This is a genomic window from Bacteroidales bacterium (assembly GCA_013314715.1).
Classification (GTDB): Bacteria; Bacteroidota; Bacteroidia; order Bacteroidales; family GWA2-32-17; genus Ch61.
In genome coordinates this window covers 1-57,671 of sequence record JABUFC010000015.1, presented here as the reverse complement: position 1 = coordinate 57,671, position 57,671 = coordinate 1, and the positions used below count along the sequence as shown (strand labels likewise).

Genomic DNA, 57,671 nt, shown 5'->3' with positions numbered 1-57,671 from the left:
TTTAGATATTCCAATGTTCCGTACATTTGTTGATTTTCTTGTAATTCCCAAAGAAATAGAAAAGAATGATTTTGATGCCCAAATTATTAAAAAAATAGATGATCTAAATATTAGAAATCTATTAAAGTCTTCTTACTTACTAGACAAACAAAATAATAAGTATTACTATAAAATAGAGAATGGCAAAGGCAAAAGTAATTTAAAGAGAATAATTGAGGCAATTAATTTTGTTGGTTTTACTAAAACTGACAATTTTTCAATTGATACAAGACAAATATTACATAATCTTTATGATATTGGAAATTTATATGTTCATTCAAAAAAAAGTAAAAACACTCCCCAAAAAGATTCTTATGAATGTCTTAATATGTTAGCTCATATTTTATCAGATATTTATGGACTTAAATCAGGTATTACTGAATTAACTGGAAAAAACATTAAATCAGGTTATACTGATTTCCCTGATATTTGTCAAGGAATGAACTTTGCTTTTGAAGTAGCAATAAATCCAGAAGATGCTTACAGAATTTATTGTAATATACCTAATAGAATATATTTTGACAAACTGTTTAAATCTGTTGGTACTTGGATTGGAGAATGGGAAAACGAGAGAAAAGAAATTACAAAGGGTATTTTAACTTTTTCATTAAGAACTCCGGAACACTTAGTTGCAAATATTAAATATGAAAGAGATAAAATGGAAATTATTGAAGAATTGGAAATAAAATTATTTGACAACTATATTCATCTAATTGGGTTTGATGAAAAAGATATGAAGCATAGGAAAGGTAAGCATATTTATTTTGAATTACATTTCTTTAAAGAAAATCTTTTATTAGGAGAAAACATTGAATTCAGTGGAAAGGTTATTTTTGAACGTAAAAGTTAACAACGAACCGCTAACAAAGTGTATATGCCATAAGGGTTTTAGTGGGTATTCAAGCATTGTAGCCCGCTTCAACTTTTGTGTAACTTGATAGGAAATCGCCCGCAATCGGCAACTTTTCATAGCGTCGGCCGTTAGCGGGCATTGTAAAACGACTCTTCAATATTGACGAAATAAAAAATGGCAGATTTAACCTACATAGAACGAGCAACTATTGAAAGGTTTTTAGGGATGAAAAGTGGTTATGTAATGGACTTTTCTGACCGGACTTTTAAAGAATTTGTTGGCGAAGTGGTCGGACTTGACATTGATGATGAAAAATATCATTACGCATCAAACTCAAAAGCTAACCGCTTAAGACAGTTTATTAAAGTTGAATCAAACTATACAGTTGGAAAGTTACTCTCTGCGTTTTGTGACTATTGGCTTTCAAAAGTTCATACAGGAGAGCTTGACCCAAGAGACGAAGAAAACCTATACAAAGAATGCGTTAAAATTGCCGAAAGACTTAAACAAGAAAGCATTGTTGAACATATTGACGCAATTCAACCAAATGTTGACGACAGAGACTTTAAATTGCTTGCAAAATCAATAAGAGAAAGCATTGAGAAAAACGAACCCGAAGCAGCTTTAGACAGGCTTCATACTTTTACTTTTCGGTATCTGCGGGAACTTTGCGATAAACACAAAATCTCTTATGAAAAAACCGACTCATTAAATGCAGTTTTCGGAAAGTATATCAAATTTTTAACTGATAACAAGCAAATTGAATCTGCAATGGCAGAGAAAATTCTTAAATATTCAATCAATGTTATTGAAGCATTTAACGACATCAGAAACAATAAAAGTTTTGCTCACGATAATCCTGTATTGAATTATCACGAGAGTATTTTGATATTTAATAATGTTTCAAATACAATCAAATTCATTGAAACTATAGAAAAAAGTATAAAGAAAACAGTAGAACCAGAACAGGCAAACTGGAATGATTTGCCATTTTAATAACCTTAAAACTAAAACAAAATGAGAGTTTTTATCAAAAGACTGTTTGACCAAAACGGGACAGAAACAGGAGCAATTCTAAGTGTTGTATTTGGAGCACCCACCACAATTCAACAAAAGAACATTATTGAAAGCCGACTTATTCAATATGCTTTCGACAAACTTTATCCTGAAGAAGGATTAAATATTTATCGTGATATGTATATTGACACGCCATCAATTACAGTAATAAAAAACATTAACGACCTTTCTGAACAAAACATAAATATTTGACAGATAGTAAAATAACGACCCGCTAACAGCGTGTATGTGCCAATAGCGGGTGCAGTGGTATATCGAATATCTGTGTTTCTAAGAAACTTTGTGCTAAGCGGACAGGAAAGTGCATCTAATCCGCTACTGCACATACACGCCAACCGATAGAGAGCAATACGCTTCGCTTTACGGTTTTTCGATTTAAAATTTCTGTGATATGGAGAAGTTTTAAAGCGGGTTGAAGGTTCTAACCTTTTTGAGCATGGGCAAGAGATTGGTGAGAAATTTCTAAATTCTCAAAACCTATTGCTCTCTCCCGAATACTCGGGACGGCTTCGGAAATAATCGAGCTCTGGATAACGTTCTTTGTTCGATGCCTATTCCCGCATGAAGCGTACAGCTTCTATCACGAGAATTGGTGTAACAGAGCCCGATTAGGATGCAGCTTCGCCCTTTACTGTTTTGCAAGCAAAACATCGGACTCTGCTGCACCAACTAAGCGTAGCGTTCTCACCGAAGGTAATTCCGAAGCCGTTATCCAGAAAATAATGATAGTTGTGGGTCGTAATTTTTTTAGTTTTAACAAATGACTGATTTAACCATTGCCATAAATCAATTTTTACAATAAATTTTTCGAAAGAGCTTTAATGTTTGAGAAAATATATTTACCTTTACCATAGAAGTTGGGTTTTTAATTGACAACATAAAATTACTTCATTTTTGAAGTGTTACCAACTCCTACTTTTTTAATTTTTAAAAATTATTTTTATACGGACGTGAACTTTACTAAAAAATTTAGTATGAGAAAATGGTTTACCTTTATAGTTGTTTTTTCATCAATATATTCATTTTCACAAACATTGCCACTACCGGCTAGAAATCCTCAAGCGCTGAATGGATCGCAAATAGTGGCAAAGCTTACACCACTATCTTTAACCGCTCGAGAAGACACTATTTTTAACGAAATAAAAAATGGAAATATTCCTGATTTTTTGCGAACATTAGTACCAGTTTACGATACCGTAATGGTTTCGGGCACAACTTATTATGTAACATATTTTGTTACTCCCGATTATATGGCATTGGGCTGCGATAGCGACTATTTTCTTTGTCCTATGACACCACTGCTGGCTCAAAAAATCGCCGATTATATGGGTTTTAGCTTACCCACACGCAAAATGTCAGACATAATCTGGAAGAATGCAACCGTAAAAATGTCTCCTCAAACCATACCCCCAAGTTCACAAATGACAACTGTTCCGGTCTTTGCAAAACACGATTCTATGGTATGGGCACAGCGACAAACTTTTTTTCCGCAACATCCTTTGGGCGAACTGGTAGCAGGCGATAAAAAAGATGTTATCATCTCCAATCATATATATGGTAATCCTGCACCGGGTAGGGTTGTTATTTATGGCTGGCATTATCAGAACGGAACACCCATTCAGCCTTTATATTATGGACACGAAGAAACCTATGCCGACTATAGTCATGGTATTCGACTTATTCAGAATGAATTGCTTGTAAACGGATGCATGAAAACTGTACAAGAAATATTAACTTCCTCTACCTTGAACAGCCTTTTAAGCGATGAAGGAAGCATTGCAACGCCTCGTTACCCCGTTACACCTCCTAATATTGCAACTCCAACAGCATGGGGTGTTTTTAGTAATGGAATTAATCAAATTGTGCTTAAGGTTAAATACGATAGTACGGTTTGGGGCTATAATGTTGCATTAAGCAATGATGGTAAATGTTTCTCAATACCGCAACATCGTCAAGGTAACAATATCCTTTTTTCAGTACCAACATCTGATAGCTTATATTACTTTAAAATAGCTGCTATTAGTAACAATGGTGGAGTATCACCTTATTCAGAAGTTTTATCTGCTAATATCGGGAATTCTTCGCCTGAATACATTATTGTAAATGGATTTGACAGAAATACAGGTGCCAATACATATGATTATGTTATTCAACATGGAACAGCATTACATCGTATAGGACGTACGTTTCATTCAATAACAAATGAAGCTTGGCAAATGCAATTAGTCAATATCAACGATTATGATGCAGTAGATTTTATTCTGGGCGAAGAAAGCAGCGTAAACGAAACTTTTTCAAACACTGAACAACAGTTATTTGCCCAAATCCAAGTTCCTTATTTTGTTAGTGGTTCTGAAATTGGCTGGGATCTGGATCATCTAGGTTCAAGTTCCGACAAGGATTTTTATTACCAATATTTATTTGCCAATTATGTTGAAGATGCCCCCAATAATCAAGCTTCGACATATTACAATGGCATAGTATCCATACCATCGCTCGTGAATATGCCTTTTACTTTCGATAATGGTACACATGGCACTTACAATGTTCGTTATCCTGATGTCGTATCGGCAATAAGTCCTGCATATAATTGGGGCTACTATTCGGCATTTCCCAATAAATCGCTTGGAACTTACATCATGCACAAAATGGTCTATATGGCTGTGCCCTTTGAGTGTATTTATCCTGCATCTACCCGCGATAGTCTTATGTTTTGGATTGATTATATTTTATTGGGCAATACTTCTAATAGTTATCAGTATATGGAACATAATACAATACTCTTCCCTATCCCAGCCTATGATAATATCATAATTAAAAATAATTTTTTTGAAATTATGCATATTGAAATATTTAATTTACTTGGAGAAAAAGTGTATAGCTATATGCCCTTTAATAATTTTAATGGTGAAGTTCTGTTAAATGTTTCTAATTTACCATCTGGTATATATTTAATGAAAATAAGCAACAAAGATATATCTATTGTAAAACGCTTTAGTATTAGTAAATAAATAGTTACATTTATTGATCATTCCACATTTACTTTAAAAAAGTTTGAAACCAAACTCCTTCTTTAATGGCATAAGCAGAATGAAATACATACTGGCATTTAAAAAACTCAAGTACAATGCGAATAAACAAAGCTGCAATAGGAATCATCTCAAGACGGCTCATGTCCATACCTTGAATGTCCTTACGTTGTTCAGATGACGATATAATTAACAAATCGAGCAAACGTCCAAATTGCATAATGTTTAAAGCATTCCAGGTCTGCGATAAATCTAAAGGTTTTCCTACTTGCTTAAAATGTAATATATTGCTGATAGTATCAAACGAGCCCGATGATCCAACTAAAGTGTTGGTGGGATAACTTTCTAATGCTGTTTTTAAAGTGGCTAATTCGTTTCGAATAAACAATGCAATTTGTTCAATTTCTTGAGGCGTCATTGGGTCATTAGGATGAAAATGTTCAATTAATCGTGAAATTCCTAATTTATAACTTTCTTTCCAAAATATTTTTTCTTTATTAGCAATAATCAATTCGTTACTTCCACCTCCAATATCTAACATTAAGACTTTTTTATCGGTTAATGGAACCGCTTCACGAATACCATAATAGATATATTCTGCTTCTTTATTTCCATCAATAATTTCAACAGTAGAATGAATAATGTTCTCTATTTCGGAAGCTAATTGCGGTCCGTTTTCAGTTGTTCTAAATGCTGATGTGGCTATTATTTTAGTGCGGTGTACATGGTATTGTTGAATCAAATTAGCATATTCTTTAATTGCTTCAATGGCTCTTTTGTATGCATCTGATGCAATAATATTATTGTTTAACCCTCCCTTGCCTATTTTTACTGTTCGTTTTTCGCGAATTATTTCATTCATTCTTCCATTGACCGCATTCGCAATAAGTAAATTAAAAGTATTCGTACCTAAATCAATAACCGCGCAATTCATATCTTTATTTTATTCAAATTCTTAATTATTCATTTTAATCCATTTATATAAATCTTTATAAGTAACTTTTTTACCATAAAGTAGAATACCGGTTTTATATATTTTTCCAGCCAACCATGTAGTAAAAATAAATGTTACAATCAATAAAGTTCCTGATAAAATAGCTTCTGACCATGGTACACCAAAAGGAATTCGCATCATCATAACCACGGGACTTGTAAGAGGTATAATTGAAAACCAAAATGCAATAGGTCCTTCGAGATTAGTTGTTATATTTGACATCATGACTATAGAAAGTATAAGCGGAATAGTTATAGGTAACATAAATTGTTGGGTGTCTGCCTCATTATCTACAGCTCCTCCAATAGCCGCAAATAAAGCCGAATACATTAAATAACCGAAAATAAAAAAGAATAAAAATGAACCTATCATTACTCCAAAATCGATCTGATTTAATGATTTGAAAATAGCCGAAACCTCATCTTCTGAAAAGTCTGCATGAATATTCGAGTTGTTGTTATTGGCTTTATTCATAATGCTAACGCTTTGTACTTGTTGTTTGAATATATCTTTATCTTTTACTATTAACGAAGAAGCTATACTTATTAAGGTAAATGTAAGTATCCCCCAAATAATAAATTGCGTTAGCCCTACCATTGCAATTCCAATAATTTTACCCATCATAAGTTGAAATGGCTTAACCGATGATATAATAACTTCGACTATTCTATTTGTTTTTTCTTCAATAACTCCACGCATAACTTGAGCACCATACATAAAAATAAACATATATATAAGTAAACCACCAATAAAACCAAGTATCATTTGCATATCAGACGATTTTTCTTCACGTGTACCATCGTCATTCAGTTTTACTACTCCTACTTTTACATCGGTTTTCACTGACTGAATAACCTCAGGGTCAATATTTTTTTTAATCAGTTTAAAACTTTCTATTTGGCTTTTTAATGACGATATAATGTGCATTCTTAATGATAAACTAGGTTGCTTGGGTGACGAAAGTGTAACAATAGGACTCGATAATATACTAGATGGAATATATAAAACAGCATAGTAATGATTTTTGGTCATCTCTTTTTCAGCTTTTTCGAGACTATAATTTTCTAAATAAAGAAAATGAATTTTTTCAGTTTCGGGTAAAAGTTGACGAAATAAATGCGAACTATCAACAACAGCGATAAGCTTATCTTCTTCATCTTCTAACGATGTTACCCACACCGGTACTACAAACAATGCAGCCATTAATATCGGTCCGAGTAAACTCATTACTATAAACGATTTTTTTCTGATACGAGTTATATACTCGCGATATATAATTAATTTAATTTTCTTCATATTTAACTGAATCTTTAGTTTGATTTACAACTTTAATAAATATTTCGTCCATGGTAGGTAAAAGTTCTTTAAATGAAACCATGGTTCCAACGTCGAGTAAAGCCTTAATAAGTGTATTAGTATGAACTTCTTTGTCGAGCAAACGTAGTACAATTTTATGAACTTGGTTGGTTTCTATATGGCTTATTATTTCGTATTGATAGCGATGAGCCATTTCAATAATATTGACAAAACCATTAAATTCTACTTCGTATAGGTGCTCTTTATAGAGTTGCTTTATTTCACTTACTTTACCATTTAATACATTTTTTGAAGAATTAATGAGCACAATTTCGTCGCATAATTCTTCAACCGAAGCCATATTGTGGGTAGATAACAAAATGGTTACACCTTCATTTTTCATATGAAGTAGTTCTTGCTTAATAAGATTGGTATTTATAGGGTCAAAACCTGAAAATGGCTCATCAAAAATTAAAACCGATGGCTTATGCAACACAGAAATAATAAATTGTACTTTTTGCTGCATTCCTTTCGATAATTCTTCAACTTTTTTATCCCACCAAGCAGCTATATCAAATTTATCGAACCATTTTTTTAATTCTTTTAATGCATCTTTGCGAGGCATACCTTTTAATTGAGCAAGATATAAAGCCTGTTCTCCTACTTTCATTTTTTTGTATAAACCACGTTCTTCTGGCAAATAACCAAATTGTATAATATCTCTACTCTGTATTAAATGATCTTTTAAATAAACGTGTCCTTCATCGGGAATTGTAATTTGGTTTATAATACGTATTAACGTAGTTTTTCCTGCACCATTTGGACCCAGCAATCCAAAAATGCTACCTTCTTCTACATTAAATGAAACATTCGATAAAGCTACTTTATTCGTATATGCTTTCGATATAGAATCAATTTTTAATAAACTTGACATGTTTTATTATTTGCTGCAAATGTACATAAGATTTTTAAATTCATTAAAAAAGCATGAAGCTAAAAATACCTAGTTTTGGGTATAGTTTAAAGTAAAAGAATGCCATATTTTTGCATAAATCTACTGTTTGATGCTACTATCGGAATTAAAACCTGGCGAAAAGGCGATTATTATTAGAGTTAAAGGACGTGGTAGTTTTCGTAAACGTATTCTCGAAATGGGGTTCGTTAAGGGTAAAATTGTAGAATATTTACAACAAGCTCCGCTCAACGATCCTATTGCTTTTAAAGTAATGGATTCAGAAGTAACATTACGAAAAAGCGAAGCATCATTAATTGAAGTAGAATACTTTAATCAAGAACTAAATATTAGAAACCCCAATGCTACTACTTTTGAACAAATATTAGAAGAAATACCAACATTGCGAGAAAAATCGCACACCATTCATGTTGCATTGGTAGGCAATCCAAATTCTGGCAAAACAACTTTATTTAACTATTGTACTGGACTAAGAGAACATGTAGGCAATTATAGTGGCGTTACAGTTGATTTAAAAAAAGGAACCTATCGATATAAAAATTATATTTTTGAAATTACTGATTTACCTGGCACATATTCACTTGCTGCTTATACGCCTGAGGAATTATATGTACGCAATCATTTAATGAACGAATTACCCGACGTTATAATTAACGTAATCGATAGTTCAAATTTAGAACGTAATTTATTCCTCACCACACAACTTATTGATATGGATATGCGCGTTGTGGTCGCTTTAAATATGTTTGACGAACTTGAAAAAAAAGGCGACCATTTTAATTATAGCAAGCTAGGGGCAATGCTAGGTATTCCAATGGTACCAACAGTTAGCTCAAAAGGACGAGGCATATTTGCACTTTTTGATCAAGTAATTGAAATATACGAAGATAAAAACTCATTATACCGGCATATCCATATTTATTATGGCGAAAACATAGAAAATGCAATAGAACTCATACAAAACGAACTTAAAAAAAATCGTAGTTTTCTTGATCGTTATTCTTCGCGTTATGTTGCATTAAAATTACTCGAAAAAGATAAAGACATAGAAAATATTATAAACAAATGCCCTAATTACAAAGAGATAAAACAAATTGTCGAACGTCAAATAAAACATTTAGAAAAAGATTTCGGAGAATCAGTAGAGACTATTATTACCGATGCAAAATATGGGTTTATTGAAGGTGCACTTAAAGAAACCTACAAAAAAAATAAGCAACCGCTAAAACAAATTTCAAAAAAAATAGATAAAGTACTCATTAACCGCTATTTGGGACTTCCTATATTTTTCTCTTTATTATGGCTAACTTTTGAAGGAACCTTTTTTATTGGGCAATATCCAGTGATGTGGATTGAAAAAGCAGTCGAACTTTTAAGTACACTTGCAAACAATAACTTACCAGATAGTATTTTTAAAGATTTACTTATTGATGGAATTTTTAATGGTGTTGGGGGAGTTCTTGTATTTTTACCTAATATCCTACTTCTTTTCTTTTTTATTGCCATAATGGAAGATACAGGCTATATGGCTCGTGCAGCTTTTATTATGGACAAAGTAATGCACATCATTGGTTTACATGGCAAATCGTTTATCCCATTATTTATGGGATTTGGCTGCAATGTGCCCGCTATAATGGCTACCCGAACAATCGAAAGCAGAAATGATAGAATCGTTACAATGCTTATCAACCCCTTTATGTCATGTAGTGCACGTTTGCCTATTTATATTTTAATTACTAGCACATTTTTTAATCATCATGCAGGAACGGTTATCTTTCTCATTTATATTGTTGGAATATTATTGGCTGGTATTATTTCATTATTGTTTAAAAAAACTTTTTTTAAGAAAAATGAAGTCCCATTTGTGATGGAATTGCCACCCTATCGTATTCCTACTTCCCGCAATTTATTACGTCATATGTGGCAAAAAGCCAAACAATACTTAAAAAAAATGTCGGGCATTATTTTAGTTGCTTCTATAATTATATGGACGTTAAGTTATTATCCTTTTAGTCCCAAAAATAAGCCACAAATTCATAAAATTGAGCAACAAATTCACAATAAAATTCTTTCATCTGAACAAAAACAAGATTTAAATAAGTTATATATTGCCTATAAACAATATAATATTCAATACTCATATTTAGGTCAAATTGGTAAAACAATTGAACCCATAATGGCACCTCTCGGGTTCGATTGGCGTATTACTGTTAGCTTACTCACCGGAATTTCAGGTAAAGAAGTGGTTGTTAGCACCATGGCTGTTTTGTTTAATGAAAATGATTTAAGTAACAATCAAACATCACTTAACCAAGCTATTTTAAAAGCTAAAGACAGCGACGGCAATATTTTATTTTCAATTCCAACAATATTCGCCTTTTTAATGTTTGTCTTAATTTACTTTCCTTGTGTAGCAGTTATTGCTGCCATAAAAAAAGAATCTGACAATTGGAAATGGGCTATATTTGAAATTATATTTACAACTTCGTTAGCTTGGTTTATAGCTTTTTTAACTAAAAATATTTTAACATGGCTACTATAATTTTCGATTTTATTGGTATTTTTATTATTATCGTTTCGTATATGTACGCAATAAAAAAAACATGGCAATTTTTTCATTCTAAGAAAAATTCAACATGTAACAGTTGCCAAAATAGATGTACAATAAAATAAACAAAACTAAGTTAAAAAATATTCGTATATACCTATTGAAATTTATTTTTTTAAGTATTAAATTTGTTCAGAAAATAATTGAGTTTTATATATGAAAATTTTTTTATTTATATTTCTTAGCCTGTTAGTGTCGTATATAGCTAAAAATCAAACGGTTATAGAAATGACACATCCAGGTGATGCCAATTTGGTATTGCTGGTTGTAGATAAACCCGAAGATGCCGATATTGTTGTATATAAAACCGATAAAAAAGAAGAATACGAAGAGTGGAATTGTAAATGGAAATTTAAAAAGTGGGGATTCTCTAACTTCTCTGTTTATTTAACTAAAAGCACAGAAGACAGTCTTTTACATGATGATGATATGGGTATTCAATACAATATACAAGGACGTGTTTTCTTTACCGATAAAAAAGAAGAAGCCGGATATAAAACACCAGGGTTCCAACTCGAAGGTGTTTTACGAAGAGTAAGTACAAATGATTCGCCAGAAAGTAAACAAAGTAAAGCAAAAGCCGCTGAAAACGACGAAAAGCAAGGAGAAAAAGATGAAGAATAAAATTATCATCTTTAGCATTTTTATAGTTCTTTTTATATTATTTAATTTTTGTAGAACGACTCCTCCTTCTAAAGTTAAAATTATTGAAGAACGTGATCCTGTTGTTAAAAATTTAGAAGAAAAAGACTCAATGCGTATTATCTCACCAGACACACTTCATAAAAATAAATAATATTGATATACAGAATATTAATAAATATTATTTTATTATTTACTTTAACTAATCTTTTTTTTAAATGCTACGCACAAAATTCTAAAGTTATTATTAATCATGAATATATAAAAAAAAATCAAATTAAAAATATTAGATTTTTTGTACCTATTAACATTGAATGGATTAAATTACACCCAGCTTTTAGTCCTCAAATAAACATAAAAGAGTATATTGCCGATTACGATAATGATGGTTATTGTTATAAACTTATGTGGCGTTTATGCAGCTGGGATAGCACACTTCAAAATATTGATACTACTTTAAGCTCGTTGGAACATTATTTATATTTTAAATATCAAAACCATAAATTACAACGTTTAGATGCTATAACTTTTTCTAAAATTAATTATGTAGATTTTAATTATTTCGAAAATAAAGTCATAAGACACATTGCATATACAGAAAACAACCAAGTTAAAACCCAAATTGATACTATATTAGATACAATAATTCAACAAAATATTTTAAATCCATACGAATGGTCAATTTATCCATATTATCAAATGTTAATAATTAATGACGAATGGGGACCTTATTTTTATTTAAACAATATTCCTTTACCTTATTTTGATAATGAGCTTAATGCTAATGATATAATTATTGAAATTTACCCTGGACTTTTGGTGCGAACGCAATAGTTTACAAAGTTAAAACAAGTCCGTCGTATGCCATTCTAATATGTTTAGGTAGTTCAGCATTAATTTTGTGATGAAATCCCATTAAATGACTAATATGAGTTAAATATGTTTGCTCAGCACCAACTTTATTAGCTATTTCTATTGCTTGCTGCAAATTAAAGTGTGAAATATGTTCTTTTTTACGTAACGCATTAATTACAAAGCATTTTACTCCCCTAACCTTTTGTAATTCTTTTTCTTCTATAAAATTTGCATCGGTAATGTAGGCAAAATTATGAATGCGAAAACCTAAAACAGGCAATTTATAGTGTAATGCTCGTATAGGAATAATATTTATATGGTCAATAAAGAATGGATTTTCGTTAATTTCGTGTAAGGTCATCTGAGGGATACCAGGATATTTGTCTTCAGCAAAAACGTATGAGTATTCAATTTGCAAAGCATGGAGCACTCTCTTTTCGGCATAAATATCCATTGGTTTTTTATAAAGCCAATTAAACGAACGAATATCGTCTAAACCGGCAATATGATCTTTGTGTTCGTGTGTAAATAATATCGCATCTAATTTCTTAACATTTTCGCGCAACATTTGTTGTCGAAAATCGGGTCCTGTATCAATAACAATAACTTTACCAGCAACTTCTATCATTACGGACGAGCGTAAGCGTTTATCGTGCAAATCATTTGATTTACAAACATCACAATCGCACGCAATAACAGGTACCCCCTGAGATGTACCAGTACCAAGAAAAGTTATTTTCAAATTGACTTATTTTAAAGTTCTTTTAACGAACAAATTTATAGTAAAAAAATAATTAAAAATAAGATATATCTCATTAAAATAGTTGAAACAAAAATTTAATATTATCTTAAAATGTCAATAAATCGGTGTATAAATTGTTGATTTTTTAAATCTTTTCCAGCTTTAAAAAACATTATCTTTGTGAAAATTATTTGGCAGATGGTCGAAAACTACTCAGAAGATTCAATCAAAACGCTCGATTGGCGTGAACACATACGCAAACGTCCGGGAATGTATATCGGTAAACTTGGCGACGGCAGCTTTAGAGACGATGGTATATATGTGCTTATTAAAGAAGTAGTCGATAACTCAATCGATGAATTTGCAATGGGATATGGCAAAATGATTGAACTCGAATGCAATAACCAACAAATTCACGTTAGAGATTATGGACGAGGTATTCCCCTCGGAAAACTACTCGATGTAGCATCTAAAATGAATACCGGTGCTAAATACGATTCAAAAGTTTTTAAAAAATCAGTTGGTTTAAATGGTGTGGGTATAAAAGCGGTGAATGCTCTATCTCAATCGTTCATCATTCGTTCATACCGCGATAAACAAATGCGTGAACTGGTATTTTCACGTGGCGAACTTATTAGCGATCATCAATCGAATAGCAATAAACCCAATGGTACCGAAGTTATTTTTGTGCCCGACTCAGAACTCTTTGGCGATTTTCATTTCAATCTCGATTACATTGAAACCATGGTAAAAAACTATGTTTTTCTAAATCGAGGCTTAAAAATTCAATTCAATCAACAAGATTATATATCGGTCAATGGTTTAGCCGATTTACTAAACGAAAATCTTAATACCGAAGCACTATACCCCATCATTCATCTTATTGGCGAAGACATCGAAATAGCATTTACACATGGCGATAGTTATATCGACGAATATTTTACTTTTGTCAATGGACAACATACAACACAAGGAGGAACTCACTTATTAGCATTTAAAGAAGCTTTTGCTAAAACCATTCGTGAATTTTATAAAAAAGATTTTGATGTTGCCGACATAAAAACTTCGCTTATTGCAGCTTTGAGCATTCGAATCGAAGAACCCGTTTTTGAATCGCAAACAAAAACCAAACTTGGCTCAAAAGATGTAGGACCCAATGGTCCCAGTATTCGAAATTTTATTGGCGATTTTATCAAAGAACAACTCGATAATTATTTACACAAAAATCCACAAACCGCAGAAATTTTACTTCAAAAAATATTAGAATCTGAAAAAGAACGAAAAGCCATTTCGGTTGTACAAAAAAAAGCACGCGAAACGGCTAAAAAAGCAAGCTTACACAATAAAAAATTACGCGATTGTAGAGTACATTTTAATTCAAACCACGAACTTAAACTCAATTCAACGCTTTTTATTACCGAGGGCGACTCTGCCAGCGGCTCTATTACTAAAGTACGCGATGCAAATGTACAAGCTGTTTTTAGTCTTAGAGGAAAGCCCGAAAATATTTTTGGTAAACCCAAACGCATTATATACGAAAACGAAGAGCTTAACCTCTTAATAGCTGCGCTTAATATTGAAGAAGGCATTGACAACTTGCGATACAACCAGGTTATTATTGCTTCTGATGCCGATGCCGACGGTTTACACATTCGTTTATTACTTATCACTTTCTTTTTACAATATTATCCCGATTTAATTAAAAACGGACACTTATACATTTTACAAACTCCCTTATTTAGAGTTCGCAACAAACAAAAAACTATTTATTGCTATAATGAAGTAGAAAAAGAAAAAGCCATTAAAGAACTGGGACGAAACGTAGAAATAACTCGATTCAAAGGTTTGGGCGAAATATCACCCGACGAATTCAAAAAATTTATAGGCAAAGACATGCGTCTAGAACCCGTTAAATTAAGTAAAAACGATACCATAAATCAATTACTCACCTTTTATATGGGCAACAATACACCCGAACGCCAAGACTTTATTATCAACAACTTGCAACTGGTAGAAGACTAAAATTATGACAGACGAAACATTATATAATAACGAATTAAACGATAACTTTGACACGGCTGAAAATAAACCGATAGAAAAAGAAAGCCAGCACGCACAAATTGCCGAAACCAAACTTTCGGGATTATATAAAGACTGGTGGATCAATTATGCTTCGTATGTAATTTTAGAACGAGCGGTTCCTCACCTCGACGATGGTCTCAAACCAGTACAGCGTCGCATACTACATGCTATGAAGCGAATGGACGATGGTCGTTACAACAAAGTAGCCAATATTATTGGCTATACCATGCAATATCATCCTCATGGCGATGCAAGTATTGGAGAAGCACTGGTTCAACTCGGTCAAAAAGATTTACTCATCGATACGCAAGGTAACTGGGGAAATATTTTAACAGGCGATAGCGCAGCTGCACCTCGATATATCGAAGCTCGTTTATCGAAATTTGCCAATACCATTTTATTTAATCACAAATTAACAGAATGGAAATCATCATACGACGGACGTAACCAAGAACCTGTTACCTTACCTGTTAAATTCCCATTACTTTTAGCTCAAGGTGTTGAAGGAATTGCAGTAGGTTTAGCATCTAAAATATTACCACATAATTTCAACGAACTCATCGATGCTTCTATTGCTTACCTTAAAGGCGAAGATTTTGAGTTGTATCCCGACTTCCCTACGGGAGGATATGCCGATGTGTCTAGATATAACGATGGTTTACGAGGTGGCATTATAAAAGTACGAGCAAAAATCAAAAAATTAGATAGCAAAACTCTTGTTATTAACGATTTACCCTATGGCATTACAACCGATAAATTGATAGAATCAATAATAAAAGCAAACGATAAAGGCAAAATAAAAATTAAGAAAATAGATGATAATACTTCCGACAACGTAGAAATTATTTTGCAACTCGCCCCCGGTGTTTCGCCCGATGTTACTATCGATGCCCTCTATGCTTTTACAGCGTGCGAAATATCTATTTCGCCCAATGCCTGTGTTATTAGCAATGGTAAACCTTTATTTTTAGGTGTTAAAGACATTTTAAAAGCAAGCACCGACCGCACGCTTCAACTTTTGAAAAAAGAATTACAAATACAATTAAGCGAACTACAAGACGAATGGCATTTCTCTTCACTCGAAAAAATCTTTATTGAAAATAAAATATATAGGCTTATCGAAGAGTGTGAAACGTGGGATAGTGTTGTCGAAACTGTTTATAAAGCTTTATTACCTTATGAAAACAAACTTTTAAAACCTATAACAAATGACGACGTACTCAAACTTTTAGAATTGCATATTAAACGAATTTCTAAGTATAATACTTTTGAAGCAGATAAACATATAAAAGATATCGAAACCAATATTGATGAAGTTAATAATCATTTATCTAATATAGTAGCTTATACCATTCAATATTTTAGAAACATAAAAAAAGCTTTTGGCAAAGGCAAAGAACGTAAAACAGAACTCCGTAGTTTTGAAAATATTGAAGTTACAAGAGTTGCTATTGCTAATGCAAAACTCTATGTAAATAGAGAAGAAGGTTTTATCGGAATAGGTTTAAAGAAAGATGAATTTGTATGTGAATGTTCCGATATTGACGATATCATAGCGTTTACTGCAGATGGAAATTATATTATTACCAAAGTTAGTGATAAGGCTTTTATTGGTAAAAACATAATTTATGTCAATGTGTTTCAGAAAAATGACAAACAAACTACATATCATATTCTGTATCGTGATGGTAAATTCGGGCCTGTATATTTAAAGCGTTTTCAAATAACAGGAATAACTCGCGACAAAGTATATAATGCAACACAAGGAACAGAAGGAAGTAAAATTCTTTGGTTTTCGGCAAATAAAAGCAACGAAACCGAAATTATCAGAATTATTCTTAAACCCAAGCCTAAACTTAAAAAATTAGTTTTCGATGTGAATTTTGCTGATTATGCGATTAAAGGTCGAAATGCACAAGGAAATATTATAACTCGTCATGAAATTCATAAAATTCAACTAAAAGATAAACAAATTTCTCAAAATACAGGCATTCATTTATACTTCGATGAACAGGTAAAACGACTTAATACTAATGAAATAGGAATAGATTTGGGAATATTTAACACCAACGACCGAATTTTAATTTTAACACAATCTGGACATTATCGAACTTATATTCCCGATATCAATGTTCACTTCGAAGACGATATGGTGTTTATAGAAAAATATAACCCAACTCGTATTTTTACCATTATTTATTACGATGGCGAAAGTGGTTTTCATTATATTAAACGTTTTAAACCCGAAATTACCGATAAGCTTATTTGTATAATAAGTAACCATCCAAAATCTAAAATGGTTCAATTTAATACCGACTATTATCCCCGCTTAAACCTTACCTACGGCGGTAAACATAAAAATCGTCCTGATGAAATCATTGATGTTGAATCGTTTATTGGAGTTAAAAACGACAAAGCTATAGGAAAACGGCTTACACCTTACGAAATATCAAAACTCACCTGGTTAGAACCCATAAAAAAATTTGAGCCAACACCTATCGTTCAGGATATAAAGCAAGAAGAATTATTCGAATTACCTGGCATATCTGCACCCACAGATATTATAGATGAAGATCAAATAGAACAAATGAAACTCGATTTATAAGATGCGGTATTTTTTAATTGGTTTTATGGGAAGTGGTAAGTCAACTTTTGGAAAGCACTTAGCCAATTATCTTAAAACCGATTTTTTTGATTTAGACCATTATATAGAACAAAATACTCAAAAAACAATAGAACATATTTTTAAAGAAGAAGGCGAACAAGCTTTTAGAACATACGAAACTCAATATCTTCATGAAATTGTTCAGATTACAGAGCATGCCGTTATTTCCACTGGAGGGGGAACTCCTTGCTTTAATAATAATATTGATTTTATGCTCGAAAAAGGAATTGTTATTTATTTAAAACACAATGCTCAAACATTAGCACAACGTATTCTTCAATCAAAAACTGTTCGTCCGCTTATTCAACATTTCGACAAAAACGAATTAACCCTCTGGATAGAAGAAAAAATAACGCAACGAGAGGTATATTATAACAAAGCCAATATTATTATAAATGCTAATAACATTTACCCTAGTTTGCTTGTTCAATACTTAAAACAATTAGGTTTTAGTTGATTATTGCAGAATATAGGCTTATTTTCTCAATGTAGCTACAATTCGTTTAGGTTTTAAACAAAGTGCTATGGCATCGTGAATGGTAGGGCAAATAATTTTTGCAGCTTGTAATGCTTCTTGTGAAGCACCTTCGCTTTGAATGACAGCAATGCTTATGGGAGCTTTAGCTAACATCATCGCATCGTTAGAGCCGTTGCCTATGGCAATGCATTTATCTCTACCTAGATTTTCGAGATAAAATAATTTTTGTTGCTTTTCTTGTCCTGTCTTTAAAATACTTAATTTAACAGGAACTTTAGCTAATTGTTCGGCTGCCATTTTGAACGTATCGGCAGTAATAACATGTAAGCTTACTTGCTGCGATAAACTTTTTAATAATTCTTCTACACCCGGAATAAGTTCGCCATCGATAGCTAAAGTACCATTAAAATCGAACAAAACATGTTCAATATGATATTGCTCTAAAGGATTAAAAATAATGTCAATCGCCATATTTTATATTTTTTTATGAATACCTATAATACGCAAAAAAGTGAAGCCAATAATTTTCATATCAAAAACAAACGATTTTTTTTGAATGTATTGTAACGATAATGAAAGCTTATGTGGCATTATATGATGTATATAATATTCTTCGGGGTTTGAACTTTGCGCTAACTGCCGATTTTCATCAAAATAAACAAGCGAAGCGTAATCGGTTATGCCTGGCTTTACACTTAAAACTTTTTTTTGTTCGTCATTGTATAATTGCACATATTGGGGCACCTCTGGACGAGGACCTACAATACTCATATCGCCAAGTAAAACATTTATAAACTGAGGCAACTCATCTAGTTTATATTTACGCAATACTTGCCCCACACTTGTTATTCGATGGTCTTTACCCACCGTTAACAACCCTTGTCGATCGGCGTTTTTATACATCGTTCTAAATTTTAGCAATTTAAATTCTTTACCATTTTTTCCTACTCTAATTTGTTTATATAGTATCCCACCTCGAGAGGTTATTAATACCAATAAAGCTATTAAAAGCAATAAAGGCATAAAAATTAGCAATACCAATAATGAAAATAAAATATCGAATAATCGTATCATAAATTCAATACTTCTTCAACCGATTTTTTTACAGCATCAATAACGGTTGCGAGCATTTCGTCTGTTAAATCATAAAATACTGGCAACGATATTTCGCGTTGATAATTATCCCAGGCAACGGGAAAATCGGCTATTCTATATCCCCTTTTTTTATATGCGGTAAGTAATGGTAAAGGCTGAAAATGTACATTTACAGATACATCTTTATCGAAAATATGTTGAATAATCGCATCACGTTGCATTTCGTTTATCCCTTTTATGCGTAAAAGATACACATGATAAGACGAAATTCTGTCTTTATCTTCGTATATGGGCAAATCTGCCCAACTACAATTTGAAAATGCGTTTTGATAAATATCGAAAATATGTTTACGTTTTACAAGTGTATCGGTATCGTAGCGTTGCAATTCTACCAATCCTATTGATGCTAAAATATCGGTCATATTGGCTTTGTAACCAGCATCAATAATATCATAACGCCAAGATCCTTTTTGCATTTTAGCTAAAGCATCTTTGGTTTGTCCATGCAACATATAAGTGCAAAAATAACGGTACAATTCTTCGTGATTAAAAGTTTCAGGTAAGTTCATTACAATAGCGCCTCCCTCAGCCGTAGTAAGATTTTTAACAGCATGAAACGAAAACACGCTTATATCGGTTAATATTCCTGTTCTGCGTTGTTTATACCACGCTCCAATAGAATGAGCAGCATCCGAAAGTACTAAAATTCTTCCTAAACGTTCTTGTTCTGGGCTTTGTGGTGTAAATTTAGCTTTAATAGTAGGGTCCATAACCAATTGATTGATAGCATCATAATCGCATGGCAAACCAGCAATATCAACCGGAATAATAACTTTAGTACGTTCGGTTACAGCTTGCTTTATATTTTCAATAGAAATACAGAAATCATTAGCATTTATATCAACCATTACGGGCCTAGCACCACAATGTATAACAACATTAGCAGTAGCACAATAGGTATATGCAGGGACAATAACTTCGTCGCCTTCTTTAACTCCAAACCACCGCAGAACAAGCTCAAGTCCTGCAGTAGCTGAATTTACAGCTACAGTTGATTTTGCACCACAATATTCGTTTAAGCGTTTTTCAAACAATTTTGTTTTAGGACCAGTAGTTATCCATCCAGATTTAAGTGTATCTATAACTTCTGCAATTATTTTATCATCTATTCTTGGTGGCGAAAAGGGTATCATATCTGATTTAATTTAGATTCAAAAGCAAAAAAAGCATAAAAGTATGAAAAGAAAAATACTCCACCTTGGGTATTTAACATCGACTCGAAAAGGAAATTAAATGCAGTTAAAACTATAAACATTAACCAAGGTAAATTATACGTTTTCAAAGCTCTATAAAAAGGCATCAAAAACACAAGCAATAACATTAAAAGCCCAACAATGCCCTGCCCTACCAATGTTTCTAAAAACTGATTATGTGCATTTAATTTCTTTTCAACAGCTCCTGTCATGCCACGTTGATCATATTCGTTGATTAAGCTTTCTTTAATATCGCCTGTGCCAACTCCCAATAGCCAATTTTCTTGTGCAATCTTTAGCCCAGCTTGCCATACTAACCATCGAGCTGCATTACTTTCGGTTGTTGTAACATTGATTTCGGTTGTTTGAATAGTGTTTTCTAAGGCTTTAAATCTAAAATTACCAAAAACACCTACATAAGCAAATAAAATAGCAATAAATAATATTATTAAAGGTATCAAAATAATTCGTTTTCGAACGATATAATGTAAGGACATTAATAATAAAACTATAATGGCACTTAAAATACCAGCCTTTGACGAAAGTAGATAAATAAAAACGAGCTGTAATAGTATCCAAATAAATAAAACCAATTTGATAAAACGATGATTTAAAGTTATTAAAAAATCATATAAAAAGACTATCGCCATTACAACATACATTGCTAAATAGGTAGGATGATAGGGCGTTGAAAGTTCATTATAATACCAAAGACCTATATTATTTGTTTTTTGAAATGCAATGGCCGTTTTTACGATTAGAAATACCGTTATTCCTAAAATTGAAAAGGTATAGAACCATTTAAAAAATCGAGTATTTTGACGATTAAGTTGTTTGTGCTGAAAATAAAAAATAAATGGCAATATAACTAATGATAACTTAACTTCTAAGTCGAACCAACCACTTTTCAAATTATGAGTATATAGCATTGCAAACAAATGCACCAAATAAAATAATGGTAATGCCATCCATAATGGGCTAAAAATATTATAACTTAAAGCTTTATGAGTAAACATAAAGCAAAGTGCTATAAAAAACCAAATTGCTATATAAATGGACCCAATACCATAAATAAAGATAAAAATAGCACTCCACAAACCCAAAATGGCAAACAAAAAATTTATAAGTTTCTTTAAAGCCATAAACCATATTTGCGACAAATGTACAAGAAAATTTTATTTATACCTAAAAACATCTTTAAGTCTAGAAACGAAAAATACAGAATTAGTCTATTGTATAAAAAATATCAACAAATTATTAACAATGCTAAAACGTTTTAGCAAATTTTAATATCTTTGTAAAAAATTCAATAAAATGAAACCATATAAAAAAATATCATTAAACGATATTGCCGAAAAACTTGGTGTATCAAAGACCCTTGTCTCAATGGTTCTTAATGGTAAAGGCGATGAAAATGGCATAAGCAAATCGACCCAAGAAAGAGTTATACAATTGGCACAAGAATTAAATTACAAACCGAATCAGTTTGCACGTGGGTTACGATTAGGTAAATCTAATACTATAGGCCTTATTGTCTCCGATATTTCAAATTCATTTTATGCACGTATTGCCCGTTACGTAGAAGATTATTGCAGTCAAAACGAATATAATCTTATTATCTGTAACAGTGATGAAAACCCTGAAAAAGAAAAAAAAATTATTAAAACTTTGCTTGAAAAACAAGTAGATGGACTTATTATTTCATCTACAATTGAAGATACCGAACATTTAAGCATGCTAAATAATGAAGAAATTCCATTTATATTGATAGATCGCATATACAGCTCATTTCCTAGTAATTATGTAATAGTAAATAACTTTTTAGGTGCCAAAGAAGCCACTCAACATATAATAGAAAATGGGCACAAAAAAATTGCTTGTTATACCATATCACCAGCACATATTAGCACTCAGGTTGAACGCTTTTTAGGTTTCAAGGCAGCACTCGACGAAAGTTTTATTACTTTCAACGAATTTTATTATAAAGTTATTCCACGCGAAAACATTTATCAAAGTATTTATACCACTATTAAAGAATGGCATTACAACCATATTATGCCTACAGCTATATTCTTAGCCAATAATCAGCTTACGTTAGCTTTAATTGAAATTTGTAGAGAATTTAGAATTAACGTCCCCAAAGACCTTTCTATTGTTAGTTTTGATGACATTGAAGTTTTTAGATTCAATAATCCGCCCATCACCGGTGTTGTACAACCCATCGAAAGCATTGCTCATTCGGCTGTTAACGAATTAGTCAAAATAATTAGACAATCTAAAAATGAAAAAACTATCCATCTAGCACAAATAAAATTAGAAACAAATTTGGTTATACGTTCATCGGTTGCAAAATATTTATAATAATCAAGCTTAATGAAGTATTTTTTAGTTTTAATGAGTGTTGCATTATTTTTAATATCGTGCAACAAGAAAACAGAATTTAAATATATATGTTATGTAAATCCTTTTATAGGCACTGACGGCCACGGTCATACATTTCCTGGAGCCACTTACCCATTTGGAATGGTTCAATTAAGCCCAGATACTCGACTCGAAGGATGGGATGGATGTAGTGGCTACCATTACAGCGATAGCATTATTTATGGGTTTAGCCATACACATTTAAGCGGTACAGGAGTTTCTGACTATGGCGATGTATTAATTATGCCTACAACGGGTAAAGTACAAGTATTACCAGGCACTATCGAAGACGGTTTCGATGGTTATGCTAGTCCGTTTTCACACCAACAAGAGCAAGCATCACCCGGCTATTATAAGGTACTATTACAAAAATACCAAATAACCGCTGAACTTACCTGTACGCAGCGAGTAGGTATTCACCAGTATCACTTTCCACCTAACCAAAATCAAAACGTTATTATTGATTTAAACCATCGCGATGAAGTTATTGAATCATATATACGTTTTATTGGTGATGATGAAATTGAAGGCTATCGTTTTAGTAGCGCATGGGCAACCAATCAAAAGGTATATTTTATCATAAAATTTTCTAAACCCTTCATCAACAAAGGAATTATTATTAATGACCATCAATTTATTCAACAATCAGAAATAAAAGGCAAAAATATTAGAGCATTTGTTAATTTTTCAAATCGAGATACCAACTTAACTTGTAAAGTAGCCATATCGTTTGTCGATATGGAAGGAGCTCGCAAAAATTTAGATCAAGAAGCTTCTTGCTGGAATTTCGAAAAATATAAACAAAAAGCTCAAATAGCATGGGAAAATGTATTAGGTAAAATTGAGATTGATGCCGATAGCATTACAAAAAATATATTCTATACTGCCATTTATCATTGTTATACACAACCCAACATTTTTAATGATGTAGATAAACGATATCGCGGAAGAGACCAAAAAATTCACACTTTAGCTAAAGGTAATTATTACACCGTTTTTTCACTATGGGACACTTATCGTGCATGGCACCCGTTAATGACTATTTTAGAACCTCAAACCACAAACGATTTCATTCAAACTTTTTTATTGCAATACGAACAATCAAAATTATTACCTATATGGGAACTCGCAGCAAATGAGACTAATTGTATGATAGGATATCATGCCGTATCGGTAATTTATGATGCTTGGCAAAAAGGTATTCGAAATTTTAATGCCTACCAAGCCATTGATGCAATGAAAACTATGGCAAACAGAGATATCCCTTCACTCAAACAATATGAAAATAATGGATGTGTTTTAGTTTCTGATGATGGTGAAAGTGTTTCTAAAACGCTTGAATACGCATACGATGATTGGTGTATTGCTCAAATGGCCAAAAGCATACATAATACGAATATTTACAATCATTATCTTCAGCGTTCACAATACTATAAAAATCTTTTTGACCCCGTAACAAAGTTTTTTAGAGCAAGGCTAAATGGTAGTTTTATAAAACCATTTTCGCCATACGATGTTACTTTTCATTATACCGAAGCCAATGCCTGGCAATATGCTTGTTATGTTCCACACGACATATCGGGTTTAATCGAATTATTAGGTGGAAACGATTCGCTCGAGGCTCGACTCGACTCGCTTTTTAATACCCACTCTCAAATTAGCGGACGTAATCAACCCGATATTACAGGTATGATTGGCCAATATGCACATGGTAACGAACCTAGTCATCATTTAGCATATTTATATAATTACATAGGTAAACCTTTCAAAAGCCAACAAGTTCTCAGCAAAATATATTCTTTTTATACTGCACAACCCGATGGGCTTATTGGCAACGAAGATTGTGGACAAATGTCTGCATGGTATGTTTTTTCAGCATTAGGCTTTTATCCTGTTTGCCCAGGTGATAGTATATATGTGATTGGAACTCCAATAATAAACAAAGCCTTAATAAATTTAGCTAAACCCTTTAGCATTGAAACACATAGAACAAACAAAAACGATATATATATTCAAGAAGTAAAATTAAACGGAAAACCTTATCACAAAAGCTACATAAGCCATCAAACTATATTAAAAGGCGGAAAATTAGATTTTTATATGGGAAGTAAACCTTCGAAATGGGCAACTACTTCTGAACATTGTCCAAAATCCGTTGTAGATAAAAACAATTTTGTTCCTATGCCCTATTACACAGAAGGCGTTCGTGCATTTAAAAATAAAACAACTGTTACACTTTCGAGTATTGATAGTAGCCAATATCGCATTTATTATACCTGCGATGGAAGTAATCCTACCGAACATTCGAATCTATACATAAAACCTTTAATTCTCGACTCCACTTGTAACATAAAAGCTATTTGTGTTGATAAATTTCATCATTATAGTCATGTTTGTAATTTTAAAGTTCATAAATTAGATCCTCTAAAAACTATAAAAATACTATCAGCATATAGTAGCGAATATACTGGTGGAGGCGACATTGCATTGATTGATGGTATTACTGGATCGACCGATTTTAGAACCGGAGAATGGCAAGGATATCAGGATACCGATTTGGTCGCAATAATCGACCTAGGCAAGGTTCAAACAATTCAATATCTTGCAGCACACTTTTTACAAGATGTAAGTCCATGGATTTTATACCCACCTTATGTTGAATTTTCAATTTCAATGAATGGTAAACAATTTAAGCAAGTTGCTATTATTAATAATACACATCCTCGTAAAGATTGGAAAGCTCAAAGTACTTGGTTTGAAACAACCATAAAGGCTACCCAAGCCCGATACATTAAAGTTTTTGTTAAACGATCGGGAAACTTACCCGAATGGCATCCTGGTAAAGGTTTTCCAGCATTCTTTTTTATTGACGAAATTAGCATTAAGTAATGAAAGCTACATATTCTGTTTGGCATACAGGCTTAATATTATTAGCCGCTATGATTTGGGGCTTTGCCTTTGTAGCTCAAAAAGAAGGAATGCTTTATATAGGACCTTTTTTATTTAATACACTACGTTTCTTTATGGGTAGCATATTGCTATTAGTTGTCTTTTTTAAAACATTTAAAAATATTCAATTCAATGTTTTAAGAGCTGGAATTGTATTAGGCTTTTTGTTATTTGCAGGGGCAACTTTTCAGCAAGTAGGCATTATTTATACACAAGCCGGCAATGCGGGGTTCATAACTTCGCTTTATATTGTGTTTATTCCCATTGTAGGAATTTTTCTTAATCGTTCTACAAAAGCATATATTTGGTTTGCTATAATCATAGCTATTATTGGTTTTTTGTTTATGAGTCTTGATTTTAATACTTTTAAATTATCAATAGGCGATTTACTAGTGTTTATATGTAGCATTTTTTGGGCTTTGCATGTAAGTTTAGTAGAAAGCTATGCAAAATTAAACAAAAGCATTGCACTAGCTTGTATTCAATTCTTAACAGCCGGTTTTTTAAGCCTAATATTTTCAATCTTTACAGAAGATATCTCAATAAAAGCTATAGAAAATGCTTGGTTACCTATTGCCTATGCCGGCATTTTTTCTGTTGGAGTAGCTTTTACCCTACAAATATACGCTCAACGTTTTGTACCTGCTAATGTTGCTGGTATTTTATTCTCATCCGAAGCTTTATTTGCTATGCTTGGCGGAATATTTATACTAAACGAAAGTATGTCTTTTCGTCAAATGCTAGGAGCTACACTCATATTTTTTGCAATTTTATTTGTTCAATTATATCCCAATTTAAATACTAAAAAAACATTATTATGAACCTTTTAGATTGGATAGTCGTTATTTCGTTTTTTATACTATACATATTAATAAGCTTTTATTTTCATAAAAAAGCGTCAAGTACTAAGAACTTTTTTTTAAGCGGGCAAAATTTACCTTGGTATATAGCGGGTACCAGTATGGTAGCAACTACTTTCGCTGCCGATACTCCTTTAGCCGTAACAGAACTAGTAGCTCAAAATGGTATTGCAGGCAACTGGCTTTGGTGGAATATGGTTTTTGGAGGTATGCTCACAGTTTTTTTCTTCGCTCGTTTATGGCGACGTGCTGGCATAATGACCGATTGCGAATTTATTACCATACGATATTCTGGAAAAATAGCCCATTTTTTAAGAGGATTTAGAGCTATTTATATTGGAATTTTTATGAATACTATTGTGATTGCTTGGGTAAATTTAGCCATGGTCAAAATATTAAAAGTTTTATTTCCCGACTTATTATTTATGGGATTCAATGAAATTAATTTTTTAGGATTTACATTTTCATCGCATCTGATGTGGGTTGGGGTTGCGATGTTATTTATTGCCCTATACTCTACTCTATCTGGCTTAATGGGGACCTCTATAACCGATTCTATTCAGTTTATAGTAGCAATGGTAGGTTGTATTATTTTAGCTATTATTGCAGTACAGCATCCTTCCATTGGTGGCATCGAAGGTTTAAAAGCTAAGCTTCCATCTTGGATATTTAGTTTTTTTCCCGAAATAAGCAATAACTCAGCCCCGAGTATAACGGGTGTACTTCGATTAAGTTTAGTTGCTTTTATTACTTACCTTGGTGTTCAGTGGTGGGCGAGCTGGTATCCCGGAGCTGAGCCAGGTGGAGGTGGTTATATTGCACAACGTATTATGTCGGCAAAAAATGAAAAACACAGCATATTGGCTACAATGTGGTTTCAAATCGCTCATTTTACAATACGTCCTTGGCCATGGATATTGGTAGCTTTAGTTTCAATAATATTGTACCCTTCGTTACCTGCTGATCAAAAGGGCGATGGCTTTGTATATGTTATCCGCGATTTGCTTCCATCGGGAGCACTTGGGCTGTTAGTAGCTGCTTTTTTTGCAGCTTATATGTCAACTATTGCAAGTCAATCATTATGGGGAACATCCTATATTATTAACGACTTATTTAAACCATATATAAAACCTAATAAAGATGAACACTATTATGTTAAAATATCACGCTACAGTCTGTTTTTACTTGTAATTTTTAGTTTATTCTTAACATCTAAATTAAATCGTATTAGCGATGCTTGGAAATTCATACTTGAATGTAGTGCTGGCATTGGTCCTGTTTTATTATTGCGATGGTATTGGTGGCGAATCAATGCATGGTCTGAAATTGCTGCTTTATTTGCTCCTTTTATTATTTATCCATTTATTGTTTACAATAAAATAACTTTTCCTAACTCGTTACTTATTATTCTTTTCTGGTCGAGTATTGTTTGGATTATTGTTACATTATTAACTAAACCTACATCTGATGAAAAATTACAATCCTTCTATAATAAAGTTAAACCCATAGGACCAGGATGGAAAAAATTTAATAATAATGTAGCCGAATCATCTCCTCTAAAATATTTGCTTTTGTGTTGGTTATTAGGTTCATTAACCGTTATTATGTTTTTATTTTCTATTGGCGAAATTATTTTTCATCGCTATATTAGTGGTTTTAGCTTTTTAATGCTTGCCATAATGAGTGGTGTTCTTGTGTTTTACTTTTTATCGAAATCAAAATGGGAAAAAGAGATATAAATCAATCGAGCTATACATTAGCCGTGCTTATTATTTTGTTTTTTATATGGGGTTTTTTAACCAGTATGAACGATGTTTTAATACCCTTTCTAAAAGGCGTATTTCAGTTAAGTCATGCTCAAGCAATGATTATCCAATTTTCGTTTTTTGGAGCTTATTTTATTGGTTCTCTTATCTATTTTACTATTAGCGCTATATGGACAGACCCTATCAATAAAATAGGTTATAAAAATGGAATTGTTTTGGGTTTATTTTTAGCTGCTTGCGGAACAGGTCTTTTTTATCCAGCTGCTCAAATGGTTTCATATGGAATGTTTTTAAGTGGATTATTTTTATTAGGAATTGGATTTACACTTTTACAAATATCTGCCAATCCTTACGTTGCTATCATTGGTAAGCCCGAAACAGCTCCTTCGCGTTTAAATTTAGCACAAGGTTTTAATAGTCTGGGAACTACCATTGCACCACTTATAGGTGGTTACCTAGTATTTAAATTATTTACGGGTGATGCATATCGAAATGCCGATGCGTTAATTATTCCATATTTATCTTTTTGTTTTATTTTTATTCTTTTAGGTCTATTCTTTTTAATTATTAAGTTACCTGATTATAAAGAGAATGTATCGCGCGAAAAATGGAACATTTCTCATTACCCTCAACTTATATGGGGAATTATTGCAATATTTATGTATGTTGGTTCTGAAGTAAGCGTTGGTAGTATGCTTATAAGTTTTTTAAAACAACCTCATATTGGAAATATGAACGAATTTGATGCCAGCAAATATGTATCTCTTTATTGGACCGGTTTAATGTTTGGCCGTTTTTTAGGTTCATTTTTACTGAATGAACAAAGAAATAAAAATACTTTTACAGGAGTTTTTATAACTATTTTTTTAGGATGGATTTTATTATGGTACATACATAATATTGAATTGGCTAGCCTCTATATTATTTTTGTATTTATTTGTGCTTTTATATTATGGAAAGCTCAAAATGCTCATCATTCGTTGGCTTATTTTTCGATCATTAATGTTTTACTTTTATTATTGGTTATTCAAACATCAAGTATAATTGCTATTTGGTCGGTAGTATTAGTTGGTTTATTCAATTCTATTATGTGGTCTAATATTTTTACTTTGGCTATTGACGGATTAGGCATACATACATCGAGAGCATCATCGTTGCTAGTTATGGCAATTGTAGGAGGAGCATTGCTTCCTTTGCTCATGGGCGTGATTGCCGATGTTTCTAATGTTCAATATTCATTTATTGTACCATTAGTTGGTTTTATATATCTTGCTTTTTATGGCTTTATAGGATATAAAAAGAAAAAAATATTAAGAGAAATTTAAATTTTAAAATTATGAATTATTACATTGGAATTGATATTGGAGGAACAAATACAGTTTATGGTATTGTTAACGAATTAGGCGAAATTGTTTTTGAAGGATCTTATCAAACAACCTTGTATAACAATATTGAAAGTTTAGCAAAAGACATTTTTTTATCGTACCAAGATTTTAAATTAAAAAATAATATTCAAGTTAAAGGGATTGGCATTGGCGCACCTAACGGAAATTATTACAATGGTTGTATTGAATATGCACCTAATTTAAATTGGGGCGAAATGGTTCCCGTTACTTCAATTTTTGAAGAATTGTTTCAATTACCAACTAAGCTAACCAACGATGCCAATGCGGCAGCAATAGGCGAAAAAATTTTTGGTGGTGCTCAAAACATGAACGATTTCGTTGTTCTAACCCTCGGCACTGGTTTAGGAAGTGGAATTTATGTGAATGGTAATATTGTTCATGGTAAACATGGATTTGCTGGTGAATATGGTCATACCAAATGTAGTGAATCTAAACGACTCTGCACATGTGGTAAAAAGGGCTGTCTCGAAACCTTTATTTCTTCAAGAGGTATAATACAAACCTATAACGAATTAGTATTTTCAAATAAAGGAAGATTACCTATCGAAAAAATAAGTATTAAAGAATTATACCAACAGGCATTAAATGGCGACAAAATAGCAATAGAAACTTTTAATAAAACTTCTGAAATACTCGGTAAATCACTTTCGAGCCTAATCTTAATATTAAACCCTGAAGCTATTTTCTTATTTGGTGGCATAGCCAATGCACATTCTTTAATGATTCCAGTTATTAAAACTTATGTAGATGAATCCGTTTTACCCATAATAAAAGGGAAGACACAAATTCTTCCCTCTCAATTATTAAATAAGAATGCAGCAGTTCTGGGTAGTGCTGCTATGTTTTTTTAATTTATTTTAATTTAAAGGTAACACCAATTGTAACGTAGCTTATATCATAACCAAATTCTAGGTATGCAGCTGTTTTATCGTTGAAAAAGTAGTTTGCTCCTAAATAAAAATTAAATAGAAAGTCTGCTCCTGAATAATCGTAGCTTGAATAACCATCGTAAGGACCGTCGTATGTGTCTTTAAAACTCAAATATAATAGTCCCATTCCTAAACCACCATAGGCATTCATATCAGGAATACCCACTTCAGAAAGATTATAATAATATCCTCCTCTAACCACAGCGCTGATATAATTATAGCTCCATTTGTAATTATGGATATTGCCATTATGGTCCCAATAATAACTTTTATAATACTTATTAAAGAAACCTAAGGCTCCTCCAATCGAAAAGGTTCCAGGTCCAATTTCCTTTAATCCATGATCGAAAGCAATTCTGAATGCTGGTGTGCCACCACTATAAGTTCCCCAATATCCGGCCGAAGGACCAATACCAATACTTAATAAATTATTTCCAGGTTTCATTTCTTGTGCCTGAATTAATTTAACAGCAAACAAAATAAGTGTCAATAAAAATAGTTTTTTCATAGTAATAAAATATTAAAATTAGTTTTGACAAAATTACACATTGTTTTCAATAAAAACAATTATTTACTTTTTCCATCAAAAACGAGTCTATGAATAATAGAACGAGCTAATGTTATCTCGTCGGTGTATTCAAGTTCATTACCAATAGCTATACCTTTAGCTATAGTAGAAAATAATATAGGATAATGTTGAAATTTTTTAAAAATAAAAAATGCAGTTGTATCGCCTTCGACTGTTGCCGATAAGGCAAAAATAATTTCTTTAATCGGTTCGTTTTCTAATCTAGCTTGCAATGCATCAATGTTTAATTGCGAAGGTGTAATTCCATCCATAGGAGAAATTAATCCGCCTAAAACATGATACAGACCATTGAATTGGTGTGTTTTTTCTATTGCCATTAAATCGTTTACGTCTTCTACTACACATAATAAAGATGAATCGCGTTGCATATTAGCACATATATCGCAAATATCATTATCAGAAATAGAAAAACAACGCTTACAATACTTAACATTTTGTGCCAAATTGCTTAATGAATCGGCCAAGTTTAGCAATGGTTCCTTACCCTTTCGTAACATGTGCATAACAAGCCGAAAGGCCGTTTTTTGTCCTATTCCTGGTAATTTAGATAATTCTAAGACAGCTTTTTCGAGTAATGTTGAAGGGTATTGTTTGTTTTCCACTTGAATTGTTTAAATCTATTCGTTTTTAGCAGTTGTTGTTTTCTTTTTGGTAGTTTTTTTAACAGATTTTTTTTCTTCAGTTTTTGTTTCGATTGCTAAATCAGCATTATCTGTTTTTTCTTCTTTTACATCTTCTTTGAGTTCTTCTTCAAATGGTAATAAATTATTCTTTATTAGTATATTATACCACGTCATTATTTTTTTAATATCAGAAGTATAAACCCTATTTTTATCATATTCTGGTATAGCTTTCTCGAAAAGGGCAATCATTTCTTTTGTTTGCTTTTTAAAATTTAGCTCTACTTCTTTATGATCGAATGCTTCATACATTCTGTGAAAAACATCTTTTAATGGTAATTCTTCGCCTGTTGTAAATAAAGCAATATCGCTCAATGAATTCAGTCTATCGGTAGAAAAAGCCGGCATACGTTTACCATCTACTAAAGATTCAACAATGATATTGTTTTTACCTTGAGCAATTAATTTAAAAAGCCCTGAATGGCCAGAAATAGTTAAAATTTCATTCAACTTCATACATTCAAATTTAGTGTTGCAAACCTAATATATTTTTTAATTTTATGCAATATGCTATTACTTAAAGCCTCGATGCTTTTTAATCATTTCATAAGCTTCATTTATTTTCTTAAATTTTTCTTGTGCTTTCTTTTGTATTTCTTCTCCTAAATACGATACTTTGTCGGGGTGATGTATTAAAGCTAACTTACGATATGTCTTTTTTATTTCTTCGTCGCTAGCATCGGGCGATACTTCGAGAATTTTATAAGCATCTTCTATAGAGCTGCCACTGCAAATTAACGATTCAAAGCTAGAAGCAGGAATATTTAATAAATTAGCAATTTTCTTTATTACAAGTATTTCGCTATTAACTAATTCATTGTCGGCATGAGCAATTCCAATAAGTAGATGAATAAGTTGTAATTTCGATTCATATTCAAGATGAGTATTTATTTGATAACAAATATTTTCAAGAGCAATATCTTTTTTAAGTATATCACGAAGTGTAAGTAAAGCCTCTTGAGCTTCTTCATTACCCAATAAGTCTTTTAAAATTTTTTTTACAAAATCAAGTTCTGAACGCTTTACAGTTCCATCGGCTTTCATTACGGCAGCAACTAATACCAAAAAACTTGCAATAAAATCGCCTCTTGTAGTAACTTTCTTTCCTGTATTTATGTTTTCGTCAGCATCGATAATAGCTCCAGCGGCAAATCCAAATATAGCACCAATGGGTCCAAACAAGGTCCAACCAAGACCACCTCCTATCCACTTTCCCCATTTCATTTTATAAGTAATTTATGGATGTTTAACACTTGTTCAATTAAGCTATGTTGTTCGTCGTTGATAACTATAAAATCCGATAATGATTTTTTATATTCGTCGGTAGTTTGAGCTTTTATACGTTGTTCAATATCTATTAATTCCATACCTCTTTCTTTTAAGCGATTTAATCTTAAAGATAGGGGCGAAATTACTGAAATTATTTTATCGTAATGGCTTTCTAATTTCGATTCAAAAATTAAAGCAGCTTCGTGAATAACATAAGGAGCATTTTTATGCTGCCATTTCCATTCATTATAGTCGTTCATCACTGCTTGATGTACTATGGCTTCTAATTTTTGTTTTACATTTTCGTTATTAAAAATAATAGAAGCGACGTACTTTTTATTTAAAGTTCCTTTGGTGTATGAATCACTTCCTAAAATATCAATTAAAAAATTTTTAATAGTTTCGTTATTTTGCATTATCCATTTTGCACGTTCATCAGCAAAGTAAACAGGAATATTCCAGTTATTAATAAATATTTTTGATATTGTGGTTTTTCCACTTCCGATACCACCTGTCAAACCGATAGATATCATATTATTTTTTTAATACAGTAAAATACGATGGAGTAACCTGTAAATTTATAACTTTTTTAGGATAGTTGAGTATTTTTATTAAATAAACTTCGCTATTTGAGTTGGAAACAGGTACTTTTTCAAATCGGAATGAAAATTGAGATGCATCAATTTCATTGTAATAATGAATGCCTACCGAGAATTTTAACACAATATGACTGGGTAAAAATATTATATTCTTTTGTTTATTTGAGAAAATACTATTAATAGGTATTGCGATTGTTTTTTCTGTTTTCTTTTGTAACTTAATATGCACATTAACATTATCGGTGCTCATTTCGCAAAATTGAATAGGTTTTAATGAGACTTTTAAGCGAATATCTTTATCGATGCTATTTATTTTTTGTGTTAAAGTGTAAATTGTATCTATAGTATCAATTAAAAACATCGGTCCTGTAAGTAAAACTACACTGGGTTTAACTTGAACACTATCTACTAAAAAATCTTTATCAACGCTATACGTTATATTGGGAATTACAAAAACTTTTTTACTCATTTTTTTTGAAAAAATAAGTTTTATATTTTTAGGTTCAACAGATAATATTTTCATTTCGTCGGAGAGTTCTTTATCGAGCGAAGGAATAATTGTTTCTGTATTAAAATAAATCAGATCTCTATCGGTGTTAGATTTTAAATTTATCTTAGCTAAAACATCGATGTATATTGGCTTATACGACAATAGTTTATATCGCAATAAAGTAAAACCTCTACCAAATACATTTACATTAAGTTGTTTTGGTAATGGATTAACTAACACTTTATCGTCGGGAAAATGGTAAAACCTAATAGGTATTGAAATGGTAGTGTAATAATCTTTTTCAAGCTTATTGAAAAACCAAATAATGCTTGACAATAAAACAAAAAATAAAAATATTAAAACACGTCGATTGCGTTTAACCTTTTTAGGATTAAATAAATTACGAACTTGTTTTAATAATTCCGATTTCAAATGTTATTTCTTTTGTTCGAGATCTGATGGGTCGCCAAATACTGAATTTATATCAACACGCAAACGCATTTTATCTTCAACTTCAATAATTACGATATTATCGCGAATGTCGTTAATTTTTCCATAAATTCCCCCCGAGGTAATAATTTTATCGCCTACTTTTAAATTTTGTCTAAAGTTTCTCAGTTCTTTTTGTTTTTTCATTTGAGGGCGAATCATAAAGAAATAAAAAACAACAATAATAAGAATTAAAGGCAACAAAGACATTATTGGATTTTGACCACTTTTAGGGTCAGCCATTAACATTAAAGGTTCAAAAACATTCATCATAAAAATATAAATTTAAGTTAATAATTAGCGATTTTCAGGAACTACAACTTCAGCTGTAAAATGTAATTCAACGGCACTTGGCTGCGTGTTTGCTAGTACAGTTACTGTTTTGTTTTGCATGCCGCTACGACCAGAACTATCGAAAACAACTTCGATTTTGCCTTCTTTTCCTGGTGCTATTGGAGCTGAATCGTACTTAGGTACCGTACATCCACAGCTAGCATGTACAGAAGATATTATGAGATTTGATTTTCCAACATTTTTAAAAGTAAAAGTATATGAAACACGCTCACCTTGAACAATCACTCCAAAATCGTGTACCATTTCTTTCCATTGAAATTTTGGAAGCGTAGTAGTATCGATATCCCCTTCGGCTGTTAAAGGATTTTGAATCAAATCTGTATCAACTTGTGTTTTATCACTTGATTGACAAGCACCTAAAAATAATAGAATGGTAAATGCTAAAACACCTATCTGTTTCATATTTTTTTTTGCGAAGTTAATAATAAATTCTCTTTAAAAAACTTTTATTATTTTAAACAATGTTAATTATGGCATTTGTTCTCCTATTAAACCTTTACCTTTTTTTACAATGGTTCCGTCAGATTTGCCTTCGTGAACAATTTTATCGAGCACTCCATTTATAAAAGTGCTGCTTTTTTCGGTACTATAATATTTTGACAATTCTATGTATTCATTTAAAGTAACTTTTATAGGTACTTCTTCCATATGATAAAGCTCTGTAATAGCCATTTCTAGCAATATAATATCGAGTTGAGCAACACGTTCTAATTCCCAATTTTTTAGAAAGCGTTGAATAATTTCAGCGTGTTCGTTGTGCTTTAAAATGGTTTTACGAAATAAATTTTTGGCAAATTCAATATCATCGTTATTTTTATACATTTTCAGAAGTGAATTTTGAGAACCTTTTGCTTCTGTGAATTTATCGATGGTAGCTATTACATTCGAAACTACAAATTCTAAATCGTCGTTCCAATATAAGCTAATTTCTTCTAATAGTTGATTAAAATCAACAGAATTTATTACTATATTGGCAAGGAAATATTGAACAATTTCTTTATCATCATTAAAACTAGGATTTTGCAATAATTGATATTGAACAAATTCAGGTCTTTTTTCTAAATCATCGTATAAAGATGATAAAACATTAGTATAATTTTGCCAATTAAATTTATTGTTGTTTAAAAACGTCGTTAATAAATAATTTTGCTCTATTAACTTAATTAGTTTATTGTTTACAAGGTTTTCGCTTATTTCTTCGGGTTTATTCGATTTTAAAAACTTGTTTTTTCTAATTTCGATTTTTTTTTCAGCAAAAAATTTTAAATCTATTAGTAGTAAAAAAATATAATGATAAAGTTCATAAGTTTTATGGATGCTTTCAAATAATTCTTTTTCGGTTTGGTTTATGTCGCCTGCCATTCGTTGAAAATAGGCATATATCATTTGCATAATCTTTAACCGTAATAATCGACGACTTATCATATTTTTAGAACTGTGTTTTTTTTTTTGGCTGGCAAAGATACGAATATTTTTTTAGTAAAAATTCATTGAATTGGGAGATATACTTATTAAAAAAATATATTTATAAACCTATAGAAAAACTATTTTTTTTAAATAAGCCTTGCCGGCAAGTGAATTTAGTTGATCGAGCAAATCGTCGTGAGCAATGCTAAGCTCATGTTTTAATACTGAAGAAGAAATACTTACAAAAAGCACATGATCATTTATATATATTTTTTGAGTATTTTTTGAAATATACATGCCAGCTACCTCTGACCATGCATTTATAATTTTGGTTTCCAATAGTTTATCGTTTAGGTGATATGCATCTATTAACTCGCGAATTGCGTCGCCTATCGTGCGCATATTATCCCTTCGGTGTTTTGAGTTCATTTACTTTCCCATTTGTTACTTCAAAAATACAAAAATCGCTCGACTTTTCCAATTTTTCGAATTGATTTAAATTTGTATGTGTAATAAAAACCTGAATATTTTCATTAATCACAGTCTTAATTAAATGGTTTACTCGTTTTTCATCCAGTTTATCAAAAATATCGTCTAATAAAAGAATTGGAATTTCGTTATGCTGCTTAAAATACTTTAAAATTGCTAATTTAATTGCAGTTAAATAAGTTTTTTGTTGCCCCTGAGAAGCATAATAACGAATCGTCTTATTATTTAAATAAAATATAATATCATCTTTATGAATTCCTATGGTAGTTGTTTCTGCTTGAATATCCTTTAATCGATTTTGTTTTAATAATTCAAATAACGAATTATCGAACAATGAACTTTTATATTCTAACGAAACAACTTCATCTTGTTTTTGAGACAAGTTCATATAAGTATTTAAAAATATGGGTAATATAGTTGATATAAATTTTTTTCGAATATTAAAAACATAAGAAGCAGGCTTTTCTAACTGTGAATCGATAATATCGAGCATTTCGTTTTTTACATGTATTAACTGTTCTGATTTTAAAAGTGCATTTCGTTGTTTAATCAATCGGTTATATTCTATTAAATATGATAAATAAAATTTATCGTATTGCGAGATAGTTGCATCCAAAAGTTTTCTACGGAACTCACTACCTTCAGAAATAATAAAATGATCTAATGGAGAAATAACCACTAATGGCAATTTACCAATATGATCGGCAAGTCGATTATAATCTTTTGAAAAATATTTAAATTGTTTTCGGCCTTCACTTTTAAATATACAACTATACTCCTCAAAAGAATTATGAACATTATATACACCCGTAATTCGAAAAAAGTTGCTACCTGATTTAATATTTTCGTTATCGTTGGCATTTAAAAAACTCTTTGTAATAGATAAATAATGAATGGCATCGAGAATAGTTGTTTTGCCGGCTCCATTTTCACCATAAATAAAATTCAAATTAGGTGAAAACTCTATATGAGCCTCACTAATATTTTTAAACTGCTGAATAGTAAGTTCACTTAAAAACATATACAAAGGTAGTTGTTTAAGTTGAAAAAAACATCGAACTTAAATCAAAAATCCTCAATATTATAGAATACATAGCATTTTGCCAAAAAGATTTTATAAGTACGTTATACATAAAAAACTAATCTATCTCAACTTTTTTATTTGGCTAAATCATAGACTAAAAGTAATTTTGAGGAAAACTTAAGTCTAACTTTGCAAAAGAAAAATTAATTATGAAACACACAGTAAAAACATCTTGGTTAGGTAAAATGGCTTTTGAAGCAAAAGTAAACGATTTACCTGTAACAATGGACTCCGCTCCCGATTTTGGTGGCGAAAATAAAGGTCCACGTCCTAAAGAATTATTATTAGCCTCGGTTTCGGGTTGTACTGGCATGGATGTCGTAGCTATCCTTAAAAAGATGCAAGTAGAGCTCGAATCATTTAATATGGAAGTTGAAGCCGATATGACCGAAGAACATCCTAAACATTATACCAAAATGCACCTTATTTATGAATTTAAAGGTAAAAACCTCGACCGCTCTAAGCTCGAAAAAGCAGTAACACTCTCACAAGACAAGTATTGCGGCGTTTCGTATATGTTTAAAAAATTTCTTGAATTTACTTATGAAATAAGAATTATTGAATCATAAACCAAAAAAAATAAATGTTATGTTGTACACCAATTTAAAACACATCGAAACAGCCGATGATTTAAAGAAAATCATCAATGAAAACGAAAACGTAATGGTATGTTGCGGACGTATGGGTCCCATGTGCGTACCTGTTTATGCAGCTATGGAAGAACTTGAGCCAGAGTATCCACATGTTAAATTCTACGATATGGAATTTGACAATCCCGAATCGCACATTATTCGAAATGCACCCGAATGCAGAGGATTCATGGGATTACCTTTTACCATGTATTACAAAAATGGCAAAGTAGTAAAGGCCACTTCAAGCATTCAATCTAAAGAGCAAATAAAAGCAATACTCGATAAAGAATTTTCTAAGTAAATTATGAATCAGTACGATACAATAGTTATTGGTGCAGGACCGGCAGGCTTAACTGCCGGTATTTACCTTGCCCGCTCAAAGGTAAAAACCCTTATTTTGAGCGATGGCATGGCAGGTGGGCAAATGAATTTAACTCACGAAATAGCCAACTATCCTGGTGTTGAAAATATTAGCGGATACCAACTCGCTTCTATAATGAAAAAACAAGCTTTGAGCTTTGGTTGCGAAATCAAAACAAATGTAAAAATAAAAGACCTTAGCCTAAACAACGACATAAAAACTATAACTTTAAGCGATAATACACAATTTACCGCTAAATCGGTTATTTTAACACCGGGCGGTCGCCCTCGAAATCTGCAAATTCCTGGCGAAGAAGAATTTAAAGGCAGAGGAGTATCGTATTGTGCCACCTGCGATGGCGACTTCTTTACAAATAAAGAAATAGTAGTCGTTGGTGGCGGTAACTCTGCCATTGAAGAATCTATTTCACTTACCAAATATGCCAGTAAAGTTACAATAGTACATCAGTTCGATTATTTTCAAGCTTTTCCACATATTGTCGAAGAAGCTAAAAAAAATCCTAAAATCCATTTTATTCTACAATCGACTCTTGCCGAAATTTATGGAAATGAGCAGTTAGAAGGTGTTAAAATTCAAAACTTACAAAATCAAACAATTACCGATTTTAAAACCGATGGAGTCTTTATTTTTATTGGCTACTTACCCAATACTGAATTTCTTAAAAACCATGTAAAACTCAACGAACGTAATGAAATAATAGTAGATAAAAACATGCAAACCAATATAAAAGGTGTATATGCAGCTGGCGACTGCATCGAAAAACGATATCGTCAAATAACAACTGCTGTTGGCGAAGCTACTGTTGCCGCTATGGCTGTTTCAGAGTTTATTCATCAAACAAATTAAAAGATATGACCACTGTACTGATTATCATACTTGTTATTGTAATATTATTTGTAGGACTTAATGTTTACAATTATATACGCTTAAAAAAAGCTCCGGCAGTTGCCGAAAATCCAAAAATTCAACATCTTACTGCCACTACATTCAATCAACATACTAAATCGGGTATTGCCGTTGTTGACTTTTGGGCTGAATGGTGTATGCCATGTAAAATGATGATGCCTATTTTAAACGACTTAGCCTCTGACGAAACCCTACCCATCAAAGTTTTTAAAGTAAACGTTGACCAACAACGCCCACTTGCAGCCAAATTTAATATTAAAGGTATTCCAACCCTTATTATTTTCAAAAATGGCAAAGAGGTGAAACGCTTAGTAGGTGCTAAAACCAAGGATATGATTGTAAAAGAGATTAAAAAACTTTAGCCTATGAAAAATATACCATCGTTACAATCACTCAAAGAGGAATTAAAAGGCAAAGACAAAGCCTATTTGCTTCTATACAAAGAAGGAAGCGAACAAAGTATGTGTGCCTTGAGTAATCTACAAAAAACAGCTACCAACGAACATTTACATGTTTACATTGCCGATGTAACTAAAGTACGCGACATTCATCCGGAGTATGGAATAACCTCAGTCCCTACCCTCTTAATTTTTGAAAATGGTGAAATGATAAGCACAGTAAAAGGCTGTCAAGATGCAGATTTTTTGCATGGACTTTTTACCAGCGCCATTTACCAAGCCAAATCAAAAGCCGAAGGTAAAGCTCCTAAACGCGTAACTGTCTATTCTACACCAACATGCTCATGGTGCAATACCTTAAAAGCATGGTTACGAAAAAATGGTATTCCTTTCACCGATGTAGATGTTTCACGTGACGCAAGAGCCGCTCAAGAACTTGTACAACGCACAGGACAGCAGGGAGTTCCACAAACCGAAATCAACGGACAATGGGTTATTGGTTTTGATCAACCTAAGCTAAAACAATTATTAGAAATTTAATTAATTTTGCAAAAAAATAGAAGCCTATGAAAGAGTTACAAGCAATTAACCAACAGGTAATTATCGATTTAAGCGAACAACAAAAAGAACAACGCACCGCATCGGGTATTATTATTCCCGATACAGCAAAAGAAAAACCCAACATGGGTAAAATTATTAACATGAGCACCATCGAAAACGCCGAAGTTAAAGTTGGCGATACGGTTATTTATAAAGCATATAGTGGTACCGAAGTAGAATTTGAAGGTAAAAAATATTTATTTCTACCTTACGGCGATATTTTAGCCAAAGTTGTTGAAACCGAAGAAATATAGAAAAAATCAATTTTTTTTTCGTAAAAATGGAAGAGGCTGAGTAAACAACAGCCTCTTTTTTTGATTTTATTCGAAAAAAAAATACATTTGCATAAAAAAATATGCAAAAACGTTTTATTGATGGTATTTTAACTATTTTAGAAAATTTCGATTTTAATACTTTAGAAGAGTCTGCACATTCGGTTTATGCCATATCCAATAATTTCGAATTAATATATTTCAATCAAGCATGGTTTAATTTTGCGAAACAAAATAATGGAGAACCTATAATTTCATCAAAATACAAAATTGGTACAAATATATTTGATGGCATGACTGAAATCGTTTCAAAGTATTATTTTGAAAAATACCAATATATATTACATACAAAAAAAGTTTGGCATCATGATTATCAATGTTCTAGCTCAAATATTTATCGTGAATACCATCAAAGTGTATATCCATTGAAAAATAATAAAGGTTTAGTAATTATTAATTCTCTAAAAGTTGAAAAAAAAATACATGATACCTATAATACTGATTATTCTTATACTCAAGAAGATGGTTTTGTAGTACAATGCTGTAATTGCAGAAAAACTCAAAGAAATAGCGACAAACAAATCTGGGATTGGGTTCCTGCATTTGTTGAAAAAATGCCACAAAATGTAAGTCATTCAATCTGTCCAATTTGTTTTGATTACTATTACAAAAAACGTTAAAATGAAACAAATAATAAAAATTTTTATTTATAGCATTTTTTTATTTACATCATTATTATTAAATGCTCAGAATAAGAAGCTAAAAGAAGGAGATTTGCTTTTTCAACACCTAAGTTGTGGTAATTTTTGCGATGCTATTGAAGCAGTTACGCCTGCTTACAATGGAATGCACTTTGCTCATGTCGGCATTCTTATTAAAAACGAGCAAAAGCAATGGGTTGTTGCTGAAGCCATAAGCAAAGGTGTTTATCTCACTCCACTCGATACATTTATTAGCCGAAGCGGAACTAAGAATATATATGTTGGAAGACTTAAACCCAAGTATAAATTGCCTACCTTAAAAGAAATCGAAAAGTATATTGGTAAACCATACGATACAGTTTTTAACATCCATAACGATGCTTATTATTGCAGCGAATTGGTTTACTTTTTATATTTCTACTCAAACAAACCCATTTTCAATTTATCGCCAATGACATTCAAAGAGCCTAAAACCCATAACTATTTTCCCGCTTGGATTGAATATTTTAATAAAATGCATCAGCCAATTCCTGAAGGCGAACCTGGATTAAACCCAGGCTCAATTATAAACCAAAAAGAAGTATTTGAACAGATTTCGCCTCTTGAAAAATGAACCCATATAATTTGATATTGACTTTTATTTTAACAACGTCTATATTTTGTAGTGGCTATTCAAATGGGCATCAAACAAATGTAGATAGCTTAAAAACCAGATAAAACAGTAGCAATTACCAACACACAAGTATGTTTTTTTTCTAACACGTTATTTGGCAATAAAAATATAAAAAAAAGCCCCTTTTAAAAAGGGCTTTTAAAAGTGATTCCGGCGCGATTCGAACGCGCGACCCACAGCTTAGAAGGCTGTTGCTCTATCCAGCTGAGCTACGGAACCATCATTTTTAATGACTGCAAAGATATAAAATATTTTTCTAATACAAAAAGCTTAATAATACTCCTGCTGCAACAGCACTACAAATAACGCCAGCTACATTAGGTCCCATAGCATGCATTAAAAGATGGTTTTTCTTATCGTATTCTAAACCAATAATTTCAGATACTCTTGCACTATCTGGAACAGCAGAAACACCTGCATTACCTATTAGAGGATTAATTTTATTTCCTTCGCTTAAAAATAAATTAATAAATTTCACAAACAAAACACCACCAGCAGTTGCAATAATAAAAGAAGCTGCACCCAATGCAAAAATCAATACAGACTCTTTACGTAAAAAAACATCTGCTTGAGTAGATGCACCTACTGTAATACCTATTAATATAGTTACAATATCAATCAATGGACCGCTAGCTGTATTTGCTAAACGTTTGGTAACACCACTTTCTTTGAGTAAATTTCCGAAAAATAACAATCCTAATAATGGTAAGCCACTAGGAACAATAAATGTAGTTAACAGTAATCCTACAATAGGAAAAAGAACTTTCTCTGTTTTACTAACAGCACGAGGAGGTTTCATTTTAATTATGCGTTCTTTTTTAGTGGTTAATAAACGCATAATCGGTGGTTGAATTACGGGAACTAGTGCCATATATGAATATGCAGAAATTGCAATAGCCCCCATAAACTCTGGAGCTAATTTAGACGATAAGAATATGGCAGTTGGACCATCAGCACCACCAATAATACCAATAGCTCCAGCTTCGTTTGGAGCAAAGCCTAATAATAATGCCAATGCAAACGCACCAAAAATACCAAGTTGAGCAGCCGCACCGATTAAAACTAATCGAGGGTTACTTAAAAGTGTAGAAAAATCTGTCATAGCACCAATACCAAGGAAAATTAATGGCGGATAAATGCCTTGCAAAACTCCAAATCGCAAATAATACATTACACTTCCTTCTTGATAAGTACCAATTTTTAAATTTAGTGGATCGGTAGCTAGAATATGTTCTGCATTAGCAAAAGGGATATTGCCTATAATTATTCCAAATCCAATTGGTATAAGCAATAAAGGTTCATATTCTTTAGTTATGGCAAGATAAATAAAAAGCAAACCAATAACTATCATTATTATATGACCCCAAGTTAAATTATAAAATGCAGTATAACTCCAAAAGGTTTCTAACTGCTGCAATAAAAATTCATATGTATTCGTTGTCATAATTGTAAGCTTTATCCAATAACAACAATAACATCACCTTGCATAATGGAATCGCCTTTATTCACTTTAACTTCAATAACGGTTCCTTCAATATCACTCTCGATATTATTTTCCATTTTCATTGCTTCGAGTATAGCAACTTTTTGACCAATCGACACTTTATCGCCCTTATGAACTAAAACATCAAGAATAACGCCTGGTAAGGGGGATAGTATTTTTTGGCCTTCTTTAGAAGTTGGAGCCGGTATTGTTTTATGTTCTTCAATTTTTGGTGTATCGGTAGATGGTACACTTACTGGACGTACTAATTTAGGCGTTTTAGTTACTTGCATTTCTTTATCAATTTCTACCTTATATATACTGCCATTTACTTCTACTTCGGCAATATTTCCTTCTACGGAGTGAATTTCCACTTCGTATTCGTTTCCGTTTATTTTAAACTTAAAATTTTTCATAACTTTTATTTCCAATATGTTTTAGGGAATCTTCTTAATCCATATATTTTTGAACTCCAAGGAGAGTAGTTTTTAGTTACTTTATTAATGGTAACTTTAAAACTTTCCATATCATGAAGTTCATTTTGATATAAATATAAAGCTAATCCAATCGCTGCATTTAGCTCGCCAGAATGACTTATTTCAATTTTTTCAGCTTCATCTATTTTACCTTCTTTAATGAGCTTTTTACGTTCTGCAAAACGATTGAATTGTTTTCCAAAATTATGAAAGAAGATATAAATAAGCGTTAATGCTAAAAAAACAACCCCCATAGCAATAATAGTTAATATTATTCCTTGTGGATCGTTTTCCATAAAAAAGCGACTTTTTTCGGCTATATTATTCTGAAGCATTATTATCATAGGTACATCCTCCACTATAATGGTAAGTTAGAGTGTTTTTTGGGTGGGTTAACTTCTTTTTTGGTTGATAGTGCCTGTAATGCACGAATTATTCTAAAACGAGTGTTACGTGGTTCAATAACATCGTCAATATAACCAAATTTTGCAGCATTGTAGGGATTTGCGAATTTATGACGGTATTCTTTTTCTTTTTCAGCAATAAAAATAGCACGAGCATGTTCGTCTTTTATTTCTTCAATTTCTTTGCTGTGTAATATTTCTATTGCTCCTTTGGGACCCATAACAGCGATTTCGGCAGTAGGCCAAGCATAATTAATATCACCACGTAAATGTTTAGAAGACATAACATCGTAAGCACCACCATATGCTTTACGTAATATTATAGTTATTTTTGGAACAGTGGCTTCGCCATATGCATAAAGCAATTTAGCACCATGCAATATAATGCCACCGTATTCCTGACCTGTACCCGGTAAAAATCCTGGAACATCTACGAATGTAACTATTGGAATATTAAATGCATCGCAGAATCTTACAAAACGAGCTGCTTTACGGCTTGCTGCAATATCTAGAACTCCAGCTAAATAATTGGGCTGATTGGCAACAATACCAACAGGAATACCATTGAAACGAGCAAAACCAACTACAATATTAGGTGCATAATCACGCTGCACTTCTAACAACTCGCCATGATCAACGACTAAATATATAACATCTTTAACATCATAGGGTTTATTAGGATTATCGGGAATAATATCGTTTAATGCTTCTTCTATTCTATTAATAGGATCATCGCAAGGCACCACAGGTGGATCTTCTAAATTGTTTTGAGGCAAATAACTTATTAGTTTACGAATTAGCAACAATCCTTCTTCTTCTGTTTTACTAATAAAATGAGCAACGCCCGATTTAGATGCATGAACTTTGGGTCCACCTAGTTGTTCTGTTGTTACATCTTCGCCGGTAACGGTTTTAACAACCTTAGGACCGGTAACAAACATATAACTTGTGTTTTCGGACATTATTATAAAGTCTGTCAATGCAGGTGAGTATACTGCTCCACCAGCACAAGGTCCAAATATGGCAGAAATTTGTGGTACCAAGCCCGAAGCTAAAATATTACGCTCAAAAATTTCGGCATAACCACCTAAACTTTTTACACCTTCTTGAATACGAGCACCACCACTATCGTTAATACCGATAATCGGTGCTCCTACTTTCATTGCTTGATCCATGATTTTACAGATCTTAGCCGCATACATTTCGGACAATGAACCACCAAAAACTGTAAAATCTTGAGAAAATACATAAACTAAACGCCCATCGATAGTACCATAACCCGTTACAACACCATCGGATAAATATTGTTCTTTGTCTAAACCAAAGTCGATACAGCGATGCGAAACAAACATATCGAATTCTTCAAAACTTCCTTCGTCGAGAAGAATATCAATACGTTCGCGTGCTGTTAACTTACCTTTTTTGTGTTGCGATTCTATACGTTTCTCGCCACCACCTTTTCGAGCTTTGTCTCTTAGCTCGAGCAATTCTTTAATTTTATCTTGAATGCTTGCCATGTTTTATTTGTTTTGTTTGTTTTCACAGATTTCCATTAATACTCCAAACGTAGATTTGGGGTGTAAAAAAGCAATGTCTAATCCTTCAGCTCCTTTACGAGGTTTACTATCAATTAATTTAACATCATTAGACGCTAAATTATCGAGTTGCTGTTCAATGTTTTTAACTGCAAAAGCTAAATGATGAATTCCCTCCCCCTTTTTTTCAATAAACTTACCAATTGGACCTTCGGGATCGGTTGACTCTAATAATTCAATCTTGGTTTGACCAATCATAAAAAAGGCTGTTCGAACCTTTTGATCTTTAACTTCTTCGATTGAATAGCATTTTAAACCTAATTTGTTTTCATAAAACTGAATAGCTTCATCCAGATTTTGAACTGCAATTCCAATGTGTTCTATATGAGTTATTTCCATACTAACAAAATGTTTTTGCAAATATAGCTTTAAGAATTCAAGATTTAGAATGATTTTTTACACAAAAAAAAATGTTTTTAAACAAATACAAGTATCGCTTTTTTTTTCTATCTTTGCTCAAATTAGAAAAAATATTCATTGTATGAAAAGAATCGGTCTCTTTGCTGTAATTTTAATAAGCCTTATAGCTTGTCAACCAAAAGATAAACAAGCTCCTCTTATTTTTCTTAAAGGTGATAATCCTATGACAGTTAGCTTAGGAAAATATTTTAAAGACCCTGGAGCAACAGCTGATGATAATAAAGACAAAGATATTACTAATAAACTTACCATGACACACGACGTTCAAATAAACGGACCTGCTAATGGCGATGGTACTACCAAAAGAGCAGGAACATACCATGTTATATACACATGCAAAGATGCTGCTGGTAATACTGGAACTGCAACACGTACAGTGATTGTAAAAAACGATGCCGAACAATATGCAACACGTTATGAACTTAGAGTGAATGCTTCAAACGAAAGTATTGTTAATGATACTATTGTTAACTCCATTGATTTATCGGTAGACAATACCACTAATTTAAAATTGTGGTTCCCTAAAATGGGAGCAAAACAAGGATTTAGAATATATGGTATGATTGCATGGGATAATTCTGATAATTATTATCATATAACCATACCCGACCAAAAAACACCATTTTTTGAAAACAATGTACGTTATTTATATGGTATAACGAATGCAAACTCTACCCAATTTATAAGCGACAGCAAAATACTCGATAGCATAGATCCAAGTTTTGAAGTTAAATACTATTTGTATAAATATAGATATAGCCCTTATGGAACTGTAACTTGGAACGATTCAACATGGGAAGTTATTAAAAACGATATTGTCATAGACCATTATGAACGTTTTTAATGCTTATTATTAATAATAAAAAAAGCTACCTTTGCAGGTAGCTTTTTTTATATGCATATAGTTTATCAAAAACTGAAAATCACTTTGTTACGGATTTTGGTGTTATTTATTTTATACCAAATTACACGCTTTTTATTCTTTTTATACAATCATAGTTATTTTAGTAATGACCCATTTTATGACTTATTTCGGGCTTTTATTTGGGGCACTAGATTTGATGCCTGGGTTATTCTATTATTCAATTTACCCGAAATAATTTGGGCACTTATTCCTATCAAAAAAAATCTAAACAACTTTTTTAAATTTTATTACATTATCATTAATAGCATATTGCTTTTATTTAATCTCATTGATATTCGATATTTCGAATTCACTTTAAAACGCTCTACTGCCGATCTTTTTAATCTTATTGGCACTGGCAATGATGTTTGGATTTTATTACCTCAATTTATAATTGATTTTTGGTATATTGTACTGTTTTTTATTCTAATTATTTTTATTCTTTATCAAACACATCGTTTTATTAAATACCCATCAATATCTATAAAACCTCATTTAACCTTACCCAACATTTTTCTTTTATGTATTATTTGGATTTTTGTTTTTGGAAGTATTTTTACTATATTAAGAGGTACACGTTTAAGACCCGTAAGTATAATATCAGCTTCGTTATATGCGAATACAAATGATGTTCCATTGGTTCTAAATACTCCCTTCTCTATTATTAAAACCTATGGGAAAACAATACCAAACATACATAAATACTTCGATGTACCTGAAAAATATTTTCAACCAATATATATAATTCCTACAAATAATAATGCTTTTAAGAATTATAATGTTGTTTTAATCATATTAGAAAGCTTTTCTAAAGAACATATTGGATATTTTAGTCCTAAAAATAAAGGTTTTACTCCATTTTTAGATAGTTTATTGCATCAGTCTATGGTAATATCCAATTCATATGCCAATGGTCGTAAAAGTTTAGAGTCATTACCTTCAATATTAACGAGTTTACCATCACTCATGGATGTACCTTATATTTTAAGCCCATTTTCATCCAATCAAATTAAATCGTTGCCTCTCGTTCTTAACAAAAATGGCTATTACACCTCGTTTTATCACGGAGGCACCAATGGTACAATGGGTTTCGATGTATTTTCGTCAATGTCTGGTATAAAAAATTATTTTGGGCGTTGGCAATATCCTAACCCTAATGATTATGACGGCAACTGGGGCATATGGGATGAACCTTATTTACAATATGTAAAAACACAATTCGACCATCAACCAACTCCTTTTTTTAGTGTTATATATACCTTATCATCCCATCATCCATATAAAGTGCCCGATAAATATATAAATACACTCCCTAAAGGTGAACACGAAATATTACAAAGTATAGCCTATGCCGACCTTTCATTAAAAAAATTTTTTAATGCTGCATCTAAAACACAATGGTATCAACACACTATATTTATTATTACTGCCGACCATGTATTTGGATCGCATAGTGATTTTTATTTTAATAAAGTTGGTTCTTATTCTGTTCCTATTGCTTTCTTTATTCCATCACATCCCAATTTTAAAGGGTCTATAAATACCACCGCACAACATGCCGATTTATTTCCATCAACTTTATACTTATTAGGAATAAAGGATACCATTTTTTCGTTTGGAAAATGTATTTGGGATACCACTGCACCTCATTTTGCTGTTAATTACATAAATGGCGAATATCAATTAATAAATTCTGACTATTTACTACTTTTTAATGGGAATAAAACGAATGGTTTTTATCGATTTTCGAATGATTCATTGTTAAAAAATAATCTTTTATACAAAGATTCTACCCAAACTCAAAAAAAAATGGAAGATATGCTAAAGGCAATTATTCAAATATACGATTATGCTATAATAAATAATCGCTTAATTCCTAAAAGCAAATAGCTATGGACTATTACTTCGAATTAATAATAAAATTTTTTAAGTTTAGCATTGTAGGATTCTCGGGTTTAATAATAGACTTTTCGTTAACATATTTATTCCGAAATATACTAAAAGTAAATCAATACATCGCCAATGCTATTGGTTTTATAGTTGCGTCAAGCTCAAATTATATACTAAATCGTATATGGACTTTCACTAGTCATAATCCACAAATATTAGGAGAATATGCTAAATTTTTGTTAGTAGCAATTATTGGGCTTCTTATCAACACACTTGTTTTATATTTCTTGGTATCAAAACTCAATTGGAAATTTTATTTTTCAAAACTCTTTGCCATAGGCGCAGCTACATTATGGAATTTTTTCATTAACCTTATATTTACTTTTAAATAAAAAAATATGAATTTACAGGAAGAAATTAACCGTAGAAGAACATTTGCCATTGTAAGTCATCCCGATGCAGGTAAAACCACTTTAACCGAAAAATTATTATTATTTGGTGGTGCTATTCATGTTGCTGGAGCTGTAAAATCGAATAAAATTAAGAAAACCACTGTTTCCGATTTTATGGAAATAGAAAAACAACGCGGTATATCTGTTTCAACCTCTGTAATGGGTTTTGAATACAATAATTATAAAGTAAATATTCTCGACACACCCGGACACCAAGATTTTGCTGAAGACACATATCGTACTTTATCAGCTGTAGATAGCGTTATTATTGTTGTTGATATAGCCAAAGGTGTAGAAACTCAAACCGAAAAATTAAGCAATGTTTGTAGATTGCGAAAAACACCAACTATATTCTTTATCAACAAGCTCGACCGCGAAGGACAAGACCCATTTAGCGTTATCGATGAAATTGAACACAAACTCAAAATACAATGTATTCCCATCACTTGGCCTATCAACATGGGAAAAAATTTTAAAGGGGTTTACCAATTACTTACCGATAAACTGTATCTTTTTCAAGGCGAAGACAAACAAGTTGCGCAAGAACCTATAATAATTTCAAGCATGCAAAGTAATTTACTCGATAAAGAACTAGGAGAAGAAAATGCCCAAAAACTTCGCGAAGATGTCGAAATTATTCGTAATGTTTTTCCTACATTTTCACGTGAAGAATATTTAAAAGGAAATATTGCACCAGTATTTTTTGGTAGTGCTCTCAACAATTTTGGCGTTAAAGAATTACTCGAAAATTTCCTCGAAATAGCTCCTTCGCCCAAAAATTCACAAGCACAAGAACGTGAAGTTTCTCCATATGAGCCCAAATTTAGCGGATTTGTTTTTAAAATTCATGCCAACCTTCACCCTCAATTTAGAGCTCGAATTGCTTTCATAAAAGTATGCAGTGGAATTTTTAAGCGCAATACTAATTACTTGCATGTTTCATCAAATAAAACCTATAAATTCAGCAATCCCACTTCATTTATGGCAGCCAAACAATCTGTTATTGACGAAGCATATCCGGGCGATATTGTAGGTGTTTACGACACTGGTAATTTTAAAATTGGTGATTCCTTAACCGAAGGTGAAAAACTCAATTTTATTGGAATTCCTAGCTTTTCACCTGAATTATTTAGATATGTAGAAAATACAGACCCTCTTAAATACAAACAATTAGCCAAAGGGCTAGAACAATTAACCGACGAAGGTGTTGCCCAATTATTTACTCATAAACTCAATGGTCGTAAAATAATAGGCACCGTGGGTGCATTGCAATTTGATGTAATTCAATTTCGATTAGAACACGAATACAATGCAAGCTGTAGGTATGAAAATTTACCACTTTATAAAGCATGCTGGTTTAAAAGTTCAAATAAAAAACAAATCGAAGAATTTAAAAAACGAAAAACTGCTTTTTTAGCCGAAGATAAATATGGTAGAGATGTTTTTTTAGCCGATTCGGCCTTTTCGCTGCAAATGGCACAAGAAAATTTCCCCGATATCGAATTTTATTTTACTTCTGAATTTTAAGAACTAAATTATCAAAAAAATATTTATACTTATTGCTAATCCCAAAAAAAGACTGTAAGTTTGTGTAAAATCAAGAAATATGAACTATCATACAATAAAAGTAGAATTTGAAGGTAAGTTAGGTATTGTGACTATGTCACGACCACAAGCTTTAAATGCTTTAAATAGCATTTTTTTCGATGAATTTAATCATTTTTTAGATTCTGTTGAAAAAGATAATAACCTACGTGTCATTATTTTAACAGGTGAAGGCAAAGCATTTGTGGCCGGTGCAGATATTGCCGAAATGTCAAACAAAAATCAACAAGAAGGCTACCAATTTGGTAAAAAGGGACAAGATACTTTTACACGTTTAGAAAACATGCCTATTATTTTCATTGCTGCTGTCAACGGTTATGCATTAGGTGGCGGATGCGAATTGGCAATGGCTTGCGATTTCAGAATTGCATCAACCGAAGCCAAATTTGGACAACCCGAAGTTAATTTAGGTTTAACACCAGGATATGCTGGTACACAAAGGTTGCCTCGTTTAGTAGGACTAGGAAATGCCTTATATTTGCTGCTTACAGCAGATAATATTAGCGCACAAGAAGCATATAGAATAGGTTTAGTACAAAAATTAGTAGAACCTTCGAATTTATTAGAAGAATCAAAAGCAATAGCCAACAAAATCTTATCAAAAGGACCTAACGCTATTAAACAAGTAAAATGGGCAACGCGAAAAGGATTTAATACCAACTTTGCTGAAGGATGTGAAATAGAACTTAAAGCGTTCTCTTCACTTTTTGAAAATGAAGGTACCGAAGGAATGAAAGCATTTTTAGAAAAACGTAAACCTAATTGGTAATAACAAACAAATATTTTATAATATGAATTATAACGAAAGAATGCAAAAAGTAGCTGTACTTGGTGCAGCTGGAAAAATGGGAAGCGGAATTCTTTTACTCAATGCAGTAGAAGTGGCAGATTTAAGCCTACTACCCGAAAACAGTGGTAAAACTTTTGTCATTTATGCCATTGATGTATCCGAAGAAGCCTTAACAGGTCTATTAAAGTATGTCCGCACACAGGTTGTAAAAATTGCTGAAAAAAAAATTAATTGGATTAGAGAAATTTATAAAAATAGAATGGATTTAGTTGAAAATGGCGAAATGATAGAAGAATATATCAATCACGTAATTTCAGTTATTCGCCCTTCAACGCTAATAGAATCTGCTTACAATGCAAACTGTATATTCGAAGCCATAAAAGAAGACCCCGAACTTAAAGTTACTATCTTTAAAAAGATAAACGAAAATAATCCAAACAATCCTTGGTTCTTTACTAACACCTCGTCTATACCAATACAATATTTGAATGAACAAGCACAATTAAACGGTAGAATCATTGGTTATCATTTTTATAATCCTCCTGCTGTTCAAAAATTAGTGGAACTTATCGAAGCTAAAAATACACTTCCCGAAATACGCGAATTTTCATTGCAATTAGCTTCTAAATTAAAGAAGATAATTGTTGAATCGAACGATGTTGTTGGCTTTATTGGTAACGGTCATTTTATGCGCGATATAATTCACGCTGCAAATGAAGTACATAAACTTGAAAAAGAATATGGTTTTGTACAAGCTGTATATATGATTAACAAAGTTAGCCAAGAATTGCTAGTTAGACCTATGGGTATTTTTCAACTTATTGATTACGTAGGTATTGATGTATGCTCATTTATTATGAGTGTTATGAACAAGCATCTCGCAAACGAAAATATAACATGCCCCCTTCTCGAGCAAATGTTATCAATAGGTGTAAAAGGCGGTCAATATTCAGATGGTTCACAAAAAGATGGATTTTTAAAATACGAGAAAGGCAAAATTACAGCTATTTTCGACATACATTCAAAACAATATATTCCTGTTGAACAAATACAAAACGAATGCGATCAAAAATTAGGTGAAAAACCTAGTCATACAGTAGCATGGAAAACTGTAGTTGCAGCCAAAAATAAAGATGAACAATTAGCTCAAATGTTTCAAGAATTGCATCAACTTCAATCACTTGGTGCAAATTTAGCAAAGATATATGGCAGTAAATCGAAAGAAATAGGTAAACACTTAGTAGCCTCGGGTGTAGCCAAATGCGATGATGATGTTAATAAAGTTCTCATGACAGGCTTTTTCCATGCTTATGGACCAATTAATAATTATTTTAACTAATTAAATTAATGATATATGAAAGCATTAAGAAAACGTGTATTTATTACTGCAGGATATAATACTATTTCATTAGGAACCGGTCGAAAAGAATTTAACCCTAAAAAAGATCGTCCAGGCTTAGAAGAGTATATTTCAGAAGCAGGTAAAGGAGTTATCAATCAAATTAGCGATGCAACTTTAATAGACGAAGCCGTAATAAGCAATTTTATGGCTGCACGTTATAACAAACAAGCCAATTTAGCCGCTTTCATTCCACTTATCGACGAAAAACTTCGCTATATACCAGTTGTTAGAGTAGAAGGTGCATGTGGCTCAGGCGGATTAGCTCTTGGTACAGCTATACGTTCAATTTTAGCCGAAACCGCCGACATTGTTCTTGTGGTTGGTGTAGAAGTACAAAATACTGTAAAAGCAGTTTATGGTGCCGATATTCTTGCAGGCGCAGGCTGGCATAAAGATCGAAAAAATGGTCATGCCCATTATTTCCCAGGTCAATTTAGTTTTAGAGCAGGAAAATATTTTGAAAAATTTGGACGTGAACATACACGTAAAGCTATGGCACGTTGGTATAAAAATGCTATTGAAAATGCACGTTTATGCCCCACTGCCCAAGAATACCACAACTCTATGCCCGACCCTGAAGCTGTTGCAATGGTAGAGCCAAATCCAAAAGTATTCTTAGATAATTTAACGGTATACGATTGCTCAAAAGTTTCTGATGGCGCATCTGCACTATTGGTTGTATCAGAAGAAGGATTAAAAAAGCTCAACAAGTCTTATCAAGAAGCTGTCGAAATTATTGGAATTGGTCAAGCTATTGAAAATATTACCCAACCACCTATAGAACCATCGCAATTAAGCACCACTAAAGTAGCAGTTGAAAAAGCCTTAAAAATGGCCAATATCAACATACAACAAATAGCCACTGTAGAATGCCACGATTGTTTCTCAATTGCTGGTATAATGGCAGTTGAAGCAATGGGACTGGCTCCATATGGTAAAGGTGCCGATTTTATTTTAGAGGGTAATACATCGCGTAATGGACGCATCCCCTTTAATACAACAGGTGGTTTAATAGGTTGGGGGCATCCGGTTGGAGCTACCGGCGTACATCAAGCTGTTACTATTTGGGAGCAGTTAACAGGAAAAGCCGGCGATGCTCAAATCAATATTCCCGCCGACAGACCTTACGGACTTACCGTAAATATGGGTGGTGACGATAAAACGTTAACTTCTATCGTATATAAAAAATTGTAATGTTCGAAAATAATAGAATTACCTCATTATTAGGTATTCAATATCCTATTATTCAAGGAGGAATGGTTTGGGTAAGCGGATGGAAATTAGCATCTGCCGTTAGTAATGCCGGAGGTTTAGGAGTTATAGGAGCAGGGTCTATGAGCCCTGCTCTTTTGCTTGAACATATTGAAAGATGCAAAAAAGCCACAAAACATCCATTTGGAGTCAATATTCCCCTACTCTATAAATTTAGTAACGAATTTATTGATATTTGCATTCAACAAAAAGTTCCAGTTGTAATTACATCGGCTGGTAATCCAAAAACTTATACCGAAAAACTTAAACATGCAGGTATAAAAGTTATTCATGTCGTATCAAGTACTACATTTGCTGAAAAAGCAGAAAAAGCTGGAATAGATGCTATTATTGCCGAAGGATTTGAAGCTGGTGGACATAATGGACGCGAAGAAACAACCACAATGGTATTAATACCATCGGTAATAAAAGCAGTTAATGTTCCTGTTATAGCTGCAGGCGGTATTGCTAATGGGAGTCAGATGTTAGCTTCTTTTGCTCTTGGTGCAGAAGGCGTACAAATAGGTACACGATTTATCGCTACGTTTGAATCATCGGCGCATGAAAATTTTAAAAATATTATTATACAAGCAAAAGAAGGCGACACCATGCTTATACTAAAAAAAACTGTTCCCACACGTTTATACAAAAATGAGCTCTATAAAAAAATTGAACAAGCCGAAACAAATGGAGCAACCCCCGAACAACTTAAACAAATGCTTGGCGAAGGCGAAAATAAAGCGAAACTCGGTATCTTCGATGGTGATGTCGATAACGGAATGCTCGAAGTTGGGCAAAATATTTCGCTGATAAATAACATTTTACCAGCAAAAGATGTTGTTCAAGAAATAATCGATGATTTTAAAGCACAAGCCAATAAATTAAGTCAATTTATTAAATAAAAAAAGGGACTCTCAATGAGCCCCTTTTTATAGCACGTCCGTCCAAAAATAATTTTTAAAAATTAAAAAAGTAGAAGTTGGTAAGACTTCAAAAATGAAGTAATTTTATGTTGCCAATAAAACCCACTCCTATGGTAAAGATAAATATATTTTTTCAAATAATAAATATACTTCCGAGAAATATTTTTGAAAAAATTGTAAAACAATACGAAGCTGATAAATACAGCAAAAAGATAAATAGTTGGACACATCTGGTAAGTTTGCTTTTTTGTCATTTTGGTCAGGCGGGTTCTGTGCATGATATATCGAATGGTTTAAGGAGTATAACGGGCAATATAGTTCATTTAGGTTGTAGTCAAGCTTCGTCCAAATCGACGATAGCTTACGTTAACGAACATCGCACCTATAAGCTATTTGAAACATTTTATTGTGAATGGGTAGCTTATTGGGACGAAAAAAACAGAAATAAACTCATTTTTTTGACTAATAATTTTTCTTGGACAGCATCAACAGTTGCCAAAGTTTACATACAACACTGGGAAATAGAAACGTTTTTTTGGGGCTTATAAAACAGAACTTAAAAATTAAATCATTTGTGGGTACCAGCAAAAACGCCGTCCAAATACAAATATGGACAGCCTTAATTGCCATTCTTTTATTAACCTATCTTAAGATTATGGCAAAATATAAATGGCACATGTCTAATTTAGTTACTTTTATACGGCTTAATATTTTTGTAAAAAGAGCCCTTTGCAAAACTAAAAAACGTACTTGTTTATTTTGATAAAAATTTCAAACTTATTTTAATTATTTGTATTGCTTTTTATCTATTACATTAGAACAATCTAAATGATAAAAAAGAAGCAATCTCCACCACACAGACAACACAATGGAAACGTGCATCGGAAAGATTGCTTCTCCCGATTTCTCGGGACCAAAACACAATGCCAACCCTTCATTCGTATTCTAAGACATAACCAAATTTTTTTGATAAAAATTTTGTAAAAAAATTGAAACGTATGGCGTTTGTCTTTTAATTACAGCGAATAATCTTGCTACCAATTTACAAGC

The 57,671-nt window shown here is 32.2% G+C and carries 58 protein-coding genes, 1 tRNA gene and 1 pseudogene (1 of these 60 running past the window's edge); 35 read left to right on the top strand and 25 right to left on the bottom strand.

The features are described 5' to 3' along the window. The 4 genes from HPY79_05205 to HPY79_05190 all read left to right on the top strand — a co-directional run. Window positions 1-889, top strand: the 3' portion of a protein-coding gene (locus HPY79_05205) for a hypothetical protein (GenBank protein NSW45192.1). It extends 347 nt beyond the left edge of the window; only the last 889 of its 1,236 coding nucleotides appear in the window; its start codon lies off the left edge, out of view; it ends in the stop codon at window positions 887-889. 177 nt (window positions 890-1,066) lie between these two features. Continuing rightward, window positions 1,067-1,888 (top strand): abortive infection family protein, encoded by an 822-nt coding sequence (locus HPY79_05200; protein ID NSW45191.1) that lies wholly within the window; start codon window positions 1,067-1,069, stop codon window positions 1,886-1,888. A gap of 21 nt (window positions 1,889-1,909) precedes the next feature. Beyond that, on the top strand, window positions 1,910-2,161 hold the full coding sequence (locus HPY79_05195) for a hypothetical protein (protein ID NSW45190.1): 252 nt from the start codon (window positions 1,910-1,912) through the stop codon (window positions 2,159-2,161). A 782-nt stretch (window positions 2,162-2,943) separates the two neighbouring features. After that, window positions 2,944-4,980: a T9SS type A sorting domain-containing protein gene (locus HPY79_05190; protein NSW45189.1), complete on the top strand. Its 2,037-nt coding sequence runs from the start codon at window positions 2,944-2,946 to the stop codon at window positions 4,978-4,980. 28 nt (window positions 4,981-5,008) lie between these two features. Here HPY79_05190 and HPY79_05185 read toward each other — a convergent pair whose 3' ends face one another. Genes HPY79_05185 through HPY79_05175 form a run of 3 tightly spaced genes read right to left on the bottom strand, consistent with a single transcriptional unit; the run spans window position 5,009 to window position 8,222 of the window. Then, window positions 5,009-5,932, bottom strand: a complete 924-nt coding sequence (locus tag HPY79_05185) for an exopolyphosphatase (protein NSW45188.1) — start codon at window positions 5,930-5,932, stop codon at window positions 5,009-5,011. 21 nt (window positions 5,933-5,953) lie between these two features. Next, window positions 5,954-7,288, bottom strand: coding sequence for an ABC transporter permease (locus HPY79_05180; protein NSW45187.1), 1,335 nt, complete (start codon window positions 7,286-7,288; stop codon window positions 5,954-5,956). Continuing rightward, window positions 7,275-8,222, bottom strand: coding sequence for an ABC transporter ATP-binding protein (locus HPY79_05175; protein NSW45186.1), 948 nt, complete (start codon window positions 8,220-8,222; stop codon window positions 7,275-7,277). The genes HPY79_05180 and HPY79_05175 overlap by 14 nt, the downstream gene beginning before the upstream one ends. Window positions 8,223-8,352: 130 nt before the next feature. Here HPY79_05175 and feoB point away from each other — a divergent pair, with 130 nt between their 5' ends. From feoB to HPY79_05155, 4 genes are all read left to right on the top strand, one after another. Further along, window positions 8,353-10,803 (top strand): ferrous iron transport protein B, encoded by a 2,451-nt coding sequence (gene feoB / locus HPY79_05170; GenBank protein ID NSW45185.1) that lies wholly within the window; start codon window positions 8,353-8,355, stop codon window positions 10,801-10,803. Between the two features lie 222 nt (window positions 10,804-11,025). Next, window positions 11,026-11,493: a hypothetical protein gene (locus HPY79_05165; GenBank protein NSW45184.1), complete on the top strand. Its 468-nt coding sequence runs from the start codon at window positions 11,026-11,028 to the stop codon at window positions 11,491-11,493. Continuing rightward, on the top strand, window positions 11,483-11,665 hold the full coding sequence (locus HPY79_05160) for a hypothetical protein (GenBank protein NSW45183.1): 183 nt from the start codon (window positions 11,483-11,485) through the stop codon (window positions 11,663-11,665). The genes HPY79_05165 and HPY79_05160 overlap by 11 nt, the downstream gene beginning before the upstream one ends. Window positions 11,666-11,667: 2 nt before the next feature. Further along, complete coding sequence (locus HPY79_05155) at window positions 11,668-12,345, top strand: hypothetical protein (GenBank protein ID NSW45182.1); 678 nt, start codon at window positions 11,668-11,670, stop codon at window positions 12,343-12,345. 1 nt (window position 12,346) lies between these two features. On the opposite strand, the gene HPY79_05150 is transcribed toward HPY79_05155, so the two are convergent. After that, window positions 12,347-13,108, bottom strand: a complete 762-nt coding sequence (locus HPY79_05150) for an MBL fold metallo-hydrolase (protein ID NSW45181.1) — start codon at window positions 13,106-13,108, stop codon at window positions 12,347-12,349. A gap of 198 nt (window positions 13,109-13,306) precedes the next feature. On the opposite strand from HPY79_05150, the gene HPY79_05145 reads away from it, so the two are divergent. Genes HPY79_05145 through HPY79_05135 form a run of 3 tightly spaced genes read left to right on the top strand, consistent with a single transcriptional unit; the run spans window position 13,307 to window position 18,312 of the window. After that, window positions 13,307-15,130: a type IIA DNA topoisomerase subunit B gene (locus HPY79_05145; protein ID NSW45180.1), complete on the top strand. Its 1,824-nt coding sequence runs from the start codon at window positions 13,307-13,309 to the stop codon at window positions 15,128-15,130. A gap of 4 nt (window positions 15,131-15,134) precedes the next feature. Then, window positions 15,135-17,795: a DNA gyrase/topoisomerase IV subunit A gene (locus tag HPY79_05140; protein ID NSW45179.1), complete on the top strand. Its 2,661-nt coding sequence runs from the start codon at window positions 15,135-15,137 to the stop codon at window positions 17,793-17,795. 1 nt (window position 17,796) lies between these two features. After that, window positions 17,797-18,312, top strand: a complete 516-nt coding sequence (locus tag HPY79_05135) for a shikimate kinase (GenBank protein NSW45178.1) — start codon at window positions 17,797-17,799, stop codon at window positions 18,310-18,312. An 18-nt stretch (window positions 18,313-18,330) separates the two neighbouring features. Here the strand turns inward: HPY79_05135 and HPY79_05130 are convergent, their stop codons facing one another. From HPY79_05130 to HPY79_05115, 4 genes are read right to left on the bottom strand one after another with little or no spacing between them, the layout of a single operon-like run. After that, window positions 18,331-18,804 (bottom strand): HAD hydrolase family protein, encoded by a 474-nt coding sequence (locus tag HPY79_05130; protein ID NSW45177.1) that lies wholly within the window; start codon window positions 18,802-18,804, stop codon window positions 18,331-18,333. Between the two features lie 3 nt (window positions 18,805-18,807). Continuing rightward, on the bottom strand, window positions 18,808-19,407 hold the full coding sequence (locus tag HPY79_05125; GenBank protein NSW45176.1) for a sugar transferase: 600 nt from the start codon (window positions 19,405-19,407) through the stop codon (window positions 18,808-18,810). Further along, window positions 19,404-20,621, bottom strand: coding sequence for a DegT/DnrJ/EryC1/StrS family aminotransferase (locus HPY79_05120; GenBank protein NSW45175.1), 1,218 nt, complete (start codon window positions 20,619-20,621; stop codon window positions 19,404-19,406). The genes HPY79_05125 and HPY79_05120 overlap by 4 nt, the downstream gene beginning before the upstream one ends. Further along, complete coding sequence (locus tag HPY79_05115; protein NSW45174.1) at window positions 20,618-21,796, bottom strand: O-antigen ligase family protein; 1,179 nt, start codon at window positions 21,794-21,796, stop codon at window positions 20,618-20,620. The genes HPY79_05120 and HPY79_05115 overlap by 4 nt, the downstream gene beginning before the upstream one ends. A 199-nt stretch (window positions 21,797-21,995) precedes the next feature. On the opposite strand from HPY79_05115, the gene HPY79_05110 reads away from it, so the two are divergent. From HPY79_05110 to HPY79_05085, 6 genes are read left to right on the top strand one after another with little or no spacing between them, the layout of a single operon-like run. Beyond that, a complete protein-coding gene (locus HPY79_05110) occupies window positions 21,996-23,042 on the top strand; it encodes a LacI family DNA-binding transcriptional regulator (GenBank protein NSW45173.1) in 1,047 nt (348 codons plus the stop codon). Between the two features lie 12 nt (window positions 23,043-23,054). After that, window positions 23,055-25,991 (top strand): glycoside hydrolase family 92 protein, encoded by a 2,937-nt coding sequence (locus HPY79_05105; GenBank protein NSW45172.1) that lies wholly within the window; start codon window positions 23,055-23,057, stop codon window positions 25,989-25,991. Continuing rightward, complete coding sequence (locus HPY79_05100) at window positions 25,991-26,872, top strand: DMT family transporter (protein NSW45171.1); 882 nt, start codon at window positions 25,991-25,993, stop codon at window positions 26,870-26,872. The genes HPY79_05105 and HPY79_05100 overlap by 1 nt, the downstream gene beginning before the upstream one ends. Further along, on the top strand, window positions 26,869-28,650 hold the full coding sequence (locus tag HPY79_05095; protein NSW45170.1) for a Na+:solute symporter: 1,782 nt from the start codon (window positions 26,869-26,871) through the stop codon (window positions 28,648-28,650). The genes HPY79_05100 and HPY79_05095 overlap by 4 nt, the downstream gene beginning before the upstream one ends. Continuing rightward, a complete protein-coding gene (locus HPY79_05090) occupies window positions 28,632-30,002 on the top strand; it encodes a sugar MFS transporter (GenBank protein ID NSW45169.1) in 1,371 nt (456 codons plus the stop codon). The genes HPY79_05095 and HPY79_05090 overlap by 19 nt, the downstream gene beginning before the upstream one ends. Before the next feature lie 11 nt (window positions 30,003-30,013). Then, window positions 30,014-30,934: an ROK family protein gene (locus HPY79_05085; GenBank protein NSW45168.1), complete on the top strand. Its 921-nt coding sequence runs from the start codon at window positions 30,014-30,016 to the stop codon at window positions 30,932-30,934. Between the two features lies 1 nt (window position 30,935). On the opposite strand, the gene HPY79_05080 is transcribed toward HPY79_05085, so the two are convergent. The 11 genes from HPY79_05080 to recF form a co-directional block, all read right to left on the bottom strand. Continuing rightward, the gene (locus HPY79_05080; protein NSW45167.1) at window positions 30,936-31,520 is read right to left on the bottom strand and encodes a hypothetical protein; all 585 of its coding nucleotides are present in this window, start codon (window positions 31,518-31,520) and stop codon (window positions 30,936-30,938) included. A gap of 59 nt (window positions 31,521-31,579) precedes the next feature. Next, window positions 31,580-32,203, bottom strand: a complete 624-nt coding sequence (recR, locus tag HPY79_05075) for a recombination protein RecR (GenBank protein ID NSW45166.1) — start codon at window positions 32,201-32,203, stop codon at window positions 31,580-31,582. Between the two features lie 15 nt (window positions 32,204-32,218). Next, window positions 32,219-32,737, bottom strand: coding sequence for a DUF5606 domain-containing protein (locus HPY79_05070; protein NSW45165.1), 519 nt, complete (start codon window positions 32,735-32,737; stop codon window positions 32,219-32,221). 57 nt (window positions 32,738-32,794) lie between these two features. Further along, window positions 32,795-33,505: a TerB family tellurite resistance protein gene (locus HPY79_05065; protein NSW45164.1), complete on the bottom strand. Its 711-nt coding sequence runs from the start codon at window positions 33,503-33,505 to the stop codon at window positions 32,795-32,797. After that, the gene (coaE, locus tag HPY79_05060) at window positions 33,502-34,083 is read right to left on the bottom strand and encodes a dephospho-CoA kinase (GenBank protein NSW45163.1); all 582 of its coding nucleotides are present in this window, start codon (window positions 34,081-34,083) and stop codon (window positions 33,502-33,504) included. The genes HPY79_05065 and coaE overlap by 4 nt, the downstream gene beginning before the upstream one ends. A gap of 1 nt (window position 34,084) precedes the next feature. Next, window positions 34,085-35,071: a hypothetical protein gene (locus tag HPY79_05055; protein NSW45162.1), complete on the bottom strand. Its 987-nt coding sequence runs from the start codon at window positions 35,069-35,071 to the stop codon at window positions 34,085-34,087. A 3-nt stretch (window positions 35,072-35,074) separates the two neighbouring features. Continuing rightward, window positions 35,075-35,398 carry a preprotein translocase subunit YajC gene (gene yajC / locus HPY79_05050; GenBank protein NSW45161.1) on the bottom strand — a complete coding sequence of 108 codons (324 nt, stop codon included), beginning with the start codon at window positions 35,396-35,398 and terminating at the stop codon, window positions 35,075-35,077. 27 nt (window positions 35,399-35,425) lie between these two features. Beyond that, a complete protein-coding gene (locus tag HPY79_05045; GenBank protein NSW45160.1) occupies window positions 35,426-35,884 on the bottom strand; it encodes a DUF1573 domain-containing protein in 459 nt (152 codons plus the stop codon). Between the two features lie 66 nt (window positions 35,885-35,950). Continuing rightward, the gene (gene nusB / locus HPY79_05040; protein ID NSW45159.1) at window positions 35,951-36,907 is read right to left on the bottom strand and encodes a transcription antitermination factor NusB; all 957 of its coding nucleotides are present in this window, start codon (window positions 36,905-36,907) and stop codon (window positions 35,951-35,953) included. A 108-nt stretch (window positions 36,908-37,015) separates the two neighbouring features. Continuing rightward, window positions 37,016-37,291 carry a DUF721 domain-containing protein gene (locus HPY79_05035; GenBank protein NSW45158.1) on the bottom strand — a complete coding sequence of 92 codons (276 nt, stop codon included), beginning with the start codon at window positions 37,289-37,291 and terminating at the stop codon, window positions 37,016-37,018. A gap of 1 nt (window position 37,292) precedes the next feature. Continuing rightward, on the bottom strand, window positions 37,293-38,399 hold the full coding sequence (gene recF / locus HPY79_05030) for a DNA replication and repair protein RecF (protein NSW45157.1): 1,107 nt from the start codon (window positions 38,397-38,399) through the stop codon (window positions 37,293-37,295). 212 nt (window positions 38,400-38,611) lie between these two features. Between recF and HPY79_05025 the strand changes: the two genes are divergently transcribed. The 9 genes and pseudogenes from HPY79_05025 (at window position 38,612) to HPY79_04985 (ending at window position 42,966) form a co-directional block, all read left to right on the top strand. Continuing rightward, window positions 38,612-39,031: an OsmC family protein gene (locus tag HPY79_05025; GenBank protein NSW45156.1), complete on the top strand. Its 420-nt coding sequence runs from the start codon at window positions 38,612-38,614 to the stop codon at window positions 39,029-39,031. Between the two features lie 19 nt (window positions 39,032-39,050). After that, window positions 39,051-39,395 carry a thioredoxin family protein gene (locus tag HPY79_05020; protein ID NSW45155.1) on the top strand — a complete coding sequence of 115 codons (345 nt, stop codon included), beginning with the start codon at window positions 39,051-39,053 and terminating at the stop codon, window positions 39,393-39,395. A gap of 3 nt (window positions 39,396-39,398) precedes the next feature. Then, complete coding sequence (trxB, locus tag HPY79_05015; protein ID NSW45154.1) at window positions 39,399-40,322, top strand: thioredoxin-disulfide reductase; 924 nt, start codon at window positions 39,399-39,401, stop codon at window positions 40,320-40,322. 5 nt (window positions 40,323-40,327) lie between these two features. Further along, a complete protein-coding gene (gene trxA, locus HPY79_05010) occupies window positions 40,328-40,744 on the top strand; it encodes a thioredoxin (protein ID NSW45153.1) in 417 nt (138 codons plus the stop codon). A 3-nt stretch (window positions 40,745-40,747) separates the two neighbouring features. After that, window positions 40,748-41,029 (top strand): annotated as a pseudogene (locus HPY79_05005) (NrdH-redoxin). Beyond that, window positions 40,988-41,320 carry an NrdH-redoxin gene (locus HPY79_05000; protein NSW45152.1) on the top strand — a complete coding sequence of 111 codons (333 nt, stop codon included), beginning with the start codon at window positions 40,988-40,990 and terminating at the stop codon, window positions 41,318-41,320. The pseudogene HPY79_05005 and the gene HPY79_05000 overlap by 42 nt, the downstream one beginning before the upstream one ends. A 26-nt stretch (window positions 41,321-41,346) precedes the next feature. Then, entirely contained in the window at window positions 41,347-41,634 is a 288-nt protein-coding gene (locus HPY79_04995) for a co-chaperone GroES (GenBank protein NSW45151.1), read from the top strand. Window positions 41,635-41,735: 101 nt separating this feature from the next. Continuing rightward, window positions 41,736-42,332 (top strand): hypothetical protein, encoded by a 597-nt coding sequence (locus HPY79_04990; GenBank protein ID NSW45150.1) that lies wholly within the window; start codon window positions 41,736-41,738, stop codon window positions 42,330-42,332. Window position 42,333: 1 nt separating this feature from the next. Next, window positions 42,334-42,966, top strand: coding sequence for a hypothetical protein (locus tag HPY79_04985; protein NSW45149.1), 633 nt, complete (start codon window positions 42,334-42,336; stop codon window positions 42,964-42,966). A 205-nt stretch (window positions 42,967-43,171) separates the two neighbouring features. Here HPY79_04985 and HPY79_04980 read toward each other — a convergent pair. From HPY79_04980 to mce, 6 genes are all read right to left on the bottom strand, one after another. Beyond that, a tRNA-Arg gene (locus HPY79_04980) sits at window positions 43,172-43,245 on the bottom strand. Between the two features lie 37 nt (window positions 43,246-43,282). Then, a complete protein-coding gene (locus tag HPY79_04975) occupies window positions 43,283-44,470 on the bottom strand; it encodes a sodium ion-translocating decarboxylase subunit beta (protein ID NSW45148.1) in 1,188 nt (395 codons plus the stop codon). A gap of 11 nt (window positions 44,471-44,481) precedes the next feature. Next, window positions 44,482-44,925, bottom strand: coding sequence for an acetyl-CoA carboxylase biotin carboxyl carrier protein subunit (locus HPY79_04970; GenBank protein NSW45147.1), 444 nt, complete (start codon window positions 44,923-44,925; stop codon window positions 44,482-44,484). Between the two features lie 5 nt (window positions 44,926-44,930). Beyond that, complete coding sequence (locus HPY79_04965; GenBank protein NSW45146.1) at window positions 44,931-45,281, bottom strand: OadG family protein; 351 nt, start codon at window positions 45,279-45,281, stop codon at window positions 44,931-44,933. Between the two features lie 62 nt (window positions 45,282-45,343). Beyond that, window positions 45,344-46,906: an acyl-CoA carboxylase subunit beta gene (locus tag HPY79_04960; GenBank protein ID NSW45145.1), complete on the bottom strand. Its 1,563-nt coding sequence runs from the start codon at window positions 46,904-46,906 to the stop codon at window positions 45,344-45,346. A gap of 3 nt (window positions 46,907-46,909) precedes the next feature. Then, complete coding sequence (gene mce / locus HPY79_04955; protein NSW45144.1) at window positions 46,910-47,323, bottom strand: methylmalonyl-CoA epimerase; 414 nt, start codon at window positions 47,321-47,323, stop codon at window positions 46,910-46,912. Window positions 47,324-47,465: 142 nt separating this feature from the next. Here mce and HPY79_04950 point away from each other — a divergent pair, with 142 nt between their 5' ends. From HPY79_04950 to HPY79_04910, 9 genes are all read left to right on the top strand, one after another. Beyond that, the gene (locus HPY79_04950; GenBank protein NSW45143.1) at window positions 47,466-48,248 is read left to right on the top strand and encodes a DUF5011 domain-containing protein; all 783 of its coding nucleotides are present in this window, start codon (window positions 47,466-47,468) and stop codon (window positions 48,246-48,248) included. A 96-nt stretch (window positions 48,249-48,344) separates the two neighbouring features. Further along, window positions 48,345-50,198 carry a sulfatase-like hydrolase/transferase gene (locus tag HPY79_04945; protein ID NSW45142.1) on the top strand — a complete coding sequence of 618 codons (1,854 nt, stop codon included), beginning with the start codon at window positions 48,345-48,347 and terminating at the stop codon, window positions 50,196-50,198. A 2-nt stretch (window positions 50,199-50,200) separates the two neighbouring features. After that, complete coding sequence (locus HPY79_04940) at window positions 50,201-50,590, top strand: GtrA family protein (GenBank protein ID NSW45141.1); 390 nt, start codon at window positions 50,201-50,203, stop codon at window positions 50,588-50,590. Window positions 50,591-50,596: 6 nt separating this feature from the next. Next, window positions 50,597-52,177, top strand: a complete 1,581-nt coding sequence (locus HPY79_04935; protein NSW45140.1) for a peptide chain release factor 3 — start codon at window positions 50,597-50,599, stop codon at window positions 52,175-52,177. 79 nt (window positions 52,178-52,256) lie between these two features. Beyond that, the gene (locus HPY79_04930; protein ID NSW45139.1) at window positions 52,257-53,024 is read left to right on the top strand and encodes an enoyl-CoA hydratase/isomerase family protein; all 768 of its coding nucleotides are present in this window, start codon (window positions 52,257-52,259) and stop codon (window positions 53,022-53,024) included. A 22-nt stretch (window positions 53,025-53,046) separates the two neighbouring features. Further along, window positions 53,047-54,384, top strand: a complete 1,338-nt coding sequence (locus tag HPY79_04925; GenBank protein NSW45138.1) for a 3-hydroxyacyl-CoA dehydrogenase family protein — start codon at window positions 53,047-53,049, stop codon at window positions 54,382-54,384. A gap of 15 nt (window positions 54,385-54,399) precedes the next feature. After that, window positions 54,400-55,641 (top strand): 3-ketoacyl-CoA thiolase, encoded by a 1,242-nt coding sequence (locus tag HPY79_04920; GenBank protein NSW45137.1) that lies wholly within the window; start codon window positions 54,400-54,402, stop codon window positions 55,639-55,641. Continuing rightward, window positions 55,641-56,600, top strand: coding sequence for a DUF561 domain-containing protein (locus HPY79_04915; GenBank protein NSW45136.1), 960 nt, complete (start codon window positions 55,641-55,643; stop codon window positions 56,598-56,600). Before HPY79_04920 ends, HPY79_04915 begins: the two co-directional genes overlap by 1 nt. A 107-nt stretch (window positions 56,601-56,707) precedes the next feature. Beyond that, window positions 56,708-57,169 (top strand): DUF4372 domain-containing protein, encoded by a 462-nt coding sequence (locus tag HPY79_04910; protein NSW45135.1) that lies wholly within the window; start codon window positions 56,708-56,710, stop codon window positions 57,167-57,169. Window positions 57,170-57,671 lie beyond the last annotated feature (502 nt).

Coding starts and splice junctions, on each gene's coding strand:
- HPY79_05200 (NSW45191.1), top strand. CDS start 1,067: ATGGCAGATTTAACCTACATAGAACGAGCAACTATTGAAAGGTTTTTA.
- HPY79_05195 (NSW45190.1), top strand. CDS start 1,910: ATGAGAGTTTTTATCAAAAGACTGTTTGACCAAAACGGGACAGAAACA.
- HPY79_05190 (NSW45189.1), top strand. CDS start 2,944: ATGAGAAAATGGTTTACCTTTATAGTTGTTTTTTCATCAATATATTCA.
- HPY79_05185 (NSW45188.1), bottom strand. CDS start 5,932: ATGAATTGCGCGGTTATTGATTTAGGTACGAATACTTTTAATTTACTT.
- HPY79_05180 (NSW45187.1), bottom strand. CDS start 7,288: ATGAAGAAAATTAAATTAATTATATATCGCGAGTATATAACTCGTATC.
- HPY79_05175 (NSW45186.1), bottom strand. CDS start 8,222: ATGTCAAGTTTATTAAAAATTGATTCTATATCGAAAGCATATACGAAT.
- feoB (NSW45185.1), top strand. CDS start 8,353: ATGCTACTATCGGAATTAAAACCTGGCGAAAAGGCGATTATTATTAGA.
- HPY79_05165 (NSW45184.1), top strand. CDS start 11,026: ATGAAAATTTTTTTATTTATATTTCTTAGCCTGTTAGTGTCGTATATA.
- HPY79_05160 (NSW45183.1), top strand. CDS start 11,483: ATGAAGAATAAAATTATCATCTTTAGCATTTTTATAGTTCTTTTTATA.
- HPY79_05145 (NSW45180.1), top strand. CDS start 13,307: ATGGTCGAAAACTACTCAGAAGATTCAATCAAAACGCTCGATTGGCGT.
- HPY79_05140 (NSW45179.1), top strand. CDS start 15,135: ATGACAGACGAAACATTATATAATAACGAATTAAACGATAACTTTGAC.
- HPY79_05135 (NSW45178.1), top strand. CDS start 17,797: ATGCGGTATTTTTTAATTGGTTTTATGGGAAGTGGTAAGTCAACTTTT.
- HPY79_05130 (NSW45177.1), bottom strand. CDS start 18,804: ATGGCGATTGACATTATTTTTAATCCTTTAGAGCAATATCATATTGAA.
- HPY79_05125 (NSW45176.1), bottom strand. CDS start 19,407: ATGATACGATTATTCGATATTTTATTTTCATTATTGGTATTGCTAATT.
- HPY79_05120 (NSW45175.1), bottom strand. CDS start 20,621: ATGATACCCTTTTCGCCACCAAGAATAGATGATAAAATAATTGCAGAA.
- HPY79_05110 (NSW45173.1), top strand. CDS start 21,996: ATGAAACCATATAAAAAAATATCATTAAACGATATTGCCGAAAAACTT.
- HPY79_05105 (NSW45172.1), top strand. CDS start 23,055: ATGAAGTATTTTTTAGTTTTAATGAGTGTTGCATTATTTTTAATATCG.
- HPY79_05100 (NSW45171.1), top strand. CDS start 25,991: ATGAAAGCTACATATTCTGTTTGGCATACAGGCTTAATATTATTAGCC.
- HPY79_05095 (NSW45170.1), top strand. CDS start 26,869: ATGAACCTTTTAGATTGGATAGTCGTTATTTCGTTTTTTATACTATAC.
- HPY79_05090 (NSW45169.1), top strand. CDS start 28,632: ATGGGAAAAAGAGATATAAATCAATCGAGCTATACATTAGCCGTGCTT.
- HPY79_05085 (NSW45168.1), top strand. CDS start 30,014: ATGAATTATTACATTGGAATTGATATTGGAGGAACAAATACAGTTTAT.
- HPY79_05080 (NSW45167.1), bottom strand. CDS start 31,520: ATGAAAAAACTATTTTTATTGACACTTATTTTGTTTGCTGTTAAATTA.
- HPY79_05070 (NSW45165.1), bottom strand. CDS start 32,737: ATGAAGTTGAATGAAATTTTAACTATTTCTGGCCATTCAGGGCTTTTT.
- HPY79_05065 (NSW45164.1), bottom strand. CDS start 33,505: ATGAAATGGGGAAAGTGGATAGGAGGTGGTCTTGGTTGGACCTTGTTT.
- coaE (NSW45163.1), bottom strand. CDS start 34,083: ATGATATCTATCGGTTTGACAGGTGGTATCGGAAGTGGAAAAACCACA.
- yajC (NSW45161.1), bottom strand. CDS start 35,398: ATGAATGTTTTTGAACCTTTAATGTTAATGGCTGACCCTAAAAGTGGT.
- HPY79_05045 (NSW45160.1), bottom strand. CDS start 35,884: ATGAAACAGATAGGTGTTTTAGCATTTACCATTCTATTATTTTTAGGT.
- nusB (NSW45159.1), bottom strand. CDS start 36,907: ATGATAAGTCGTCGATTATTACGGTTAAAGATTATGCAAATGATATAT.
- HPY79_05035 (NSW45158.1), bottom strand. CDS start 37,291: ATGCGCACGATAGGCGACGCAATTCGCGAGTTAATAGATGCATATCAC.
- recF (NSW45157.1), bottom strand. CDS start 38,399: ATGTTTTTAAGTGAACTTACTATTCAGCAGTTTAAAAATATTAGTGAG.
- HPY79_05025 (NSW45156.1), top strand. CDS start 38,612: ATGAAACACACAGTAAAAACATCTTGGTTAGGTAAAATGGCTTTTGAA.
- HPY79_05020 (NSW45155.1), top strand. CDS start 39,051: ATGTTGTACACCAATTTAAAACACATCGAAACAGCCGATGATTTAAAG.
- trxB (NSW45154.1), top strand. CDS start 39,399: ATGAATCAGTACGATACAATAGTTATTGGTGCAGGACCGGCAGGCTTA.
- trxA (NSW45153.1), top strand. CDS start 40,328: ATGACCACTGTACTGATTATCATACTTGTTATTGTAATATTATTTGTA.
- HPY79_05000 (NSW45152.1), top strand. CDS start 40,988: ATGATAAGCACAGTAAAAGGCTGTCAAGATGCAGATTTTTTGCATGGA.
- HPY79_04995 (NSW45151.1), top strand. CDS start 41,347: ATGAAAGAGTTACAAGCAATTAACCAACAGGTAATTATCGATTTAAGC.
- HPY79_04990 (NSW45150.1), top strand. CDS start 41,736: ATGCAAAAACGTTTTATTGATGGTATTTTAACTATTTTAGAAAATTTC.
- HPY79_04985 (NSW45149.1), top strand. CDS start 42,334: ATGAAACAAATAATAAAAATTTTTATTTATAGCATTTTTTTATTTACA.
- HPY79_04975 (NSW45148.1), bottom strand. CDS start 44,470: ATGACAACGAATACATATGAATTTTTATTGCAGCAGTTAGAAACCTTT.
- HPY79_04970 (NSW45147.1), bottom strand. CDS start 44,925: ATGAAAAATTTTAAGTTTAAAATAAACGGAAACGAATACGAAGTGGAA.
- HPY79_04965 (NSW45146.1), bottom strand. CDS start 45,281: ATGGAAAACGATCCACAAGGAATAATATTAACTATTATTGCTATGGGG.
- HPY79_04960 (NSW45145.1), bottom strand. CDS start 46,906: ATGGCAAGCATTCAAGATAAAATTAAAGAATTGCTCGAGCTAAGAGAC.
- mce (NSW45144.1), bottom strand. CDS start 47,323: ATGGAAATAACTCATATAGAACACATTGGAATTGCAGTTCAAAATCTG.
- HPY79_04950 (NSW45143.1), top strand. CDS start 47,466: ATGAAAAGAATCGGTCTCTTTGCTGTAATTTTAATAAGCCTTATAGCT.
- HPY79_04940 (NSW45141.1), top strand. CDS start 50,201: ATGGACTATTACTTCGAATTAATAATAAAATTTTTTAAGTTTAGCATT.
- HPY79_04935 (NSW45140.1), top strand. CDS start 50,597: ATGAATTTACAGGAAGAAATTAACCGTAGAAGAACATTTGCCATTGTA.
- HPY79_04930 (NSW45139.1), top strand. CDS start 52,257: ATGAACTATCATACAATAAAAGTAGAATTTGAAGGTAAGTTAGGTATT.
- HPY79_04925 (NSW45138.1), top strand. CDS start 53,047: ATGAATTATAACGAAAGAATGCAAAAAGTAGCTGTACTTGGTGCAGCT.
- HPY79_04920 (NSW45137.1), top strand. CDS start 54,400: ATGAAAGCATTAAGAAAACGTGTATTTATTACTGCAGGATATAATACT.
- HPY79_04915 (NSW45136.1), top strand. CDS start 55,641: ATGTTCGAAAATAATAGAATTACCTCATTATTAGGTATTCAATATCCT.
- HPY79_04910 (NSW45135.1), top strand. CDS start 56,708: ATGTTGCCAATAAAACCCACTCCTATGGTAAAGATAAATATATTTTTT.